General features: G+C 71.3%; 44 protein-coding genes, 1 tRNA gene and 1 rRNA gene (1 of these 46 running past the window's edge). 17 read left to right on the top strand and 29 right to left on the bottom strand.

Going from position 1 to position 57,671, the window contains the following annotated elements:
* A protein-coding gene (locus ACFYPJ_RS34220; protein ID WP_389025492.1) for a trypsin-like serine peptidase crosses the window boundary here: on the top strand, positions 1 to 231 show its 3' portion. 993 nt of this gene lie to the left of the window's left edge; only the last 231 of its 1,224 coding nucleotides appear in the window; its start codon lies beyond the left edge, outside the window; its stop codon occupies positions 229 to 231.
* 335 nt (positions 232 to 566) lie between these two features.
* On the opposite strand, the gene hflX is transcribed toward ACFYPJ_RS34220, so the two are convergent.
* The 6 genes from hflX to miaA form a co-directional block, all read right to left on the bottom strand.
* Entirely contained in the window at positions 567 to 2,066 is a 1,500-nt protein-coding gene (gene hflX, locus ACFYPJ_RS34215; protein WP_389025491.1) for a GTPase HflX, read from the bottom strand.
* A 146-nt stretch (positions 2,067 to 2,212) separates the two neighbouring features.
* Positions 2,213 to 3,874 (bottom strand): M1 family aminopeptidase, encoded by a 1,662-nt coding sequence (locus tag ACFYPJ_RS34210; protein ID WP_389025490.1) that lies wholly within the window; start codon positions 3,872 to 3,874, stop codon positions 2,213 to 2,215.
* A 305-nt stretch (positions 3,875 to 4,179) separates the two neighbouring features.
* Positions 4,180 to 6,525, bottom strand: coding sequence for a RelA/SpoT family protein (locus ACFYPJ_RS34205; RefSeq protein ID WP_389025489.1), 2,346 nt, complete (start codon positions 6,523 to 6,525; stop codon positions 4,180 to 4,182).
* Between the two features lie 421 nt (positions 6,526 to 6,946).
* Positions 6,947 to 7,816: a diaminopimelate epimerase gene (gene dapF, locus ACFYPJ_RS34200; protein WP_389025488.1), complete on the bottom strand. Its 870-nt coding sequence runs from the start codon at positions 7,814 to 7,816 to the stop codon at positions 6,947 to 6,949.
* Between the two features lie 265 nt (positions 7,817 to 8,081).
* Positions 8,082 to 8,588, bottom strand: coding sequence for a hypothetical protein (locus ACFYPJ_RS34195; RefSeq protein ID WP_389025524.1), 507 nt, complete (start codon positions 8,586 to 8,588; stop codon positions 8,082 to 8,084).
* A 108-nt stretch (positions 8,589 to 8,696) separates the two neighbouring features.
* A complete protein-coding gene (miaA, locus tag ACFYPJ_RS34190; protein ID WP_389025487.1) occupies positions 8,697 to 9,635 on the bottom strand; it encodes a tRNA (adenosine(37)-N6)-dimethylallyltransferase MiaA in 939 nt (312 codons plus the stop codon).
* A 533-nt stretch (positions 9,636 to 10,168) separates the two neighbouring features.
* On the opposite strand from miaA, the gene ACFYPJ_RS34185 reads away from it, so the two are divergent.
* A complete protein-coding gene (locus ACFYPJ_RS34185) occupies positions 10,169 to 10,471 on the top strand; it encodes an antitoxin (RefSeq protein ID WP_389025486.1) in 303 nt (100 codons plus the stop codon).
* A gap of 37 nt (positions 10,472 to 10,508) precedes the next feature.
* On the opposite strand, the gene ACFYPJ_RS34180 is transcribed toward ACFYPJ_RS34185, so the two are convergent.
* The 3 genes from ACFYPJ_RS34180 to ACFYPJ_RS34170 form a co-directional block, all read right to left on the bottom strand.
* The gene (locus tag ACFYPJ_RS34180; protein WP_389025485.1) at positions 10,509 to 11,225 is read right to left on the bottom strand and encodes a class III extradiol dioxygenase subunit B-like domain-containing protein; all 717 of its coding nucleotides are present in this window, start codon (positions 11,223 to 11,225) and stop codon (positions 10,509 to 10,511) included.
* Positions 11,226 to 11,240: 15 nt separating this feature from the next.
* Positions 11,241 to 12,767 carry a tRNA (N6-isopentenyl adenosine(37)-C2)-methylthiotransferase MiaB gene (gene miaB / locus ACFYPJ_RS34175; protein WP_389025484.1) on the bottom strand — a complete coding sequence of 509 codons (1,527 nt, stop codon included), beginning with the start codon at positions 12,765 to 12,767 and terminating at the stop codon, positions 11,241 to 11,243.
* Positions 12,768 to 12,880: 113 nt separating this feature from the next.
* Positions 12,881 to 13,300 carry a MazG nucleotide pyrophosphohydrolase domain-containing protein gene (locus tag ACFYPJ_RS34170; RefSeq protein ID WP_389025483.1) on the bottom strand — a complete coding sequence of 140 codons (420 nt, stop codon included), beginning with the start codon at positions 13,298 to 13,300 and terminating at the stop codon, positions 12,881 to 12,883.
* 84 nt (positions 13,301 to 13,384) lie between these two features.
* Here ACFYPJ_RS34170 and ACFYPJ_RS34165 point away from each other — a divergent pair, with 84 nt between their 5' ends.
* Positions 13,385 to 14,383: a TAXI family TRAP transporter solute-binding subunit gene (locus tag ACFYPJ_RS34165; protein WP_389025482.1), complete on the top strand. Its 999-nt coding sequence runs from the start codon at positions 13,385 to 13,387 to the stop codon at positions 14,381 to 14,383.
* Positions 14,384 to 14,541: 158 nt separating this feature from the next.
* Here ACFYPJ_RS34165 and ACFYPJ_RS34160 read toward each other — a convergent pair whose 3' ends face one another.
* The gene (locus tag ACFYPJ_RS34160; protein WP_389025481.1) at positions 14,542 to 15,966 is read right to left on the bottom strand and encodes an ATP-binding protein; all 1,425 of its coding nucleotides are present in this window, start codon (positions 15,964 to 15,966) and stop codon (positions 14,542 to 14,544) included.
* Positions 15,967 to 15,975: 9 nt separating this feature from the next.
* On the bottom strand, positions 15,976 to 16,662 hold the full coding sequence (locus ACFYPJ_RS34155; RefSeq protein ID WP_389025480.1) for a response regulator transcription factor: 687 nt from the start codon (positions 16,660 to 16,662) through the stop codon (positions 15,976 to 15,978).
* 331 nt (positions 16,663 to 16,993) lie between these two features.
* Between ACFYPJ_RS34155 and ACFYPJ_RS34150 the strand changes: the two genes are divergently transcribed.
* The 8 genes from ACFYPJ_RS34150 (at position 16,994) to ACFYPJ_RS34115 (ending at position 23,719) form a co-directional block, all read left to right on the top strand.
* Entirely contained in the window at positions 16,994 to 17,770 is a 777-nt protein-coding gene (locus ACFYPJ_RS34150; protein ID WP_389025479.1) for an amino acid ABC transporter ATP-binding protein, read from the top strand.
* Positions 17,771 to 18,080: 310 nt separating this feature from the next.
* Positions 18,081 to 18,917: a glutamate ABC transporter substrate-binding protein gene (locus tag ACFYPJ_RS34145; protein ID WP_389025478.1), complete on the top strand. Its 837-nt coding sequence runs from the start codon at positions 18,081 to 18,083 to the stop codon at positions 18,915 to 18,917.
* Positions 18,918 to 18,991: 74 nt separating this feature from the next.
* Positions 18,992 to 19,657: an amino acid ABC transporter permease gene (locus ACFYPJ_RS34140; protein WP_389025477.1), complete on the top strand. Its 666-nt coding sequence runs from the start codon at positions 18,992 to 18,994 to the stop codon at positions 19,655 to 19,657.
* Complete coding sequence (locus ACFYPJ_RS34135; protein ID WP_389025476.1) at positions 19,654 to 20,556, top strand: amino acid ABC transporter permease; 903 nt, start codon at positions 19,654 to 19,656, stop codon at positions 20,554 to 20,556. The genes ACFYPJ_RS34140 and ACFYPJ_RS34135 overlap by 4 nt, the downstream gene beginning before the upstream one ends.
* A 304-nt stretch (positions 20,557 to 20,860) precedes the next feature.
* Entirely contained in the window at positions 20,861 to 22,474 is a 1,614-nt protein-coding gene (locus ACFYPJ_RS34130; protein ID WP_389025475.1) for an FAD-dependent monooxygenase, read from the top strand.
* Between the two features lie 93 nt (positions 22,475 to 22,567).
* Positions 22,568 to 22,654 (top strand): putative leader peptide, encoded by an 87-nt coding sequence (locus ACFYPJ_RS34125; protein ID WP_389025523.1) that lies wholly within the window; start codon positions 22,568 to 22,570, stop codon positions 22,652 to 22,654.
* 82 nt (positions 22,655 to 22,736) lie between these two features.
* A complete protein-coding gene (locus tag ACFYPJ_RS34120; RefSeq protein ID WP_389025474.1) occupies positions 22,737 to 23,291 on the top strand; it encodes a cysteine dioxygenase in 555 nt (184 codons plus the stop codon).
* On the top strand, positions 23,288 to 23,719 hold the full coding sequence (locus ACFYPJ_RS34115) for a rhodanese-like domain-containing protein (protein WP_389025473.1): 432 nt from the start codon (positions 23,288 to 23,290) through the stop codon (positions 23,717 to 23,719). The genes ACFYPJ_RS34120 and ACFYPJ_RS34115 overlap by 4 nt, the downstream gene beginning before the upstream one ends.
* 155 nt (positions 23,720 to 23,874) lie before the next feature.
* Here ACFYPJ_RS34115 and recX read toward each other — a convergent pair whose 3' ends face one another.
* Together recX and recA are read right to left on the bottom strand one after the other, a co-directional pair.
* Complete coding sequence (recX, locus tag ACFYPJ_RS34110) at positions 23,875 to 24,765, bottom strand: recombination regulator RecX (protein ID WP_389025472.1); 891 nt, start codon at positions 24,763 to 24,765, stop codon at positions 23,875 to 23,877.
* 3 nt (positions 24,766 to 24,768) lie between these two features.
* Positions 24,769 to 25,896 (bottom strand): recombinase RecA, encoded by a 1,128-nt coding sequence (gene recA / locus ACFYPJ_RS34105; RefSeq protein WP_389025471.1) that lies wholly within the window; start codon positions 25,894 to 25,896, stop codon positions 24,769 to 24,771.
* Between the two features lie 356 nt (positions 25,897 to 26,252).
* On the opposite strand from recA, the gene ACFYPJ_RS34100 reads away from it, so the two are divergent.
* A complete protein-coding gene (locus ACFYPJ_RS34100; RefSeq protein ID WP_389025470.1) occupies positions 26,253 to 26,996 on the top strand; it encodes a hypothetical protein in 744 nt (247 codons plus the stop codon).
* A 139-nt stretch (positions 26,997 to 27,135) separates the two neighbouring features.
* Here the strand turns inward: ACFYPJ_RS34100 and ACFYPJ_RS34095 are convergent, their stop codons facing one another.
* Together ACFYPJ_RS34095 and ACFYPJ_RS34090 are read right to left on the bottom strand one after the other, a co-directional pair.
* Complete coding sequence (locus tag ACFYPJ_RS34095; protein WP_389025469.1) at positions 27,136 to 28,395, bottom strand: AI-2E family transporter; 1,260 nt, start codon at positions 28,393 to 28,395, stop codon at positions 27,136 to 27,138.
* A gap of 59 nt (positions 28,396 to 28,454) precedes the next feature.
* Entirely contained in the window at positions 28,455 to 28,649 is a 195-nt protein-coding gene (locus tag ACFYPJ_RS34090) for a DUF3046 domain-containing protein (RefSeq protein ID WP_389025468.1), read from the bottom strand.
* Positions 28,650 to 28,729: 80 nt separating this feature from the next.
* Here ACFYPJ_RS34090 and ACFYPJ_RS34085 point away from each other — a divergent pair, with 80 nt between their 5' ends.
* Positions 28,730 to 29,683: a hypothetical protein gene (locus ACFYPJ_RS34085; RefSeq protein ID WP_389025467.1), complete on the top strand. Its 954-nt coding sequence runs from the start codon at positions 28,730 to 28,732 to the stop codon at positions 29,681 to 29,683.
* Positions 29,684 to 29,757: 74 nt separating this feature from the next.
* Here the strand turns inward: ACFYPJ_RS34085 and ACFYPJ_RS34080 are convergent, their stop codons facing one another.
* From ACFYPJ_RS34080 to ACFYPJ_RS34070, 3 genes are all read right to left on the bottom strand, one after another.
* On the bottom strand, positions 29,758 to 30,066 hold the full coding sequence (locus ACFYPJ_RS34080) for an AzlD domain-containing protein (protein WP_389025466.1): 309 nt from the start codon (positions 30,064 to 30,066) through the stop codon (positions 29,758 to 29,760).
* A 75-nt stretch (positions 30,067 to 30,141) separates the two neighbouring features.
* On the bottom strand, positions 30,142 to 30,903 hold the full coding sequence (locus ACFYPJ_RS34075; RefSeq protein ID WP_389025465.1) for an AzlC family ABC transporter permease: 762 nt from the start codon (positions 30,901 to 30,903) through the stop codon (positions 30,142 to 30,144).
* Entirely contained in the window at positions 30,804 to 31,766 is a 963-nt protein-coding gene (locus ACFYPJ_RS34070) for an AraC family transcriptional regulator (RefSeq protein ID WP_389025464.1), read from the bottom strand. The genes ACFYPJ_RS34075 and ACFYPJ_RS34070 overlap by 100 nt, the downstream gene beginning before the upstream one ends.
* 158 nt (positions 31,767 to 31,924) lie before the next feature.
* Between ACFYPJ_RS34070 and ACFYPJ_RS34065 the strand changes: the two genes are divergently transcribed.
* From ACFYPJ_RS34065 to ACFYPJ_RS34055, 3 genes are all read left to right on the top strand, one after another.
* Positions 31,925 to 37,159, top strand: coding sequence for an ATP-dependent helicase (locus ACFYPJ_RS34065; protein ID WP_389025463.1), 5,235 nt, complete (start codon positions 31,925 to 31,927; stop codon positions 37,157 to 37,159).
* Between the two features lie 212 nt (positions 37,160 to 37,371).
* Positions 37,372 to 38,214 (top strand): DNA-formamidopyrimidine glycosylase family protein, encoded by an 843-nt coding sequence (locus tag ACFYPJ_RS34060; protein WP_389025462.1) that lies wholly within the window; start codon positions 37,372 to 37,374, stop codon positions 38,212 to 38,214.
* Positions 38,215 to 38,246: 32 nt separating this feature from the next.
* On the top strand, positions 38,247 to 39,011 hold the full coding sequence (locus tag ACFYPJ_RS34055; RefSeq protein WP_389025461.1) for an SDR family NAD(P)-dependent oxidoreductase: 765 nt from the start codon (positions 38,247 to 38,249) through the stop codon (positions 39,009 to 39,011).
* Positions 39,012 to 39,749: 738 nt separating this feature from the next.
* On the opposite strand, the gene ACFYPJ_RS34050 is transcribed toward ACFYPJ_RS34055, so the two are convergent.
* From ACFYPJ_RS34050 to ACFYPJ_RS34015, 8 genes are all read right to left on the bottom strand, one after another.
* Positions 39,750 to 40,124, bottom strand: coding sequence for a helix-turn-helix domain-containing protein (locus ACFYPJ_RS34050; protein WP_016432287.1), 375 nt, complete (start codon positions 40,122 to 40,124; stop codon positions 39,750 to 39,752).
* A 109-nt stretch (positions 40,125 to 40,233) separates the two neighbouring features.
* Positions 40,234 to 40,779: a CinA family protein gene (locus ACFYPJ_RS34045; RefSeq protein WP_389025460.1), complete on the bottom strand. Its 546-nt coding sequence runs from the start codon at positions 40,777 to 40,779 to the stop codon at positions 40,234 to 40,236.
* Positions 40,776 to 41,522, bottom strand: a complete 747-nt coding sequence (gene pgsA, locus ACFYPJ_RS34040) for a CDP-diacylglycerol--glycerol-3-phosphate 3-phosphatidyltransferase (protein WP_389025459.1) — start codon at positions 41,520 to 41,522, stop codon at positions 40,776 to 40,778. Before pgsA ends, ACFYPJ_RS34045 begins: the two co-directional genes overlap by 4 nt.
* Entirely contained in the window at positions 41,519 to 42,997 is a 1,479-nt protein-coding gene (gene rimO / locus ACFYPJ_RS34035) for a 30S ribosomal protein S12 methylthiotransferase RimO (protein ID WP_389025458.1), read from the bottom strand. Before rimO ends, pgsA begins: the two co-directional genes overlap by 4 nt.
* Positions 42,998 to 43,089: 92 nt before the next feature.
* Entirely contained in the window at positions 43,090 to 43,932 is an 843-nt protein-coding gene (locus ACFYPJ_RS34030; RefSeq protein WP_389025457.1) for a helix-turn-helix domain-containing protein, read from the bottom strand.
* A gap of 274 nt (positions 43,933 to 44,206) precedes the next feature.
* Complete coding sequence (locus ACFYPJ_RS34025) at positions 44,207 to 46,942, bottom strand: DNA translocase FtsK (RefSeq protein WP_389025456.1); 2,736 nt, start codon at positions 46,940 to 46,942, stop codon at positions 44,207 to 44,209.
* Positions 46,943 to 47,064: 122 nt separating this feature from the next.
* Positions 47,065 to 47,751, bottom strand: coding sequence for a two-component system response regulator (locus ACFYPJ_RS34020; protein WP_389025455.1), 687 nt, complete (start codon positions 47,749 to 47,751; stop codon positions 47,065 to 47,067).
* Between the two features lie 187 nt (positions 47,752 to 47,938).
* Entirely contained in the window at positions 47,939 to 53,389 is a 5,451-nt protein-coding gene (locus tag ACFYPJ_RS34015; protein WP_389025454.1) for a HAMP domain-containing protein, read from the bottom strand.
* A gap of 429 nt (positions 53,390 to 53,818) precedes the next feature.
* Here ACFYPJ_RS34015 and ACFYPJ_RS34010 point away from each other — a divergent pair, with 429 nt between their 5' ends.
* Positions 53,819 to 56,569 carry a SpoIIE family protein phosphatase gene (locus tag ACFYPJ_RS34010; RefSeq protein ID WP_389025453.1) on the top strand — a complete coding sequence of 917 codons (2,751 nt, stop codon included), beginning with the start codon at positions 53,819 to 53,821 and terminating at the stop codon, positions 56,567 to 56,569.
* Positions 56,570 to 56,649: 80 nt separating this feature from the next.
* Here the strand turns inward: ACFYPJ_RS34010 and ACFYPJ_RS34005 are convergent.
* From ACFYPJ_RS34005 to rrf, 3 genes are all read right to left on the bottom strand, one after another.
* A tRNA-Thr gene (locus tag ACFYPJ_RS34005) sits at positions 56,650 to 56,722 on the bottom strand.
* A gap of 85 nt (positions 56,723 to 56,807) precedes the next feature.
* Positions 56,808 to 57,470, bottom strand: a complete 663-nt coding sequence (locus tag ACFYPJ_RS34000) for a DegT/DnrJ/EryC1/StrS family aminotransferase (RefSeq protein WP_389025522.1) — start codon at positions 57,468 to 57,470, stop codon at positions 56,808 to 56,810.
* Positions 57,471 to 57,584: 114 nt separating this feature from the next.
* Positions 57,585 to 57,671 (bottom strand): 5S ribosomal RNA (gene rrf / locus ACFYPJ_RS33995); the annotation flags it as partial.

Raw genomic sequence — 57,671 nt, 5'->3', positions numbered from 1 at the left:
GGCCGGCTGTCGATCAGCAAGTCGGACCCGACGATGTACCGCATCGGCTGCACGATGACCGGCGGATCGTCCGGTGGTGGCTGGGTGGAGACCGGTTCCGACGGCAAGCCCGTGCTGGTGTCCAACACGTCCATCGGACCGGCGAGTTCGGGGTGGCTGGCCGGGCCTCGGCTGGGTGGCGTGGCCAAGGGCGTGTACAGCGCGGTCAGCGGGAAGTTCGCCGAACGGTAGCGGCCGGCCGGCATGGCCGGGCTGTGGGGCGGTGGAGTGTCCGCTGGGAAACCTTCACCGCCCCGCCTCCCCATCGTCCGGCCATCTCATCGTCCCGCCGCCCCATCGCCTCGCTGCCTCGCCGTCCCGCTACCCCATCACCCCGCTGTCTCACCGTCCCGGCGCCTCACCACACTGCCGTCACCTTCCCGTCTCGCCCCGCCGCGGGTCATCGTGGCAAAGGAGCCGCTGCGGCAGGCTGAGCAGCAAGTGGCCACGGCAGGCCGAAGGCGAAGGTGCGCTCCCGTGGTAGGGCTGCGGGGCGGGCCTTCGCCTTCGGGGTGCGTCGCGGTGGTTCAGGCGAGCGGTGCGGGGACGTACGGCGCAAGGTCGGCTGCCAGTTCCTCGTGCACCCGGGCCTTGAGCAGAGTGCCCTCCGCGGTGTGCTCCTCGGAGATCACCTCGCCCTCGGTGTGGGTGCGCGCGACCAGTTTGCCGTGCGTGTAGGGCACCAGGGCCTCGATCTCGACCGAGGGCCTCGGCAGTTCGTCGTCGATGAGAGCAAGCAGTTCGTCGATGCCGCGGCCGGTGCGGGCCGAGACCGCGATGGACCGCTTCTCGACGCGCAGCAGCCGCTGCAGCACCAGTGGGTCGGCTGCGTCCGCCTTGTTGATCACGACGATCTCGGGCACATCGGTGGCGCCGACATCCCTGATCACCTCGCGCACGGCGGCGAGCTGCTCCTCCGGGGTCGGGTGCGAGCCGTCCACCACGTGCACGATCAGGTCGGAGTCACCGACCTCCTCCATGGTGGAGCGGAACGCCTCGACCAGGTGATGCGGCAGGTGCCGGACGAAGCCGACGGTGTCGGCGAGCGTGTACACCCGGCCGCTCGGGGTCTCCGCCCGGCGGACGGTCGGGTCCAGGGTCGCGAACAGGGCGTTCTCGACCAGGACACCCGCGCCGGTCAGGCGGTTGAGCAGGGAGGACTTGCCGGCGTTGGTGTAGCCCGCGATGGCGACGGACGGCACCTTGTGACGCCTGCGCTCCTGGCGCTTGATCTCGCGCCCCGTCTTCATCTCCGCGATCTCCCGGCGCATCTTCGCCATCTTCTCGCGGATCCGTCGCCGGTCCGTCTCGATCTTGGTCTCACCGGGTCCACGGGTGGCGAGGCCGCCGCCCTTGCCGCCGCCCATCTGGCGGGACAGCGACTGACCCCAGCCGCGGAGCCTGGGCAGCATGTACTGCATCTGCGCGAGCGCCACCTGCGCCTTGCCCTCCCGGGACTTGGCGTGCTGGGCGAAGATGTCCAGGATCAGGGCCGTGCGGTCGATGACCTTGACCTTGACGACGTCTTCCAGGTGGATCAGCTGGCCCGGGCTGAGTTCACCGTCGCAGATGACGGTGTCCGCGCCCGTTTCGAGAACGATGTCGCGCAGTTCTTCGGCCTTGCCGGAGCCGATGTAGGTGGCCGGGTCGGCCTTGTCACGGCGCTGGACGACGCCGTCGAGCACGAGCGCACCGGCGGTCTCCGCGAGGGCAGCCAGCTCCGCGAGGGAGTTCTCGGCGTCCTGCGCGGTGCCGGAGGTCCAGACCCCGACGAGCACGACCCGCTCCAGGCGGAGCTGCCGGTACTCGACCTCGGTGACGTCCTCCAGTTCGGTGGAGAGGCCGACCACGCGCCGCAGGGCCGCGCGCTCGGAGCGGTCGAGCTGGTCGCCGTCCCGCTCTCCGTCGATTTCGTGGCTCCAGGCGACGTCCTCTTCCATCAGGGCATCGGCCCGAAGACCTTCGGGGTGATCATGCGCGAGGCGGTTGCGCCTGGTGTCCTGGGAAGTGGAAGAAGAGGAGGTCATTTGGTCCTTACGTCGCAGTGGATTGCGTACGGCGGTCTTCTTGGACAACGCACGAGAGCCGCGGGAGATTCCCGGGTCCGGTGCCGCGCCGACCTCACGATGGTCGCACGGCACGGCCCGTCTCGTCACCGGCTTATCGCCCGCTCTCAGCCCACGCCCTCCAGCGCCGGGGTCTTCCTCGGCGGTTCCGCGGCGATTTCCGTGATCGGCTCGGCGGCAATCTCCGTGGCCGGTACGCGGGCATGCTCGGGGACTGGCCCGTGAGCGTTCTTGGGGGCCGGCCCGTGGGCCGTGGACGGCGCCTGGGCATTCTTGGTGGCCGGCTCCGGGGCTTTCTTCGCGGGCGGTGTGGACTTCCAGTCCGGGTGTCCGGGCATCGGCGGGGTCTTCGCGCCGTACAGCCAGTCCTTGAAGAACCCGGTCAGGTCGCGTCCGGCGATGGCCGAGGCGAGGCGTACGTAGTCGGCGGTGGTCGCGGTGTTGTCCCGGTGGGTCTGCACCCAGACGCGTTCCAGTCGTTCGAAGGCGGGGCGCCCGATCTCCTGGCGCAGTGCGTAGAGGATCAGTGCGGCGCCGTCGTAGACGTTCGGCCGGAAGATCCCGATCTTCTGTCCCTGCTTGGGCGGCTTGGGCGCGGCGGGCGGGCCGCCGGAGTCCCGCCAGCGGTCGGAGGCGCCGTAGGCGGCCTTCATCCGGTCCGCCATGGGCCGGTCGGCCTTCTCCTCCGCGTACAGGGCCTCGTACCAGGTGGCGTGGCCTTCGTTGAGCCACAGATCGGACCACGTGCGCGGGCTGACGCTGTCGCCGAACCACTGGTGGGACAGCTCGTGCACCATGATCGACTCGACGTACCACTTGGGGTAGGCCGGTCCGGTGAACAGTTCCTTCTCGAACAGGGACAGCGTCTGTGTCTCCAGTTCGAAGCCGGTGGCCGCCTGGGCCATGAGCAGGCCGTAGGTCTCGAAGGGGTAGTTTCCGACCTTGCTCTCCATCCAGGCGATCTGGTCGGGAGTCCTGGCCAGCCAGGGTTCGAGGGCCTTGCGGTCGGCGGTCGGCACGACGTCGCGGACGAGCATTCCGTGCGGGCCCTTGCGGTGCAGCACGCTGGAGCGGCCGATGGACACCTGGGCGAGTTCGGTGGCCATGGGGTGCCGGCTGCGATACGTCCAGGTGGTCGCGGAGCCGACCCGGTCCACACCGGTCGGCAGACCGTTGGCGACGGCCGTGTAGTCGTTGGGGGCGGTGATCCGGAAGGTGAACAGCGCCTTGTCCGACGGGTGGTCGTTGCACGGGAAGACGAGGTGCGCGGCGTCGGCCTGGTTGGCCATGGCGAGGCCGTCCGTGGTGCGCACCCAGCCGCCGTCCCGGTCCCCTGTGGGTCTCGGGTCGCTGGTGTGCCGGATGGTGATCCGCAGCCAGTCACCCTGGGGCAGCGGCCTGTCCGGAGTGATGACCAGGTCGTCCCCGGCCCGGGCGAAACCTGCCGCCTTGCCGTCGATCTCCACGGACTCGACCGTGCCGTGCGCGAAGTCGAGGTTGAGCCGGTCCAGGACGGTGGTCGTCCAGGCGTCGATGGTGGTGACGGCCTTGAGGGGTTTGTCGTTGCTGCCGGGATAGGTGAGGTCGAGGTCGTACGACGCCACGTTGTATCCGGGGTTGCCGAGGTACGGGAAGAGTCGGTCGCCGACGCCCAGCGGTGCGGCGGGGGCACTCGCGGACAGCAGGCACAGGGACACGGCGGCGGCCAGGAGGGCGGCCTTCCGGCCCCGGGCCGCCCGGGGCGACCGGGTTCGGGAGGTGAGCAGCATGCACCACCGCTACCAGCGCGCGCGTGCGCGACCGTGGCGACTCGCGCCCGGCCCACTCGAACGGGTTGGTCCGGTGGGCGTCGCAGGGCCTCCCGAGCCCGCCGCCGGACCTCCTGGGCCTGTCGTGGGGCCGCACCGGGCCTGCCACCGGACGCCCGCCGACGGCCGGCCTCGGCTGTGACACTGCCTTCGACGTCGGCTCCGCTGGCAAGCCGGAACCCGGCACCGCCCGGGCGCCGAGCCGAGGTCCGGCGCGACCGGACCCGCACAGGATGCCGAAGCCCGGGCTCGGGCCGGAAAGCGGCTCAGGCGTGCGGGTCCTGGTGATGGGCGCGGCCCACGTCATAGACGCCGGGTACGTTGCGCATGGCCCGCATCAGGGCCGGGAGACGGGTCGCGTCGGGCAGTTGCAGGGTGTAGGTGTGGCGGACGCGCTGCTGGCTGGGCGGTTCGACGGTCGCTGAGACGATTTCGGCGCCCTCCAGGGCCATCGCCTCGGTGAGGTCGGCGAGCAGATGGGGTCGGCCGAACGATTCGGCGACCAGCGTGACCCGGCATGCGGCGCTGTCGCCCCAGCGCACGCCGATCTCCGCGCGCCCCCCGCTTTTCATGCTGGTGACCGCGGCGCAGTGCACGCGGTGCACGGTCACCACGCCGCCACGCACGCAGAAGCCGGTGATCTCGTCGGGCGGTACGGGCGTACAGCACCCGGCGAGTCGTACGACGGCCCCGGGGCGGTCGACGACGAGGTCTGCGCCTCCGAGGCGGGAGCCCCCCTTTTCGGCACGCGTGCCGTGGCCCTTGGAGCGCCTGCCGTGGTCTGCCCGTACGCCGTCGTCCGCGGGGCGCGCGCCCGGCGCCCCGCCGACAGGGGCGTCCACGCCCTCGCGCCCGGCTCCGGCAGCGGGACGGCGGAGGGCGTCCTCGGCTGCGGGTGCGGCCGGGTCGGCGGCGGCCGTCCCGGACCGCGGGCCGGCCGCGCCGCCGGGAGTGCGGGCCGTGTCGGCACGGCGCTGTCCGAGCCGCACGGGCTCCCCCGCCGGATCCTGTGCCGGCGCCTCCGGATGTGCCGCGAGCCACCGCTGGATGGCGATCCGCGCGGCCGGGGTGTGGGCGTGCTCCAGCCAGTCCCGGGAGGGTTCCGAGGCCGGGTCCTGGCCCATGAGGAGCTGGACGGAGTCGCCGTCCCTGAGGACGGTGCTGAGGGTGGCGAGGCGGCCGTTGACGCGGGCGCCGATGCAGGCGTGCGCGTCCTCGCCGTACTGGGCGTAGGCGGCGTCCACGCAGGTGGCGCCCTCGGGCAGGCCCAGCGTGCCGCCATCGGGCCGGAAAACGGTGATCTCGCGGTCCTGGGCCAGGTCTTCGCGCAGGGTGGACCAGAAGGTGTCGGGGTCGGGGGCGCCCCGCTGCCATTCCAGGAGCCGGGAGAGCCAGCCGGGGCGGGTCGGGTCGGCGCGTTCGCCGTCGGCCGCCGAGGTGTGTTCGTCGGCGGGCGGCGCGTAGGGGTTGCCGAGGGCGACCACGCCCGCCTCGGCGACGCGGTGCATCTGGTGGGTGCGGATGAGGACTTCGGCGACCTGGCCGTCGGCGCGGGCGACGGCGGTGTGCAACGACTGGTACAGGTTGAACTTGGGTACGGCGATGAAGTCCTTGAACTCCGAGACGACGGGCGTCATGCAGGTGTGCAGCTCGCCCAGCACGCCGTAGCAGTCCGCGTCCTCGCTGACCAGGACGAGCAGGCGTCCGAAGTCGGCGCCGCGCAGCCGTCCGCGCTTGCGGGAGACGCGGTGCACGGAGACGAAGTGCCGTGGGCGGATGAGGACTTCGGCCTGGATTCCGGCGTCGCGCAGGACCATGCGGGTCTCGTCGGCGATCACGGCCAGGGGGTCTTCGGGGCGGGCCGCGTTGTCGGCGATCAGCTGCCGGGTGCGCGCGTACTCCTCGGGGTGGAGGATCGCGAAGACGAGGTCTTCCAGCTCGGTCTTGAGCGCCTGGACGCCCAGCCGTTCGGCGAGCGGGATCAGGACGTCGCGGGTCACCTTGGCGATCCGGGCCTGTTTCTCGGGGCGCATCACGCCGAGGGTGCGCATGTTGTGCAGCCGGTCGGCGAGTTTGATCGACATCACGCGGACGTCGTTGCCGGTGGCGACGAGCATCTTGCGGAAGGTCTCGGGCTCGGCGGCCGCCCCGTAGCCGACCTTCTCCAGCTTGGTGACCCCGTCGACCAGGTACCGGACCTCCTCGCCGAACTGTTCACGCACCTGGTCCAGCGTCACCTCGGTGTCCTCGACCGTGTCGTGGAGCAGGGAGGCCGTCAAGGTGGTGGTCTCGGCGCCGAGTTCGGCGAGGATCAGGGTCACGGCGAGGGGGTGCGTGATGTAGGGCTCGCCGCTCTTGCGCAGCTGGCCGCGGTGCGAGGACTCGGCCAGGACGTAGGCACGGCGCAGCGGTTCGAGGTCGGCGTCGGGGTGGTGCGCACGGTGGGCATCGACGACATGGCCGATCGCGGCGGGCAGCCGGTCGCGGGCGGCGGGGCCGAGCAGCGCGGCCCGCCCGAGCCGGCGCAGGTCGATCCGGGGGCGGGCCTTCCTGCGGGCCACTGCAGGAACTGCAGGACCGGGCGTCGCAGGGTTTGTGGCCTCCGCACTCATGGGCACCTCCGGCTCGTGGACCGGCGGACGGAGACCCGGGGCATACGAGGCTCAGGGATGGCGACGTCCCCCCGTCCGTGCCGGTGCTTGATGCTATCGAGCCCATCACGCCCGACTGACCGCCTCTCGCCGAGCGTGAAACGGATCACCCATTCGAGCGACGATCCGGAGGTTTACGATCGCGCCGAGCGCGCTGGGGTCGGTCGTGGTTTCGAACCGGTTCACTCGACGGAGGACACCTGCGACCGTGGCTTCGAACTGGTGCACTGATCCGTGGACGCCATCGGCCGCGGAAACGGCGACCGCGGTCTCGAACTGGTTCGCCGAGCCGCGGACACCGTCGGCCGCGAACGCGCCTGTCCCGGTGGTCGCGCCGCGCTTCGCGGGGTCGGTTCCTGGGCGGCCGAGCCCCGCTCGCGCGTCAGCGGACCGCGTTCTCCAGCCATTCGGCGTCGATCTCGCCCTCGGCCACGATCACCGCGGGACCGGTCATGTCGATCTCGCCGTCCGGCCGCAGGGTGATCACCAGGCGTCCGCCGGGCAGGTCGACGGTATAGGTCGCGGGCGCTCCGGTGACGGCGGGGTCGGCGCCGTCCCGGCGGGCGGCGGCCACGGCGACGGCGCACGCGCCCGTGCCGCAGGAGCGGGTCTCGCCGGAGCCGCGCTCATGCACCCGCATGGCGACGTGCCGGGGCCCACGGTCGACGACGAACTCGATGTTGGCTCCGTCGGGGTAGGCGGCGGCCGGGCTGTACGGCGGCGCGGCGAGAAGGTCGCCCGCCTGCGCGAGGTCGTCGACGAAGGCGACAGCGTGCGGGTTGCCCATGTTCACGTTCCGCGCGGGCCAGCTGCGCTCGCCGACGCCGACCGTCACCTCTCCCTCGGGCAGCTGCGCACGACCCATGCCGACCGTGATGTCGCCGTTCTTGGCGATGTGCACGGTCTTCACACCCGCGCGCGTGGCGATGGCGAGGTCGCCTTCGTCCGTGTGCCCGGCGTGCTGGAGGTAGCGGGCGAACACCCTCGCCCCGTTGCCGCACATCTCCGCGATCGACCCGTCGCCGTTGCGGTAGTCCATGAACCATTCGGCGTCGGACGCCATCCCCACGGCTTCCGGGTGGGCCGCGGAGCGCACCACGTGCAGCACGCCGTCGCCGCCGAGGCCGGCGCGGCGGTCGCACAGGGCTGCGACGACGGCCGACGTCAGGTCGAGGGCGTTGTCCGGGTCGGGGACGATCACGAAGTCGTTCTCGGTGCCGTGACCCTTGAGGAAGGCGATCCGCGTGCTCATTCCTCGATCGTAAGGGGTTGCCCTGACATCGCCGATCCTGCGGCGGTGCCGGGGCCTGCGGCGGTTTCGAGACCCACTACGGTTTCGGGAGTCCTACGGCGGTTCCAGGATCCATGGCGGCTCCGAGATCTACGGCAGTTGCGGGGCCCACGGCGGTTTCAGGACAGATGACTCACCGATCGTGCGGGGGTGCTGGGCGCCGCGGCGTCACCGCGTCCGGCCGACCTGCCCCTGCCCCTGCCCCTGAGCGTCCGCAGCAGTGGCATCAGTGGCGCAGCCGGGCCACCCGCCACACGGCGAGCACCGCCACCACGGCCACGACCAGGACGTAGGCCAGGAGGACGCGCCAGTCGGGGCGGCGTCCGGAGCCACGTGGGGGCAGTCCCGGCAGGGTGTGTCCGACCCGGCGGGCGGCCATCATGCCCCAGCCCGCCGAGCAGGCACAGATCAGCAGTCCGAGCATCGCGATCACCGCGCCGCTGTCGCCGAAGTCGAAGGCGAGCGGGAAGGCGAACATGAGCGAGCCGACCGCGGCCAGGGCCACGATGGGGGCGAGCTGCCAGATACGCAGCCGACGCTGCGGCCGCAACTCGACCTCGACCTCGGGCCCGCTGGTGAACATCTCCTCGGGCTCCGGCCCGTCGTCGGTCACACCACCCGGCGTCTCGTCGGGTCCGTCGGGGCTCAGGCCGTCCTGGTCCTGCTCCGCTTCGCCCCTTGCGGTGGCGGCGTGCTCGGTGTCTTGTGCGGTGTCGCGAGGGCCGGCCTCCATCGCCACGCGCCCTCCCAACTCGGACTCCACTTGGTCGATCGAAGCTCGATGATGGCATGGCGCCACAGGCCCCGATGGCCGGCGGCGCATCCCGATGCCATCACGTGATCAGGCTGTGACCGGTCGTTCGACCAACGCCAGTGCGAGGTGCGGAAGTTCCGAACGGTCCGCCACGGCCCCGCTCAACCAGTGCACACGGGGGTCGCGTCTGAACCACGAATCCTGGCGGCGCGCGAAGCGTTTGGTGGCGCGTACGGTCTCCGCACGGGCCTCCTGTTCGGTGCATTCCCCGGACAGTGCCGCGAGCACCTGCTGGTAGCCGAGTGCGCGCGACGCCGTACGCCCCTCGCGCAGGCCGCGCGCCTCCAGTGCGCGCACCTCGGCGACGAGTCCCGCCTCCCACATGCGGTCGACCCGGCGGGCGATGCGTTCGTCGAGTTCGGGGCGGGCCACGTCGACACCGATCTGGATCGTGTCGTAGACCGAGTCATGGCCCGGGAGGTTGGCGGTGAAGGGGCGGCCCGTGATCTCGATCACTTCGAGGGCCCGGACGATACGGCGGCCGTTGCTGGGCAGGATCGCCTGGGCGGCCTGGGGGTCGGCGGCGGCGAGACGCGCGTGCAGGGCGCCCGAGCCGCGCAGTGCGAGTTCGTCCTCCAGCCTGGTCCTGACCTCGGGGTCGGTGCCGGGGAACTCCAGGTTGTCGACCGCGCCGCGGACGTACAGGCCCGAGCCGCCGACCAGGATCGGCCAGCGTCCCTGGGCGAGCAGGGCGTCGATCCGGGCGCGGGCCAGCCGCTGGTACTCGGCGACGGACGCGGTGACCGTGACGTCCCAGATGTCCAGCAGATGGTGCGGGACGCCACCGCGCTCCTCGGGCGTCAGTTTGGCGGTGCCGATGTCCATGCCGCGGTAGAGCTGCATGGAGTCGGCGTTGATCACCTCGCCGCCGAGCCGCTGGGCGAGGAAGACGCCCAGATCGGACTTGCCCGCCGCGGTGGGTCCGACGACGGCGATGACTCGGGGGGTGGGGGGTGCACTGCTCACCGCCCCAGTTTCGCAAACCCCCGGGCCGTATTTCGATCGGGTTGTGCGACGGTCGCGCTCAGGCCCGGAAGACCGGGATCCGCTGTCCGCCCGGCGGTTGCCGGCGGGGCTCCGCGGGCGGCCCGGCAGAGGTCCTTCAGGCTCCGCCGGATCCCGCCGGGTGGGCTACGGCACCCGCCCGATCGCGTCGGCCCTGTCGCCCGCCTCCTTGGCCCGCACGCCCCTGGCCCGCCCCGCCGAGCGAGGCCGCGGGCCGACCGGCAGGGCCGCACGCCCCGCCCGGCACCGTGCCACGCTCCCCTGGGCCGGTTCGAAGGCCGCCGAGAATGGTTCGGAGTCACGCGCATTTCCGCCCGCGCGGGTACCGTATGGAGCGTATGTGGGCACTTCACGTACGGGCACCCGAAGGAAGCGGATACGGGCGCGTCGCCCCGAGTTCCGGTCGCCCCGGCCCAACCATGGCGCGGGCGCCGCGGGGACGACGGGGACGGTGCGGGTGCTCGCACGCAACCGTCCGGCAAGGAGAGTGGACCATGGGTCTTTTCGACAATGTGAAGGCCAAGCTGGGCCCGGCCAAGGAAAAGGTGTCGGACCTCGCCCAGCAGCACGGGGGCAAGATCCAGGACGGTCTCGACAAGGCCGCCAAGGTGGTCGACGAGAAGACCAAGGGCAAGTACAGCGACAAGATCCACGCGGGTACCCACAAGGCCAAGGACGCCATGGACCGGATCGCGCACAAGGGCGAGTCCGAGGCGGACGGCGGCGCCACCGGCGCGAGTGGGACCACGCCGACCGGTACGGCGGGCACGTCGGAGACACCCCCGCCGTCCTCCTGATCATGTGGTCCGCGTCCCGGGACGCGGACCACATGCCTTACGACCAGGCCGCCACCAGGTACCCCACGCCGTAGGGTGCGTCCTCGTAGAGGAGCGTGCCGGTCAGGTCCGCGCCCTCGGCGGCGCCCGCCAGGATCTGCCACGGGGCGCGGCCCGAGACCTTCAGTTCGTACGCCAGCTCGGTGTCCAGGGCCATGACTGCCGCCCAGTCCGACACTCCCAGCGCCCGCGCGACCTCCGCGTCGAACGGCGTCGCCCGCTCGTCCAGGTACCCCGGTGCCTTGAGCGTGCGGCACGCGCTGGCGTCGCCCATCACCAGCAGTGCCGTCCGCGCGGCCCGCGCGCCGATTTCCTTTCCCACTTCGATACACCGCTCGGGCGCGAGCGGTTCCCCCACACCGAGTCCCTCGATCGGGGCGTCGGCCCAGCCGGTCCGTTGCAGCAGCCAGGCGGCGACGGCGAGCGACGGCGGCAGCTCGCGTTCGGCGGCCGCAACGTCCCCGGCGGGACCCAGCCGCACGTCGAGATCCACACCGAACCCGCGGAACGATCCCCGGGCGCCCTGCGGGTGGGCACCGCGCCCTTCCGGCTCGGCGGGCCCGACGACCACCAACCGGTCGGGGCGGGCCGCCGCCAGCACACCGAGCGCGTCCGTGCACGCGGCCCGCGCGGCGTCCAGTTCCGCCGCGGCGCCCGCGGCGACCTCGGGCACGAGAAGGGGCGGACAGGGGCAGACGGCGGCGGCGACGAGCATGACCGGCAGCGTACGTCAGTCGCAGCCGCAGGCGCCCGCGGCGACCGGCGAAGGCTCCGGTGCGCCGATCTTCGGCAGGCCCAGCATGACGCCGGCCGGCTCGGCGGATACCTCGGCGGTGCGCTTCTCCCACGCGTCACCCGCGCGCGTACGGCGCACGTCGAGGACGGGTCCCTCGGCGAGCAGGTGGTGCGGGGCGGCGTACGTCACCGCCACGGTGACCATGTCGCCGGGGCGCACCGGCCGCTCGGGCCGGGTGAAGTGGACCAGGCGGTTGTCGGGGGCACGGCCCGAGAGGCGGTGGGTGGCGCCGTCCTTGCGGCCCTCGCCCTCCGCGACCATCAGCTCCAGGGTGCGGCCGACCTGCTTCTTGTTCTCCTCCCAGGAGATCTCCTCCTGAAGGGCGACGAGCCGCTCGTAGCGTGCCTGGACGACCTCCTTGGGGATCTGGCCGTCCATGGTGGCGGCCGGGGTTCCGGGCCGCTTGGAGTACTGGAAGGTGAACGCCTGCGTGAAGCGCGCCTCGCGGACGACGGCCAGGGTCTGCTCGAAGTCCTCCTCCGTCTCCCCGGGGAAGCCCACGATGATGTCGGTGGTGATCGCCGCGTACGGGATCGCGGCGCGCACCTTCTCGATGATCCCCAGGTAACGGTCCTGCCGGTAGGAGCGGCGCATGGCCTTCAGGACGGTGTCGGACCCGGACTGGAGCGGCATGTGCAGCTGCGGCATGACGTTCGGTGTCTCGGCCATGGCGGCGATCACGTCGTCGGTGAAGTCGCGGGGGTGCGGCGAGGTGAAGCGCACCCGCTCCAGGCCCTCGACGGAGCCGCAGGCGCGCAGCAGTTTGCTGAACGCCTCGCGGTCGCCGATGTCGGAGCCGTACGCGTTGACGTTCTGGCCGAGCAGGGTGATCTCGGAGACGCCCTCGGCGACCAGGGCCTCGACCTCGGCGAGGATGTCGCCGGGACGGCGGTCCTTCTCCTTGCCGCGCAGCGCGGGGACGATGCAGAAGGTGCAGGTGTTGTTGCAGCCGACGGAGATCGACACCCAGGCCGCGTACGCGCTCTCGCGCCGGGTCGGCAGGGTCGAGGGGAACGCCTCCAGCGACTCGGCGATCTCGACCTGGGCCTCCTGCTGCACGCGGGCGCGCTCCAGCAGGACCGGGAGCTTGCCGATGTTGTGCGTGCCGAAGACGACGTCCACCCAGGGCGCCTTGTCCACGATCGTGTCCCGGTCCTTCTGCGCCAGGCAGCCGCCGACCGCGATCTGCATCCCGGGGCGCTGTGCCTTCCGCGGCGCGAGCCGTCCCAGGTTGCCGTACAGGCGGTTGTCGGCGTTCTCGCGCACGGCGCACGTGTTGAAGACGACGACGTCCGCGTCGCCGTCTGATCCCTCGGGCGCGCGCACATAACCGGCTTCTTCGAGCAGACCGGACAATCGCTCGGAATCGTGGACGTTCATCTGGCACCCGTAGGTGCGGATTTCGTAGCTCTTAGGTACTCGAACGTCCACTGCGGGGCTCCGGTCGCTGCTGCTGGTCATTCCTCAAGGGTAGGCGCTTCCCGGCGGGCCCCCGCCGGTGCGCCCCGTGGGCCCGCCGCCGGGTCCGGGCGGCGCACCCGGCGGCGGGGACCGCACCCGCCCGGGAGGCGAGGTCAGGCGCCTTCGGGGACCCGGTCGCCGGGGGCCCAGCCCTGGCGGCGCAGGACCGCGGAGACGTCCGGTGCCTCGTAGTGATCGCCCTTGAGCACCTTGCCGTCGGCCCGGCGGGAGATCTGTCCGTCGGGCCCGACCTTGCTCATGTTGGAGCGGTGCACCTCGGCCAGCACCGCGTCGAGGTCGATCCCGTGCACCAGCGCCGTGCCGTACGCCACGTAGACCACGTCGGCCAGTTCGTGCGCGAGCCGGTCCAGCGGGCCCGTGACCGAGACCTCGGCGACCTCCGCGGCCTCCTCGGCCAGCAGTTCCCCGCGGTGCGCGGCCAGTTCGGGCGACACCTCGGCCGGTCTGCTGCGGGCGTCCAGGCCGAAGGCGAGGTGGAACTCACGGACGAGGCCGGCGGGCGAAGAGGTCATACGGCGACTGTAGCGGCCGCCTGTGACATCACCGTGTCTGCCCGGCCTGGTCAGGAACGCACGCGGGCTGGCAGGATCGCGCGCATGTCCAAGCTGCTCCCCCGGCTCGGCAGGCGCCGGGCGTTCCAAGTCGCGGCGGTCGGTGCCGTCGCCCTCGCGCTGCTGGCGTGGTGGCTGCTGCCCCTGGGCGAGTCCCCGCCGACCGGGACGATCGTGTTCAGCACCGGGACGAAGCGCGGTGTGTACCAGGAGTACGGCCAGCGGCTGCGCAGCGAACTCGACAAGGACATGCCGGGGCTGACGGTGAAGCTGCTGAGCAGCGCGGGTTCGCAGGAGAACGTGCAACGGGTGGCGACCGGCGAGGCCGACTTCACCATCGCGGCGGCCGACGCGGTGGAGACGTACCGGCTCAGGAACGGACCCGGCGCGCGGGACCTGCGCGGTGTGGCCCGGTTGTACGACGACTACATGCAGCTCATCGTGGCACGCGACTCCGATGTGCACTCGGTCGCGGACCTGCGGCACAAGCGGGTGGCCATAGGGCCGGTCGACTCCGGGGTGCGGCTGATCGCCGACCGGATCCTCAGAGCGGCCGGCATCGACCCGGTCAAAGACATCACGCCCCTGGCCGACGGGATCGACAACGGGCCCGACCAGCTGAGCGAGGGCCACATCGACGCGTTCTTCTGGTCGGGCGGCCTGCCGACCAAGGGACTGTCCGAGGTGGCCCGCACGTTCGCCATCCGGTTCATCCCGATGGGGACCGATCTCGTGGCGAAGCTGCGCGGCCAGGGCGACGTCACCCGCTACTACCGCACCACCAGCATGCCCGAGTCGGCCTATCCGTCCGCCGAGCAGAGCGCGCCCGTGCCGACGATCGCCGTCTCCAATCTGCTGATCACCCGCAAGGACCTGGACCCGAAGCTGACCGAGTGGCTGACCCGTACGGTGATCAAGAGCCGTGACGACATCGGCAGCCATGTCCACTCCGCCCAGCTGGTCGATCTGCGCACCGCGATCTACACCGATCCGCTGGCCCTGCACGAGGGCGCACGGCGGTACTACCGGTCCGTCAAACCGTAGCCATCACCGCGGGAGCGACCGGACGGCGGTCGCGAGCGGTGGGTGGCTGCTCCCGGTGCCGGGCGGCCGGACGGCGGGCCCTGCGGTCGTGCCCGGGCCCGCGGAAGCGGTCCGGTCCGCGGACCCCACGGTCATTCACCTCCCGGCGGTCCGGCCCCTCACCGCACGGGCGCGGTGCGGGCCGACGGGCTGTGCCTGGGCACCGTCACCGTCACCGTCAGGCCCCGCGGCGCGTGATGGCCGTACTCGATCGAGCCGCCGCCCGCCGCGAGCAGAGCCCGGGTGATGGACAGGCCGAGGCCGGAGCCCTTGATGTTCTGATGGCGTCCGCTGCGCCAGAAGCGGTCGCCGACGCGGGCCAGTTCCTCGTCGGTCAGGCCGGGTCCGGTGTCCCTGACGACGACCGTCGCGCACTCGCCGTTGGAGGCGACGGCCACTTCGACCACGCCGTCCTCCGGCGTGAACTTCACCGCGTTGTCGATCACCGCGTCCAGGGCGCTGGACAGCGTGATCGGGTCGGCCCAGCCGGTGGTCGGCGGGCAGTCGCCGGCCAGCCGGACGCTCTTGGCCCCGGCGGCCGGCGCCCAGGCGGCCACCCGCTCGGCGGCGAGCTGCCCGATGTCCGTGAGCCGCAGGTCCGCCTCGGCGTGCTCGGCCAGCGCGAGGTCGAGCAGGTCGTCCAGGACCTGGGCGAGCCGTCTGCCCTCGGTCTGTACGGAGGCGATCTCCTCGTTGCCCGGGGGCAGTTCGAGGGCGAGCAGTTCGATGCGCAGCAGCAGCGCCGAGAGCGGGTTGCGCAACTGGTGCGAGGCGTCGGCGACGAAGGCGCGCTGCTGTTCCAGCACGCTCTCGACGTTGTCCACCATCTCGTTGAACGAACGGGCCAGCCTGCGCAGTTCCGGCGGCCCCCCGGCCACCGCCACCCGTGACTTCAGGCGCCCGGTGGCGATGTCGTGGGTGGTGGCGTCCAGGACGCGTACGGGCCGCAGCACCCAGCCGGTCAGCCGCAGGGCGGCGCCGACGGCCAGCAGCATCGCGGCGAACTCACCGGTGGCGATGAGCAGCCAGCCGCGCAGTGTCCTGGACCGCATGGCTCCGGTCGGCGAGTCGGTCACCACCACGGCCATGACGTCGCCGTCGCGGATCACCGGGGAGGCGACGACGAGCCGGCTGCGCTGCCAGGGCCACACCTGCTGCGGGTCGTGGCTGCGCCGGCTGAGCAGCGCCTCCTCGAAGGCGTCGCGCACCTCGCCCGCCCCGGGCAGCAGCCAGTCGCCGGGCGCGTTCGCCATCGGTGAGGCGTTGCGGTAGAAGACGCCCGCGCGGATGCCGTAGACCTCGTAGTAGCTGGTGAGTTCGCGGCGCAGGGTCTCCTTGCGCTCGTCCTCGGTCGAACGGCGCGACCCGGTGGGCGCGTCGGTGACGAACTGGGCCAGCGCGGCGAACCGGGCGGTGTCGTCGATCCGGTCGACGACCACCGTCTGCTGCTGGGCGGCGGCGCCGCCGGTGGCGAGCGGGAAGCCGAGCGCGAGCAGCACCGCGGCCATCAGGACGATGAGCAGCGGGAGAAGACGTGTGCGCACCCGTCCCCGCTATGCGGCCGGGGCGACGAGCCGGTAGCCCACGCCGCGTACGGTCTCGATCAGCGCGGGCAGGCGCAGTTTGGCGCGCAGCGAGGCGACGTGCACCTCCAGGGTGCGCCCGGTGCCCTCCCAACTGGTGCGCCAGACCTCGCTGATGATCTGTTCCCGCCGGAACACCACGCCCGGCCGCTGGGCGAGCAGCGCGAGCAGGTCGAACTCCTTGCGGGTCAGCTGGACGACGGTGCCGTCCACCGTGACCTGACGGTTGGGCAGCTCGATCTGCACCGGGCCGAGGAGCAGCGCGCTCTCGCCGCTGCTCACGGCGTCCTCGTGGACGGTGCGCCGGCCGACGGCGTGGATCCGGGCGAGCAGTTCCCCGGTGTCGTACGGCTTCACCACGTAGTCGTCCGCGCCGAGGTTGAGGCCGTGGATGCGGGAGCGGACGTCGGAGCGCGCGGTGACCATGATCACCGGGGTGTTGGTGCGTTTGCGGATCTTGCCGCACACCTCGTAGCCGTCCTGGTCGGGCAGGCCGAGGTCGAGGAGCACCACGCCGAAGCCGGGGCCTTCGGGAACGAGCGCCTGAAGCGCTTCCTCGCCGCTGCGGGCGTGCGTGACGTCGAACCCGTGCCGGGCCAGGACCGCGGACAGTGCGGCTGCGACGTGGTTGTCGTCCTCGACGAGCAGCAGTCTCATTCCGGCCCCCTCCGGTTCAGCGGTCGTGCGGTCCCGGTTCGCGACCGGCCCGCAAGAATAAGCTTCCAGGAACAAGAAGTCGTCCACGCGCGCGTGGACGAGATCGCGTCTTCCAACTGCAGTCACGCTGATGGAGGATGACGGCGTCAAGAGTCTGCCGGTTACCCAGCGCATCCGTTACGGGGCCGATACGTGACCAGCGCACAACTGCTACGACACGTGTCCGATTGCTATCGGATTGTGATGCTCAGATTCCCCTCAGATGTGCTGACGGTCGTCGCACAGGGTCATTACTGTCCTCCGAAACCGAGGAGGACGGAGCCTGAGAGCGATGACCGAAGTATCGGTGGCCAAGGAAGACGTGGCCGCGACCGGCGATCTGGTCGTCCTGAATAGCGTCAACAAGCACTTCGGCGCGTTGCACGTGCTCCAGGACATCGATCTGACGATCGCTCGCGGTGAGGTCGTGGTGGTGATCGGACCCTCCGGGTCCGGCAAGTCGACCCTGTGCCGCACCATCAACCGCCTGGAGAGCATCGATTCGGGCACCATCACGATCGACGGCAAGCCGCTGCCCCAGGAGGGCAAGGAACTGGCCCGGCTGCGGGCGGACGTCGGAATGGTGTTCCAGTCGTTCAATCTCTTCGCGCACAAGACCGTGCTCGAAAACGTGATGCTGGGTCAGGTCAAGGTACGCAGGACGGACAAGAAGCAGGCCGAGGAGACGGCCCGGACCCTGCTCGACCGGGTCGGCGTGGGCACCCAGGCGGACAAGTACCCGGCGCAGCTCTCCGGCGGTCAGCAGCAGCGCGTCGCCATCGCACGCGCCCTGGCGATGGACCCGAAGGTGATGCTGTTCGACGAGCCGACCTCCGCGCTGGACCCCGAGATGATCAACGAGGTCCTGGAGGTCATGCAGCAACTCGCCCGAGACGGCATGACCATGATCGTCGTCACCCATGAGATGGGCTTCGCGCGCTCGGCCGCGAACCGCGTGGTCTTCATGGCGGACGGCCGCATCGTGGAACAGTCCGCGCCGGACCAGTTCTTCAGCAACCCGCGCAGCGACCGGGCCAAGGACTTCCTGTCGAAGATCCTGCACCACTGACGGCGCCCGCCCGCCTTCCGGACGACGCCCCGGCACCGCCGGCGGGTGGTCCGGGCGGCGGGCGACACCGGCACACGGACCGGACGACGCCCCGACGGCACCGGCCCACGGCCCCGGCGCCCCGATACGCAGTCCGGGAAACCGGCGAGTCCCCCGCACCCCGCACGTCCCGACGAGTCCGCTGCACCCCGCACGGCCGACGGGTCCCCCACGCACTCAGCACGGCCCGACGACGCCCGTACGCATCCCGCACGACCGGGGTTCAACCGCACCGACGGCCCGCTTCCTCACCACACGAAGGATGTTCACCATGAAGCTCCGCAAGGTCACCGCAGCCTCGGCCGCCGTGCTCGCCCTCTCCGTGGCCGCCACCGCGTGCAGTTCCGGCAAGAAGGACGACGGTGGTTCCTCGGGCAACGGGGACAAGATCGCCATCGGCATCAAGTTCGACCAGCCCGGCGTCGGCCAGAAGACCCCCCAGGGCTACTCGGGCTTCGACGTGGACGTGGCCACCTACGTCGCCAAGAAGCTCGGCTACGACGCGAACCAGATCGAGTGGAAGGAGTCCAAGAGCGCCGACCGCGAGACGATGCTCAAACGCGGTGACGTGGACTTCATCGTCGCCTCCTACTCGATCACCCCGGAGCGCCAGCAGCTGGTGGACTTCGCCGGTCCGTACCTCCTGGCCCACCAGGACGTGCTGCTCCGCGCGGACGACAACAGCATCAAGGCGCCCGCGGACCTCAACAACAAGAAGCTGTGTTCGGTGACCGGTTCGACCTCGGCGCAGAACGTGCACGACAAGCTGGCCCCCAAGGCCAACCTGCAGCAGTACCCGACGTACTCGGCGTGCCTGAACGGTCTGCAGAACGGCGCCATCGACGCGCTCACCACGGACGACGACATCCTCGCCGGCTATGCCGCGCAGTCGCAGTTCAAGGGCAAGTTCAAGCTCGGCGGCTTCAAGATGACCAACGAGAACTACGGCATCGGCGTCAAGAAGGGCAGCGACCTCAAGGACAAGATCAACAAGGCCCTCGGGGAGATGTCCTCCGACGGTTCCTGGCAGAAGGCCGTGGACGCCAACTTCGGTCCGGCCAACTACAAGAACGAGCCCGCGCCGAAGATCGGCGACATCAAGAGCTGAGGCAGCGCCCGGCCGGTGCGCCGCTCCCGGAGCGGCGCACCAGGGCATCCCTACACGCGGAAGCGCGGGAGATCGTGTTCGACTTTCTTGAAGGTTACGACCTGCTGGGGGCCTTCTGGACGACGGTGCAGCTGACGCTGCTGGCCGCCGTCGGCTCCCTGATCTGGGGCACCCTGCTGGCCGCCATGCGGGTGGGCCCGGTGCCGCTGATGCGCGGTTTCGGCACCGCGTACGTGAACATCGTGCGGAACATCCCGCTCACGGTGATCATCCTGTTCAGCTCGCTCGGCCTCAACCAGACGCTGAGCATCAACCTCGGCTCGGACGACTTCAAGGTCATCAACTTCCGCCTCGCCGTGCTCGGGTTGATCGTCTACACGTCCGCCTTCGTGTGCGAGGCGCTCAGGTCCGGCATCAACACCGTGCCGGTCGGGCAGGCCGAGGCGGCCCGGGCGATCGGCCTCAACTTCACCCAGGTACTGGGCCTCGTGGTGCTGCCGCAGGCGTTCCGGGCGGCCGTCGGTCCGCTGGCCAACGTCCTGATCGCGCTGACCAAGAACACCACCGTGGCCGCCGCGATCGGCGTGGTGGAGGCCGCGTACCTGATGAAGGAAATGGTCGAGAACGAGGCGCAGTTGGTGCTGATCTCAGCCATCATCGCCGTCGGCTTCTGCTGCCTCACGCTGCCGACCGGGCTGATCCTCGGCTGGGTGGGCAAGAAGGTGGCGGTGAAGCGATGAGTTCGGTCCTGTACGACTCCCAGGGCCCGCGCGCCAAGCGGCGCAACGTCCTCTACACGGCGGTCTTCATCGTCGCCCTGGCCGCCGTCCTGTGGTGGGTGTTCAGCACCCTCGCCGACAAGGACCAGTTGGCCTGGGAGAAGTGGAAGCCGTTCCTGAGCGGCACCGAGGCGTACTCGACGTACATCTGGCCCGGCCTGGAGAACACGCTGAAGGCCGCGGCGCTGGCCATGGTCATCGCGCTGCCGCTGGGCGCGGTCTTCGGCATAGCCCGGCTCTCGGACCACGTCTGGGTGCGGGTACCGGCCGCGATCGTGGTCGAGTTCTTCCGGGCGATCCCCGTGCTGGTGCTGATGGTCTTCGGGCTCGCCCTGTACTCCGAGTACACCGACGTCAGCTCGGACAACCGTCCGCTCTACGCGGTCGTCACCGGTCTCGTGCTGTACAACGCCTCGGTTTTGGCCGAGATCGTGCGGGCCGGCATCCTGTCGCTGCCCCGGGGCCAGTCCGAGGCCGCGATGGCGATCGGTCTGCGCAAGGGCCAGACGATGCAGGTGGTCCTGCTGCCGCAGGCGGTCACCGCGATGCTCCCGGCGATCGTCAGCCAGCTCGTGGTGATCGTGAAGGACACGGCGATCGGTGGCGCGGTCCTGACCTTCCCCGAACTGCTCTCCTCGGCCAACACGATGAGCAGCTACTACGGGGCCAACACGATCGCGTCCTTCACCGTCGTGGCCCTGATCTTCATTGTGATCAACTTCTCGCTCACCTCGTTCGCGGGCTGGCTGGAGCGGCGGCTGCGGCGGGGCAGGAAGTCCACGGGCGTCGTGGTCGGCGCCGGCACGGTCGACGAACTGGCCGCTCCCGGCGAACACGGCGACGTGACGAGGACCGGCTGAGCCTGACGGGGAGCTGAGCGCCGGACCGGGCCGGTGAGCAGCCGACGTGACCCGAGTGACCGGCCTCGTGGACCGACTGGCCTGGGCGGGGCGCGATCAGCCCGGCGATCCCCATCAGCCCGATGAGCCGATGAACTGACGAAGCGACAACAGTACGGGGCAGTGGCATGATCGCCACTGCCCCTGGTCACTTGACGCAAACACCGGCAATGGGTTGCATACGTTCTGTGATCGCGCACCCTGCTCCACCTTCCTGTTCACCCACGTCCGTCCAGGCACACCTGCGGGCAGGGGGCGCCGCGCCGTGGACCCGGTGATCATCGTCGGAGCGGGGCCCGTCGGGCTCACGCTCGCCCTGGCGCTGGCCCGTCAGGAGGTGCCGTCCGTCGTCCTGGACGAGGGTCCCGGTACGGACGAACCGCGCACCGCGCGCACCGTCGTGCTGCGCGAGGACACCGCCGCGCTGGCGACCCGGCTCACCGGCGTCCCGCTCGCCGAGCGCGGGCTGCACTGGGCCGGATGGCGGTCGCTGCGGCGCAAGCAGGTGATGGGCGAGATCGAGTTCGGCGACACCGAGCCCCGCCCGCTGCATCTCGCCCAGCATGTGCTGACCGGCGCCCTGCGCGCAGCGCTCGCCGACGAACCACTGGTCAGGCTGGTGCTCAACAGCCGCCTCGACACGATCGAACAGGAACCGTCGGGCGTCACCGCGCACACCCGGGACCCGGGCGGCACCTGGTGGCGCGGCAGCTACCTCGTCGGATGCGACGGCCCCCGCTCCACCGTGCGCAAACTCCAGGACATCCGCTTCCCCGGCCGTACGGCGGTGGAACGGCACGCCGTCGCCGCGCTGCGCGCCGAACTGCCCCAGCCGGACTGGGCGTTGCTGCACCGGCTGCCGCCGTGGCGGGTGTCCGGGCCGTCCGCCGGGGAGGTGACCGCCCGTCCGCTGCCGGACGGCGTGTGGCGCCTGGACTGGCTGCTGCCGCCCGGCAAGGACCTCGTCACACCCGAACTCCTGGTGGGACGCGTCCGCGAGACCCTGGCCGGCTGGACGGGCGGCAGCACACCGCCGTACGACCTCCTCGACACCGGAGTCCACACGGTCCACCACCGGCTCGCCCGGCGGTGGCGCGCGGGCCGGGTCTTCCTCGCCGGGGACGCCGCCCACCTGCTCGGCGCGCTCGGCACCCAGGGCCTGGACGAAGGGCTCCGGGACGCCGACAACCTCGCCTGGAAGCTGGCCCCGGCCTGGCACCACGGCCCGCACGAGGCGCTGCTCGACAGCTATCAGGCGGAGCGGCGTGCCGCGGTCGCCGCGCGGCTGCGCGCCGCCGACCAGGCGCTGCCGATACTGCGCGGCGGTGGCGGGCTGCGCTCGTACGTCCCCGGCGTCGCCCGCGGGCACGACGCGCTGCTCACCGACGGCCACCTGGGCCGGGGGCCGCTCGGCGCTCCCGGGCTGTACGCCGACTCGCCGCTCGCGCCCGGGCACCTCGACGCGCAGATCCCGGTCGACACGCCGCCCGGCGCGCAGATCACGGACGTGCGGGTCACCGCGGAGGACGGCGCCTTCGTCCGGCTGCGGGACCGCCTCGGTCGCAACGCACTGCTGGTCGTACTGATCGCACCGGGCACGGGCGTGTGGGACCGCAAGCACTGGGTGACCGCCGGGGTCATGCCCCGGCTGGCCGCCGCGGTGACCGCGCTGCCGCACCCGGCCGAACTGCTGGTGGCCGAGGCCTACCCCGGCGCACCCGCGCACACCGTGCTGCTCGTGCGCCCGGACGGGCACCTGGTCACCGCGCTGGGCGGAGTCCGTCCGGCCGACCTGTACTCGGCCGCGCAGGCGGCGCTGGGCAGCGCGGCCGAGGAGGAGACGGAGGCCACGGCCGGGGCGGGCGCCGGCACGCACTGATCACCCTCACGCGCCCCCACGCGCTCCCGAGCGCCCGTCCACATACCGAGGCCGGGTTGACCACCGAGCCTTTGCAGTGGTGTACTCCGCTTCGTGATCGACACTTGTGTGCACCTGTGGCGGAGGGTCCATATGGACCTGGTCCGCTATGCAGGCTGTGTGTGTCGCCGTAGCTGCTGAATTCGCATCCCTCTCTCTCCTGAGCGCGCCGCGCCGCCCCAGCCGCCGCGCGCTTTCGCGAACTCTCCACCGGACGGTGCACGTGTCTGTCTCTCCCTCCGCTTCCGCTCCATCCGCCACCCCGGCCGCCGGCTCCGCCCCGGCCGCGCCCACCCAGGCGGACCTGCTCGACTTCGTACGGCGGACCGCCGCCGACGCCGGACTGATCGCCTCGCTTCCGCTCGACCCGGAGGGTCGCACCTGGGTGCACCTGGAAGGTCCGGGCGGCAGCGAGGCGTGGCTGATCGGCTGGCCGCCCGGCACCGGTACCGGCTGGCACGACCACGCCGAATCGATCGGCGCGTTCCTCACCGCGGCCGGCGAGCTGAAGGAGAACTCCCTCGCCGCCCGGCTGCCCACCGACGGCTGGAAGACGCTGGAACTGTCCGAGGACGTGGACCGCGAGCGGCAACTGCCCGCCGGACGGGGCCGTTCCTTCGGTCGGCACCATGTCCACGAGGTGCTCAACGAGTCCACCGCCCGCCATGCCATCTCCGTCCACGCCTACTACCCGCCGCTGCCGCGGATCCGCCGGTACAGCCGCAGCGGCCCGGTACTCCGTCTGGAGCAGGTCGAACGCCCCGAGGACTGGCAGTGAGCGAGTCGGCCGGCCACGAGTCAGCGGGACGCAACCGGGACGAACGGCCGCTCGGCATCGACGAGTTGCTGACCCGGGTCCGTGCTGACTACCGGCGGATCGAGTCCCGTGAGGCGTACGAAGCCGCACAGAACGGGCAGGCCCTGCTGGTCGACATCCGGTACTCGGCGCTGCGCGAGCGCGACGGGCTGATCCCCGGCGCACTCGTCGTGGAACGCAACGAACTGGAGTGGCGTCTCGACCCCCAGGGCAGCCACCGCACTCCCGAGGCCACCAGCCACGACCTGCGCATCGTGGTGATCTGCAACGAGGGTTACGCATCCAGTCTGGCGGCCGCCTCCCTGCACCGGCTCGGCCTGCACCGGGCCACGGACCTGATCGGCGGCTTCCAGGCGTGGCGGGCAGCGGGACTGCCGGTGACGCCCTGACCCACCGGGGGACAGGTCCATCGGGCCTGCATCGGCGCTCCGACCGCTGACGCCCTGCGCCCTGGCCCCCGGGACGGCCGGACGGAGCAAGCGTCAGCACTCCTTCCGGTGATGTCCTGACCCGCTGAGGACGACAACCACCCGGCTCCGGTGGGTCAGTACCCCTCCCCGTCGAAAAACTCCGTGTCCTCGCCCTCTTCCTCCAGCGCCTGTCTGACCACCCGGAGGGCCATGCCCTCGGGGTACCCCTTGCGGGCCAGCATCCCGGCCAGGCGCCGTATCCGCTTGTCCCGGTCGAGACCTCGGGTGGCCGGCAGCTTCCGGGCGACCAGGTCGCGAGCGGTCGCCTCCTCCCGTTCGGCGTCGACTTGGGCCACGGCCTCGTCGATCAGCGCCGGATCGACTCCCTTGGTCCGCAGTTCCCGGGCGAGCGCACGGCGGGCCAGCCCTCTGCCATGGTGCCGGGACTCCACCCAGGCGTCGGCGAATGCGCTGTCGTCGATCAGGCCGACCTCCTCGAACCGTGACAGCACCTCCTCCGCGACCTCCTCCGGAATCTCCCGCTTGCGCAGGGCGTCCGCGAGTTGCCTGCGGGTGCGCGGAGTTCCGGTGAGCAGGCGCAGACAGATCGCCCGCGCCTGCTCGGCCGGGTCCCGCGGAGCTTCCCCCCTCTCGGCCCTCGACGAGGAGGAGGATTCTGCGTCTTCGCCGGACGGCTCCCCGAAGCCGCGCCGACGACGCCCGCGTGCACCACCGCCACGGCGTCCCCCACCGCGTGGCCCGTGACCATGCCCCCCGTCGTCCTGGTCACCGCCCCCGTGCGGCCCCCAGCCGTGGGACTCGGCGCTGTACGGGGCCGGTGGTCCGTGGGGACCGTAGGCGTCGGCCCCGCCGCGGGATCCGCTCCCGAACAGCCGGCCGTCGTCGAACGCACCCTCGCCGTCCCTGCCGTCGCCCTCCCGGGCGGGCCCGACGCCGCCTCTGCCCGTCCGCTCCCGGGGAGCGTCGAGGTGCGCGTACTCGGCCCAGTCGGTTCGTCGTGTCACGGGTCAGCTCTTGGCTGCGGCGGCCTTGGGCTTGGTGGCCTTGGCGGCTGCCGGAGCGGGCGTCGTCTTCGCCTGGTCGCCCGAAGCGGTGGCGGCCGCCGCGTCCGTGCCCGGCTCGGCGGCGGGCTCCTCCGGCCGTACGCCGACGCCCAGCTTCTCCTTGATCTTCTTCTCGATCTCGTTGGCCAGGTCCGGGTTGTCCTTGAGGAAGTTGCGCGCGTTCTCCTTGCCCTGGCCGAGCTGGTCGCCCTCGTACGTGTACCAGGCACCCGCCTTGCGGACGAAGCCGTGCTCCACGCCCATGTCGATCAGGCCGCCCTCACGGCTGATGCCCTGGCCGTAGAGGATGTCGAACTCGGCCTGCTTGAAGGGCGGGGCGACCTTGTTCTTGACGACCTTGCACCGGGTGCGGTTGCCGACCGCATCCGTGCCGTCCTTCAGCGTCTCGATGCGGCGGATGTCGATACGCACCGACGCGTAGAACTTCAGCGCCCGGCCACCGGTCGTGGTCTCCGGCGAGCCGAACATGACGCCGATCTTCTCGCGGAGCTGGTTGATGAAGATGGCGGTGGTCTTGGACTGGTTGAGCGCGCTGGTGATCTTCCGCAGCGCCTGGCTCATCAGGCGGGCCTGCAGACCCACGTGGCTGTCGCCCATCTCGCCCTCGATCTCCGCGCGCGGGACGAGCGCGGCGACGGAGTCGATGACGATCAGGTCGAGCGCACCGGAGCGGACCAGCATGTCCACGATCTCCAGCGCCTGCTCGCCGTTGTCCGGCTGGGAGAGGATCAGGTTGTCGATGTCGACGCCCAGTTTGCGCGCGTACTCGGGGTCGAGGGCGTGCTCCGCGTCCACAAACGCGACCTGGCCGCCGGCCTTCTGCGCGTTCGCCACGGCGTGCAGGGTCAGGGTCGTCTTACCGGAGGACTCCGGTCCGTAGACCTCGACGACACGGCCGCGCGGCAGGCCACCGACACCGAGCGCCACGTCGAGCGCGGTCGACCCGGTCGGGATGACCTCGATGGGCTCCATCGACCGCTCGCCCATGCGCATGACCGCGCCCTTGCCGAATTGCCGTTCAATCTGCGCGAGCGCGGCATCGAGTGCCTTCTCGCGGTCGGTTGCTGCCATGGGCTCCACCCGGTTTGCTTGAGTCGATCGCTTCACGTCAAAGACGCTAACGCCTGCCACTGACAATGCGTCCCGACGCCGACCCGGCCTGTGGATAACTCCCGTACTTCTCCACCCGAACCGGGCCGAACCCCCCGTCGAGAACCTCGCCCGGACCTCCATGAGAATGGATGTTCGATTTTCATGTCAAGCGCGTCCCCCGGCACTTCCGTCACTCTGCGGCCGCACACCGACACCGCCGGACGCACCTGCCTCCCCCGGCTGCTGCGCGAATCTCCACGCTGCTTCCCACGGCGTACGGCAGGTGCCTCCGACCGGACGACGACCTCGGGCGACGCGCTCGGGAACCTTGGCGCATGGATCATCCGCGCCCGGTCGAACGTCTCTGCCACGCGATCGGCCTGCTCCTCGTCGTCTCCGGCCTCGTGCACCTGGCGGTGTTCGCCGTCGACGGAGGCTCCTGGTACGGGCCCGTCTCCTGGCGCAAGCCCGTCACGTTCGGGCTCTCGTTCGGTGTGACGCTGATCGCGGTCACCTGGGTCACCTCGTATCTGCGGATCGGGCGGCGGCCGCGCACCGCGCTGCTCGCCGTGTTCGCCGCCGACTGCGTGGTGGAGGTCGGCGGCATCACCCTGCAGGCATGGCGCCGGGTGCCCTCCCACCTCGACATGGAGACGCCCTTCGACACGGCGGTGTCCATGACGCTCGCGGTCGGCGGCGGTGTGCTCGTGGTGCTGCTCACCGGGTTCGCGGTCGCGGCCTTCCGCTACCGGCCGGCGGGTCCCGTGGGCATGCCGGCGGCGGTGCGCGCCGGATTCGCCGTCCTGCTCGTGGCGCTGGCCTCGGGCGCAGCGATGATCGCGCGCGGGGTGGTGCTCACCCGGACCGGCCACCAGGAGGCCGCCTACCGTTCGACGGCCCCGCTGAAGCCACTGCACGCGGTCAGTCTGCACGCCGTGCTGGTCCTGCCTGCGCTGGCCTGGCTGCTGTCCCGTACGTCCTGGAGTGAACGGGCGCGGCGGCGGATCATGACCGCGGCGATCGGCTGCTACGCGACCGCGGTCGCCGCGGCCGGGGTATGGGCGGTCCTCACCTATTGATACCTGTTGAACTTGATACCTATGGATGCCTATTGAGCGCGGCGGGTTCCGGGTGCCGGACGCGGCGGTCGCCGGGTGCGGTGCCGCGCGGTGTGCGGCCCACCGGGCGGCACCGCACCCGGACCCTCGGACGCGGTCTTCAGACGGAGCCTTCCTCCTGCGCCTCCGGCTCCCCCCGCTCCGGGCGCCGCGTCCACTGCGCCCACACCCGCGAGAGAAGACCGGGACCTCTCGACCCGCGCACCGGATGACCCTGTACCCGGGGGTCGTCGGTGACGTCGTACCGCTTCACGTACGCGCCCAGGAACGCCTGCAGCGTGGCGACCGCGGGGATGGCGATCAGCGCGCCGACGGCACCCAGCAGCGCGGTGCCCGCGATGACGGATCCGAACGCGACCGCGGGGTGGATGTCGACGGTCTTCGCGGTGAGCTTGGGCTGCAGCCCGTAGTTCTCGAACTGCTGGTAGATCACGACGAAGATCAGCACCCACAGCGCGTACCAGGGGTCGACCGTGAACGCGATCAGCATGGGCAGCGCACCCGCGAGATACGTGCCGATGGTCGGGATGAACTGGGAGACCAGGCCCACCCAGACGCCCAGGACGGGGGCGTACGGCACGCCCAGGGACTGCAGCAGGATGTAGTGCGCGACCCCGGAGATGAGCGCCATGAGGCCGCGGGAGTACAGGTAGCCGCCCGTCTTGTCCACGGCGATCTCCCAGGCGCGCAGCACCTCCGCCTGGCGGGCGGGCGGCAGCACGGAGCACAGGGCGCGGCGCAGCCGTGGCCCGTCCGCGGCGAAGTAGAACGAGAACAGTGCGACCGTCAGCAGTCGGAACAGGCCGCCGAGCACCTGGGCGGACACGTCGAGCACCCCGGCGGCGCTGGTCTGCGCGTACTTGCGCAGCCAGTCGGAGTGCAGCAGCCCCTCCTGGACGTCGACCCGTCGGATGTCGGTGTGGAACGTGTTGTTGACCCAGTTGATGACCGAGTCGAGGTAGTCGGGGAAATCCTCGACGATCTTGACGATCTGGCCCGCGAGCGCCGAGCCGAGCAGGGTGACGAAACCCGCCGTGAAGACCGCCAGGCCGAGGAAGACCAGGAACGTGGCGAGCCCGCGGCGCAGGCCGCGCGAGGCCATCCAGCTCACCGCGGGCTCGATGGCGAGCGCCAGGAAGAACGCGATGAGGATGTTGATCAGCAGGCCGGTCAGCTGGTGGAAGGCCCAGCTGCCCAGCTGGAACGAGGCGATCAGGGCGAGCGCGAGCACCATGGCACGTGGCAGCCAGCGCGGCATGCGGGCGCGCGCCGGGCTGCCCGCCAAAGGTTGGGCGGGCGGCGTCGCGTCGGGCGGTGATGCGTTCCGGGTGATCTGGGCCGTGTCGTCAGTGGATGCCACGGGGCAAGTCTCGCCCACGGCACCGACAGCCCGCTGCCCCCTCCGGTCTTCGTGACCGATCAGCGCTGTTCCCCGGGTACGTCCATGACGGTGCAGACCACGTGCCACACGTCCTTGGCGGCCCAGCCGGCGTCCAGCGCCTGGTGCACCGTGCGTCCGCCCAGCTCCGCCATCACATGATCGCGCGCGAAGGTGTCGGAGTACCCCGGACCGAAATGGTCCGCCATCCGCTGCCAGAAGACCGTCAACCGCATGATTCCAGTATCCCGCCCCTAGGAGTGGGCCCAGCCGGGTACGGCATGCCGGGAACGCTTTCCGCCCTACGGTCTGACGCATGGCCGAAACCGGAGCTTCCGCACTCTCTCCTGCGCCCTCGGTGCGTTCCCCGCTTTTCCACGCCGAGCACTTCGTCTGGCTTCACGCGCGCGTGCTGGAGCAGCGCCTGTTCGCCCACCATTTCCTGAACGGCGGCGCCGACCCGGTGGAGCGGGCGTTGGACGCCTACCGCAACGAGGACGGCGGGTACGGCCACGCCCTGGAGCCCGATCTGCGCGGCCCGGTCAGCCAGCCGCTGCACACCGGTCACGCGCTGGGCGTGCTGGACGTCATCGGGCGGTGCGGCGGACAGCGGGTGGAGCGTGTGTGCCGCTATCTGACATCGGTGTCCACCCCGGACGGCGCCCTGCCCGCGGTCGATCCCCGCCAGCGTGGCTACCCGACCGCCCCGTACGTCCCGGTCGTGGACCGCCCGCCGAGCGATCTTCTCGCCACCGGTCCGGTGGTCGGCCTGCTGCACCGCAACGAGGTGTGGCACGCCTGGTTGTTCCGGGCCACGGACTTCTGCTGGCGGGCCGTGGAGTCGCTGGAGCCGGCCCGTCCGGGTGAGATCGAGGCGGCGGTGGCCTTCCTGGACGCGGTGCCCGACCGCCCGCGCGCGGAGGCGGCCGCCGATCGGCTGGGCCGCCTGGTGCGGACGCAGCGGCTCGCGACGCCGGCTGCCGACCGCTCGACGGACCGTCCCGTCACGGCGGCCCACCCCTACGGTGAGCAGAGCTTGCGGCGTTTCCCGCACGACTTCGCCCGAACCCCGCGCTCCCTCGCGCGCGCCTGGTTCACCGACGACGAGATGGCACGCTCGCTGGACCTCCTGGCCGCACAGCAGCAGGAGGACGGCGGCTGGCCGAGCCGCGTCCCTCAGTGGGTCCCCGGTAACGCCCTGGAGACCCGTGGCACGGCCACGATCGAGGCCCTGCGGACCCTGCAGGCGCACGGCCGCCCCGTGGGCTGAGCGGTCCGGGGACGGCCGGGCGCGCAGCCCGCGCGACGCGCACGTCCCTGTCGCCTACGCGCGTCCCTTTGCCGTCAGCCGGCCAGGGCGCGCACGCCCGCCGTCACCAGCACGGCCGCCGCGACGACGAGCAGGAACGGTGCGCGCAACAGCAGCACCACGGCCGCCGCCGCAAGCCCCGCGGCCCGGGCGTCCAGCACCAGCGCGTGCCCGTCGGCGAACGTCTGCTGGGCCGTGAGGGCGGCGAGCAGGGCGACGGGCAGCAGGACGGCGAGACGTTTGACGAGCGGCCGCTCCAGTGCGCCCGCGGGCACCAGCAGCCCGGAGAGCTTGACGGCGTAGCAGCCGAGGGCGGTCGCGCCGATGGCTATCCAGATGTTCAACGTACTCGTGCTCCCTCTGTCAACTGATCGGGCAAGTCATCGCGGACTGCACGTCGTCACAGTCCAGAGGTGCTGTCACGGCCCAGAGGCGTCGCCGCGGGCGGCCCGTCCCCTGCGGAGGCCCGCCACGACCAGGACGAGCGGCGCCGCGAGCGCGGCCAGCAGGACCGGTACGCCGGCGGGCAGGACGGGCAGCAGGCCGAGCCCCAGGAGCACCGCGAGGCCCGCCACGGCGCGCTCGGTCACCGACGTGAGCATGGGCGCGAGCAGCGCCAGGAAGACGGCGGGACCGGCCGCGTCGAGGCCCCACGCGTCGGTGTCCCCGATGGCCTCCGCACCCAGTGCGCCGAGCAGCGTGGTGAGGTTCCACAGCACGTACAGGCTGAGCCCGGTGACGAGAAACCCGAGACGGGCGGTGCGCCGGGTCGGCTGCGCCAGTGACACCGCGGTGGTCTCGTCGATCACCCACTGGGCCGCGAACGGCCGCACCACGCGCGCGAGGGCGAGCAGTTGTGACAGCCGCAGCCCGTAGAACGCGTTGCGCGCGCCCAGGAAGAAGGCGCCCGCGGCGGCGGTGAGCGGTCCGCCTCCGGCCGCCAGGGCTCCCACGAGCGCGAACTGGGAGGCGCCGGTGAACACCAGGAGGCTGAGCGCACAGGTCTGCAGCACGCTCAGCCCGGCGCCAGCCGAGGTCACCCCGAAGGCGAACCCGGACAGCCCCACGGCGATTCCGACTCCTAGGGCGTCCCGGACGACGGCGGAATCGGTCTTGTCACCGTTTCCGTCTCCGTCTCCGTCTCCGGGGCGTATGTCTGCGAGAGCTGTCTGTTCTGCCACGCCCCGGACGGTACGGCCGGTCGTCGCCGCGGGTCTTGTACGTTCTTGCGCTCGCGCTGGTACGCCCCGGGCGGAACGCCGACGATCCGGGTGAAATGACGGTTGAGGTGCGGCTGGTCGGTGAATCCGACGGTGACGGCGGCCTCGGCCGGTGTCGTGCCCGCGTCCAGCAGGCGCCGCGCCCGGCGCACCCGGGCGTCGGTCAGCCAGGCGTGCGGCGGCATGCCGTAGACGTCGCGGAACGCCCGCAGCAGGGCGAAGGGACTGGTTCCGAGGCCGGCGGCGAGCTGTTCCAGTGTGGGCGGCTCGGTCATCCGGTCGTCCAGCACGGCACGCGCGCGTGCGGCGGTCCGGGCCCCCGCCGACCGCACCTCGCGCCGGGGCGCCGGCCCACCGTTCAGCCGCAGCAGCCGGGTCACGGCCACCCGCAGCAGGGTGTCCGCGGCCAGCGCGTTGCCCTCGTCCGCGGCGCGGAGCACCTGGTGGACCAGGCCGGCCGCATGGGGGTCGTCGAGGACGGCGCTGATGAAGCCGGGGGTGCCGCGGATCCCGGTGGTCTCGGCCGCTATCCCGGCCACCAGGCCTGGCAACGGGTAGACCGCGCCGTACCGCCAGCCCTCGGGGACGCCCGCCCGGCCGGTGTGCGAGGTCTCCGGGTTGACCAGCGCCAGCGCTCCCGGTCCGACGTACACGTCGGACCCGCGGTGGCGGAACACCTCGACACCGTCCGCGATGGCCGCGATCACGAAGTGCTCGTGGGTGTGCCGGACGAAGGTCTTGTGGATGTAGCGGGCGCGCAGCAGGTCGACACCGGGCAGTTCCTCGTACTGCCAGTGCCGTGCCAGTTCCCCCGGTCCCGCCATGGCAGCATTCTCCGTCACTTCGGCACTTCGGCGCTCCATCGCCCCGGCAGCCCGGCACTCCGGCGTCGGCACCCGCCGCCGACCGCTGGTCACCCCGGCCAACGACTACGTTTACGCAGGTCAGAGCGTTTGTCAGTGCTCGGGTGCAGGATGGACGCATGGTCAGCTCCGCACATCGAGCCCTCGACGGCTTCTCCCCCGCGACCCGCGGCTGGTTCACGGGGGCCTTCTCCGCGCCCACCGCGGCCCAGGCGGGCGCGTGGCAGGCCATCCGGCAGGGCTCGGACGTGCTGGTGGTGGCCCCGACCGGTTCCGGCAAGACGCTGGCCGCGTTCCTCGCCGCTCTGGACCAGTTGGCCTCCACCCCTCCCCCGGCCGACCCGAAGAACCGCTGCCGGGTGCTCTACGTCTCGCCGCTCAAGGCCCTCGCCGTCGACGTCGAGCGCAACCTGCGCAGCCCTCTGACCGGTATCCGGCACGAGTCCGTGCGCCTGGGCCTGCCCGAACCGGAGGTGAAGGTCGGCATCCGCTCCGGTGACACCCCGGCGGCCGAGCGGCGTGCCCTGTCGACACGCCCGCCGGACATCCTGATCACCACTCCCGAGTCCCTGTTCCTGATGCTGACCTCGGCCACCCGGGACGCGCTGACCGGCGTCGAGACGGTGATCCTGGACGAGGTGCACGCGGTCGCAGGTACCAAGCGCGGCGCGCATCTCTCGCTCTCCCTGGAGCGGCTGGACGAACTGCTCCCCAGGCCCGCCCGCCGCATCGGCCTGTCGGCGACCGTCCGGCCGGTGGACGAGGTGGCCCGGTATCTCTCGCCGCGCCGCAAGGCGGAGATCGTGCAGCCGGAGTCCGGCAAGGAGTTCGACCTCTCCGTCGTCGTCCCGGTTGAGGACCTCGGCGAGCTGGCCGGCTCCCCGGTCGCCGACGGCTCCGAGGGCGCGGAGCGGCCGTCGATCTGGCCGCATGTGGAGGAGCGGATCACCGACCTGGTGCAGGCCCACCGGTCGACGATCGTGTTCGCGAACTCCCGGCGCCTCGCCGAGCGCCTGTGCAACCGGCTCAACGAGATCGCCTACGAACGGGCGACCGGGGAGCCCATGGCGGAGCATCACTCCCCCGCCCAGCTGATGGGCGGCTCGGGTGCGGCCCAGGGCGCACCTCCGGTCATCGCGCGCGCCCACCACGGGTCGGTCTCCAAGGAACAGCGTGCCCTCGTCGAGGAGGACCTGAAGGCCGGCCGGCTGCCCGCCGTGGTGGCCACCTCCAGCCTGGAACTGGGCATCGACATGGGCGCGGTCGACCTCGTCGTCCAGGTGGAGTCGCCGCCCTCCGTCGCTTCCGGTCTGCAGCGGGTCGGCCGCGCGGGCCACCAGGTGGGGGCCGTCTCCACCGGGGTGGTCTTCCCGAAGTACCGCGGCGACCTGGTGCAGGCCGCCGTGGTCACCGAGCGGATGCGCACCGGCGCCATCGAGTCGCTGAAGATCCCGGCGAACCCGCTGGACGTCCTCGCCCAGCAGCTGGTCGCCATGACGGCGCTGGACACCTGGCAGTTCGACGATCTGCTGGCCGCCGTGCGCCGCGCCGCGCCGTTCGCGTCACTCCCGGAGTCCGCGTTCACGGCCGTCCTGGACATGCTCGCGGGCCGCTATCCGTCCGACGCCTTCGCCGAACTGCGCCCGCGCGTGGTCTGGGACCGGATCGCGGGGACGATCACCGGCCGCCCCGGCGCGCAACGGCTCGCCGTCACGTCCGGCGGCACCATCCCCGACCGGGGCCTCTTCGGAGTCTTCCTGGCCGGCGCGGACCCCAAGAAGGGTGGCGGCCGGGTCGGCGAACTCGACGAGGAGATGGTCTACGAGTCACGCGTGGGAGACGTCTTCACCCTGGGCACGAGTTCCTGGCGCATCGAGGACATCACACGCGACCGCGTCCTGGTCTCGCCGGCGCCCGGCGTGCCGGGCAGGCTCCCCTTCTGGAAGGGCGACCAGCTCGGCCGCCCGCTCGAACTGGGCCGGGCCGTGGGCGCGTTCCTGCGCGAAGTCGGCTCGCTCCCCAAGGACGACGCCCGGCTGCGGCTGCTCGCCGCGGGACTCGACGCCTGGGCCGCGGACAACGTCCTGTCCTACCTGGACGAGCAGCGCGAGGCATGCGGTCATGTCCCCGACGACCGCACGATCGTCGTGGAGCGCTTCCGCGACGAACTGGGCGACTGGCGTGTCGTCGTCCATTCCCCCTTCGGGGCCCAGGTGCACGCCCCGTGGGCACTCGCGCTGGGTGCCCGCCTGTCCGAGCGCTACGGCATGGACGCGCAGGTCATGCATGCCGACGACGGCATCGTGCTGCGCCTGCCCGACGCCGATCTGATGGGCCTGGACCTGCTCGACCACGAACCTGCGAAGGCGTCCACGGCGTACGACGCCGACCAGGCGCCCGTCGGCGCGGCGGACGTCGCCTTCGACAAGGGCGAGGTGGACCAGGTCGTCACCGACCAGGTGGGCGGCTCTGCGCTGTTCGCTTCCCGGTTCCGCGAGTGCGCCGCCCGCGCCCTGCTGCTGCCGCGCCGCAACCCCGGCCGTCGTACCCCGCTGTGGCAGCAGCGCCAGCGTGCCGCTCAACTGCTCCAGGTCGCGAGCGAGTTCGGCTCGTTCCCGATCGTCCTGGAGGCGGTCCGCGAGTGCCTCCAGGACGTCTTCGACGTCCCCGGGCTGGTCGAGCTGATGGGCGACATCGAGTCCCGCCGGGTCCGCCTGGTCGAGGTCACCACCCCCGAACCGTCGCCGTTCGCACGTTCCCTCCTGTTCGGCTACGTCGCCCAGTTCCTGTACGAGGGGGACTCCCCGCTGGCCGAACGCCGGGCCGCCGCCCTGTCCCTGGACTCGCGGCTGCTGGCCGAGTTGCTGGGCCAGGCGGAGCTGCGCGAACTGCTCGACGCGGAGGTGCTGACCGAGCTGGAGCGGGAGCTCCAGTGGCTCACCGAGGACCGCCGGGTCAAGGACGCCGAGGGCGTGGCCGACCTGCTGCGGCTGCTCGGACCGCTCACCGAGGCCGAGCTTGCCGAGCGCGGCGCCGACCCGCGGTGGGCCGGGGAACTGGCCGCCGCCCGCCGGGCCATCCGGGTCCGGATCGCCGGGGCCGGCCACTGGGCCGCGGTGGAGGACGCGGGCCGCCTGCGCGACGCCCTCGGCACGGCGCTGCCGGTGGGAGTGCCCGAGGCGTTCACCGAACCGGTCAAGGACCCGCTCGGCGACCTCCTCGCCCGGTACGCCCGCACCCATGGCCCGTTCACGTCGGCCGCCGCCGCGGCCCGCTTCGGCCTGGGGGTGGCGGTCACGGAAGGTGCCCTCCAGCGGCTCGCCGCGGGCGGCCGGGTCGTTCAGGGCGAGTTCCATCCCGCGGGGATCGGCCAGGAGTGGTGCGACGCGGCCGTGCTGCGCAGGCTGCGCCGGCGCTCCCTGGCCGCGCTGCGGCACGAGCTGGAGCCGGTCCCGCCGCCCGCGCTCGCGCAGTTCCTGCCGCAGTGGCAGCACATCGGGAGGGGCCACGGTCTGCGCGGCGCCGACGGGCTGGTGCGCGCCGTCGAGCAACTGCAGGGCGCCCCCGTCCCGGCGTCCGCCCTGGAGAAACTGGTCCTGCCGTCGCGCGTGGCGAACTACACCGCGTCGATGCTCGACGAACTCACCTCGGCCGGGGAGATCGTCTGGGCGGGAGCGGGGGCGCTGCCCGGCAAGGACGGCTGGTTGTCGCTGTATCTGGCGGACGCGGCCCCGCTGCTCCTGCCGCCGCCCCACCCCCTGGAGCTGACCGCGCTGCACCAGTCCGTACTGGACACCCTCTCCGGCGGGTACGGCTTGTTCTTCCGGCAGATCGCCGACCAGATCCGCGCCACCACGCACCCCGACGCCACCGATCCCCAACTCGCCGACGCCCTGTGGGACCTGGCCTGGTCCGGGCGGCTCACGAACGACACGCTGGCCCCGATGCGGTCCCTGCTGGGCTCGGGCCGCACGGCGGGTTCCACGGCCCACCGTGCCAAGCGCACGGTGCCACGTGGCCGCTACGGCTCCCTGACGGCCGCCGCCCGGCCCGTCTCCCGGGCGGGCCCGCCGACCGTCGCGGGCCGCTGGTCCGTGCTGCCGCAGCGCGAGCCCGACACCACCGTGCGCGCCCACGCACTGGCCCGTACGCTGCTCGACCGGCACGGTGTGGTCACCCGCGGGGCGGTCGCCGCCGAGGGCGTGGAGGGCGGCTTCTCGGCCGTCTACCGGATCCTGTCCGCGTTCGAGGAGAGCGGCCAGGCCCGGCGCGGCTATGTCGTCGAAGGACTGGGCGCGGCGCAGTTCGCGATGGACGGTGCCGTCGACCGGCTGCGAGCGGTGGCCAACGCCCGGGAGCGTGGCGACGGTCTGCCCGCCGTGCCCGGCTCCGGTAATGGCGGCCGAGAGCCCGAATGGGACGACGCCCATGGCTTCGGCCACGGCGCCTTCCCGGGCGCCGACGCAACCTGGAACGACAACTTCCCGGGCACACTCGCGAACGATGCCTTGCCCGAGGCCTCCCTGGCCCCCGGCCCAACCGGGAACAACGGCCTCCCGCGCTCCGGCGCATCCGAGGCCGACCCCTCACCCGCCGCCTGCGACCAGCCCTCCGCCGCCCTCGGCGCGGACCCCAACTCCTTCGACCCCACCTCCTTCGGCCCGGCCTCCTCCGACCCGACTCCCACCGGATTCGATGCCGCGCACGGACTCGGCACGGCGGGCGCGCCGGACCCGGACGACGGGTTGCCCTGGCCGGCGGACCACCGCCCGGCACCGGGGGACTACGTCTCTCCCAAAGACCTCAGAGATCACCGAGACCCCCGGGACCTCGCCTCACCGGGGCTCGGCGGCCCCCGAGGCGGCCAGGCACTGCCGTACGGTGCCGGATACGGCAACCGCCGTCCCCGTACCCCCGCCTCAGCCTCCGCCCCCGACCGCCGTCCCCGTGCATCCGCCGCCGACGGCCGGGCGGTCGTCCTCGCCGCCGCCGACCCGGCGAACGCCTTCGGATCGGCCCTCCCCTGGCCCGAGCCACCGAGCGGGGCCGGGCACAAACCGGGCCGCAAGGCGGGCTCGCTGGTGGTCCTGGTGGACGGCGAGCTGACGCTCTACATGGAGCGCGGCGGCAAGACCTTGCTGGCCTGGCCCGCCGCTCCGGACACCGAACCCGCCGACGACCCCCGCCTGCACACCGCCGCGGACGCGCTGGCGGCCGCGGCCCGTGCCGACGCCCTCGGCACGATCACGGTGGAACGGATCAACGGCGCCTCGGCCCTGACCTCCCCCATCGGCGCCCTGCTGGAAGGAGCCGGCTTCGTGGCCACCCCACGCGGCCTGCGCCTCAGAGCGTGATCCACGGCGCACCGGCCGGACGGACGACGGATCGACGGCCACACCCCCATGCCCTCCGCCGAGCCGTCCTGGATCGTCCGCCCAGCCACCCCCAGCGTCCGTGCCGCCCCCTCCGCCTCTCACCACGCCCCGCGCCCGGCCCTCGGACACACCGCCCTGCCGTCCGCCCTCCGCCCCGTCACTCCCACCGCCCACCGTGCCACCCTTGACCCATGCCCGAAGGTGACACGGTCTGGCAAGCCGCGAGGCGGCTGCACGACGCGCTCGCGGGACGGGTGCTGACCCGCAGCGACCTGCGGGTGCCCCGGTACGCCACGGTCGATCTCACCGGGCGCACCGTCCTGGACGTCATCCCGCGCGGCAAGCATCTGCTCACCCGTATCGAGGGCGGCCTCACGCTGCACACGCATCTGCGGATGGACGGCGCCTGGCACGTGTACGGCGAGGGCCGGCGCTGGAGCGGCGGCCCGGCCCATCAGATCCGCGTCGTCCTGGGCACCGGGGAGCACACCGCGGTGGGCTACCGCCTGCCGGTCCTGGAACTGCTGCGCACCACCGAGGAATCCCGCGCCGTCGGGCATCTGGGCCCCGACCTGCTGGGCCCCGACTGGGATCCGGGAGCAGCCCTCGCCAACCTCCTCACCGACCCGGCCCGGCCCCTCGGCGAGGCACTGCTCGACCAGCGCAACCTGGCCGGCATCGGCAATGTCTACAAGAGCGAGCTCTGCTTCCTGCTCGGCGTCACCCCGTGGCTCGCCGTGGGCGCCCTGCCCGAGGACCGTGCCGCGCAGCTGCCCGCCCTCGCCAAGCGGCTCCTGGAGGCCAACCGCGACCGGCCGGTCCGCACCACCACGGGCCGGCGCGGCCAGGACCTGTTCGTCTACGGCCGCGCGCCCCGCCCGTGCCTGCGCTGCCACACCCCGGTCCGGGTGGCCGGCCAGGGGGACGGCTCCCGGGAGCGCCCCACCTACTGGTGCCCGGACTGCCAGCGGGGCCCGGCCCCGCAGCCGGGTTCCGCCCCGCTCCGCGGGATCCGCCCCCGCACCAGTAATTGACGAACCGTCAGAAACACTCGTACGGTCGCTCCATGCCCGTCAAGGCGTACGACCTCACCGGACGCACCGCATTCGTCACCGGCGCCGCGAGCGGCATCGGCCGGGCCTCCGCCGTGCTGCTCGCCGAGGCGGGCGCCACCGTGCACTGCGCCGACCGGGACCAGGCCGGCCTGGACGAGACGGCGGACCTGGTCAGGGCCCGGGGCGGCACCGCCCGCATCCACCGGCTGGACGTCACGGACCGGGCGCGGCTGCGGGAGGCCGTGCGATCCTGCGAGCAACTGGACGTGCTGGCGGCGATCGCCGGGATCATGCACAGCAGCCCGGTGCTGGAGACCCGTGACGAGGACCTCGACCGGGTGCTGGCCGTCAACTTCAAGGGCGTCCTCCACGCCTGCCAGGAGGCGGCACGCCTGATGCTCGACCGCGGCTCACGGGGCAGCATCATCACCATGGCCTCCGGCGCCGTCGACACCGGCGGCCCGGGGCTGCTCTGCTACGGCGCGGCGAAAGCAGCCGTGGTGCAGCTCACAAAAACACTGGCGACCGAGGTCGGACGGCACGGCATCCGGGTCAACGCGGTCGCACCGGGCTGGATCCGCACGCCCATGACCGAGCGCCACGACCACGCGGCGCAGGAGCACACCGAGGCGCTGATGTCCCGCATGGCGCCGCTGGGCCGGACCGGCACCGCGGAGGAGATCGCGCACGCCGTGCTGTACCTGGCGTCCGACGCGTCGTCGTTCACGACCGGCCAGATCCTGCGTCCGAACGGTGGCGTCGCGATGCCCTGGTGACGTCGCCGGCCCGCCAGGCGGCCACCCACCGCTCGGGTCCGACGGCTCCCGCGGCGGACGCCTTCGGCATGCAGTGCACCGGCAACAGGCTCAGCCCCCATCCTCCGGCCGCGACGGCGCCTTCCAGGGCGCCCACGTCCGCTCCGAGCACGATGCGCACGACGGCCCACGCCCACACCCCGCCGAGCCCCGCAACCATCCCCCAGCACACTGTCCGCCGCACCATGGGCCCACCTCCAGCCGGACGCTAGAACGCCACCTCACCCGCCGTGCAGGCGCATGGACGGCTCACCGATGCAGCATCGGACCGCACGCGAGTGGCCACCGGGCCGATGGCCACCGCCGACGGGCCTGCCGTCCGCCTGCGGCGGTCCGACCGCGGCGGGCCGACGAGGACGCTCCGCGGCGCCTCGGCCACGGTCCCGGGGGCCGCATCCGGCAGCGGGCTCCTGTCCGACACCAGGCTCCTGGTCCGACGGCACGCTCCTGACGACGTACATCCACAGTCTCCGTAGCCTCCGTCGGCTCGCCCGATTTGAACCTGATCCGAACCCGATCCGCCCCTCCACCATGACCGCCCCACCCAGTACCGGCAAATGGACGTAAAGGGAACACTGACGGCGTAGGGCGCACGGCAGGCGCGCAAGACGGAGGCCCTGACCATGCCCTCCGGGTCTTCCCGGAAGGGCCCGGCCAGGGCCTCCCACGTATCGCGTTACAGGGCCATGCGTGTGAACGTCACGCGGCGACCACGTCCACCGCCTCGGCGGGCGCCTTGATGGTCACCCGTTCCGGTGGCACACCGGTCACCGAGACGGAACCCAGCATCGGGCGAACCGGCGCAGGCACGGACTCGGTGGCCGCGGCAGACTGGGCCAGCTCGGCGAGGGCGAGTTCATCGCTCACTTCTCGCATGAGCTCGGACATCCGTACGTCCAGCGCGTCGCAGATGGCGGAGAGCAGTTCGGAGGAAGCCTCCTTCTGCCCCCGCTCCACCTCGGAGAGATAGCCGAGTGAGACTCGGGCGGACGAGGAGACTTCGCGCAGAGTACGGCCCTGGCGTTGGCGCTGCCGACGCAGCACGTCACCAAGCAGGCGACGGAGCAGAATCATCGGTGGCTCCCTCCTCGGACCGCGTAGCCGCATCCTTCTCGCCCCACCGTACCGCCTTGCGCCGCGGCCGTGCGGGGAGCGATGTCGTGTTCACTCAGGGCTGCAAACATCAAAACCCCCCGTTCTGTTCCGTATCCTGTGCCCGCTCATTCCCGGTCTGTTCGCCCGCAAGCTCCTTCAGAAGCAGCGCGAGTACGCTCCGTACACTCTCCCTACGGATTTCCGCACGTAGGCCGTTCAACCGCAGGGCCTCGACTTTTCCGCCACCGGCAGAACCGGACCCCGGTCCGACGGGCCCGTCGACCGCCACGAACACTGTGCCCACGGGCTGCCCGTCCTGCGGTTCGGGCCCGGCCACGCCGGTCGTTGCGATGCCCCAGTCGGCACCCAGCGCTTTGCGCACCCCGGCCGCCATCTGGGCCGCGACCTGCGGATCCACCGCCCCTCGACGGGCCAGCAGGCCGTCGTCGACGGCCAGCAGCCGGTGCTTCAGATCTGTGGCGTAGGCGGTGACCGATCCCCGGAACGCCTGCGAGGCCCCGGCGACCGCGGTGATCTCGGCCGCCACCAGCCCGCCGGTGAGCGACTCCGCGACGGCGAGCGTCTCGCCCCTCACCGTGAGTAGTCGCAGCACTTCGGCTGCCTCGGAGTTCACGCTTCCGAATCCTCCAGCACCGCCGTGCGCTCGGCCACTCCACGCCTGCGCAGCACCATGGCCTGCCGCACGTAGTCGAGGCCGGTGACGACGGTCAGCACGACCGCCGCCGCCATCACCCAGAACCTCAGGCTGGCCAGCCAGCCCGTCAGCGCCAGCACGTACATCCCCACGGCCACGCCCTGGGTGAGCGTCTTGAGCTTGCCGCCCCGGCTCGCCGGGATGACGCCGTAGCGGATGACCAGGAAGCGCAGCAGGGTGATGCCCAGTTCCCGGCCGAGGATGACGATCGTGACCCACCAGGGCAGATCCCCGAGCGAGGAGAGACAGATCAGCGCGGCCCCCATTATCGCCTTGTCTGCGATGGGGTCGGCGATCTTCCCGAAGTCGGTCACCAGGTCGTAGGTGCGCGCCAGGTGGCCGTCGAACAGGTCCGTGATCATGGCGATGGCGAAGGCGGCCCAGGCCAGCGAGCGCCACGCCGGGTCATAACCGCCGCCGGCCAGCATCAGCGCCACGAAGGCCGGGACGAGGAGCAGCCGGAGCATGGTCAGCAGGTTGGCGACGTTCCAGACGCTGGCCTGGTTGACGGCCGCGGCCGCCAGCTTCCCGGCGCGCGCGGGCAGTGTGCCGCCCTGTGCTCCGGAGGCCGCCGTGCCCGGGAGTCCCCCGTCCGCGGCGGCCGAGGCCCCCTGGGGGCCGCTGGGCCCGCCACCCGCGGCGGATGCCGGGGCTCCCGTCATCTGCCCGTCTCCTCACTCCGCGCGAGCGAGCCCTGCAGCGGCTCGGCCACCAGGTCGACCCCTTCCGTTCCGACCACCTTCGCCTCGACCATACGACCGACGCCCAGGCCCGCGCCGCTCGTGAGCAGCACTTGGCCGTCCGTCTCCGGCGCCTGGTGGGCACCGCGGCCGTACAGCCCGTCCTCGGCGCTCTCGTCGACGGACTCGACGAGCACCTGCACCGTCTCGCCGACGCGTTCCTCGGCCCGCTGCGAGACCAGTTCCTCGGCCAGCCGGGAGATGTGTGCGAGGCGTTCGGCGACGACGTCCTGGTCGAGCTTGTCGTCGAACGTCGCCGCCTCCGTGCCCTCCTCGTCGGAGTAGCCGAACACGCCGATGGCGTCCAGCCGGGCATGGTTCAGGAAGCGCTCCAGCTCGGCGAGGTCGGCCTCGCTCTCGCCGGGGAAGCCGACGATGAAGTTGGAGCGCACGCCGGCCTGCGGGGCCTTGGAGCGGATGGTGTCGAGCAGTTCCAGGAAGCGGTCGGTGTCGCCGAAACGGCGCATGGCGCGCAGCACACCGGGCGCGGAGTGCTGGAAGGACAGGTCGAAGTAGGGGGCGACCTTCGGGGTGGAGGTCAGCACGTCGATCAGCCCGGGGCGCATCTCGGCCGGCTGGAGGTAGCTGACCCGCACCCGCTCGATGCCGTCGACCTCGGCCAGCTCGGGCAGCAGCGACTCCAGCAGGCGGATGTCGCCCAGGTCCTTGCCGTACGAGGTGTTGTTCTCGGAGACCAGCATGATCTCCTTGACGCCCTGCTCGGCCAGCCATCGCGTCTCGTTCAGAACATCGCTCGGGCGGCGTGAGACGAAGGAGCCGCGGAAGGACGGGATCGCGCAGAAGGAGCAGCGCCGGTCGCAGCCGGAGGCGAGCTTGACCGAGGCGACCGGTGAGCCGTCCAGGCGGCGGCGCAGGGGCGCACGCGGGCCCGAGGCCGGGGCGACGCCCTCCGGGAGGTCCGCGGGTCCGTGTCCGGGCAGGGCGACCGAGGCGGCCGACTCCTGGCGCTCGGCGGGGCTGATCGGCAGCAGCTTGCGCCGGTCGCGCGGGGTGTGCGCGGCGTGGATGCCGCCGCTCAGGATGGTCTGCAACCGGTCGGAGATGTCCGCGTAGTCGTCGAAGCCGAGCACGCCGTCCGCCTCGGGAAGGGCCTCGGCCAGGTCCTTGCCGTACCGCTCGGCCATGCAGCCCACCGCCACCACGGCCTGCGTTCTGCCGTGCCCCTTGAGGTCGTTGGCCTCAAGGAGGGCATCGACGGAGTCCTTCTTGGCGGCCTCGACGAAGCCACAGGTGTTGACCACGGCCACGTCGGCGTCCGTGGCGTCCTCGACAAGCTGCCAGCCGTCCGCCTCCAAACGGCCTGCGAGCTCCTCAGAGTCCACCTCGTTACGGGCGCAGCCGAGTGTGACCAGTGCGACGGTACGGCGTTCAGGCATGCGCTCAAGACTACTTTGTCTCACTGACAGCCCACGTCGACGGGGTTGGCCGATCATGGCCAACCCCGTACCCGCGCGCCCCCGGATTGCCGCTAGCCGACCGCCGGATCGCCCTTGGTGTACGTGAGGCGCTCGACGGCGCCCGGCTTGAAGTCGTCCTGGATCTTCTTGCCGTTGACGTAGAGCTGGACGGCCCCGGCGTCGCCGAGGACGAGGTTGATCTTCGAGCCGTCCTGGAAGGTCTTGGATTCGCCCTTCTCCAGCAGGCCGTCGAACAGGATCCGGCCGTTGTGGTCCTTGGCCGAGATCCAGCTCCGGCCGTCGGCGGCGCTCACCTGGACGGTCACCTTGTCCTGCGGGGCGGCCGCGATGGCGCTGTCGGACGGCGCGGGCGTCTGTTCCTGGGAACTGGTCTTCGTCGGCGTCGGGGAGGCGGGGTTGCTGGTCGTGGCCGTGGCGCCCTCGGCGACCTGTGCCTTGTCGCCGTTTCCGCCGTCGCTGCCCTTGAAGGCGGTGAAGCCGACGAAGCCGACCACGGCGACGATCGCGGCGACCATGGCCGCGGTCCAGTTGGGTCCGCGCCGCTCCGGGCGGATACGTTCCGCCTCGAAGAGGGGGGCGGTCGGGGTGGGTGCGGGCCGGCCGCCGTGCTCGGCGTCGTACCGGGCGATCAGCGTGGCCGGATCGAGGTGTACGGCCTTGGCCAGGGTCCGGATGTGCCCGCGGGCGTACACGTCGCCGCCGCACGGGGCGAAGTCGTCGGCCTCGATGGCGTGCACGATGGCGTTACGGACCCGGGTGGCGCTGCTGACGTCATCGACGGTCAGCCCGGCCGCGATGCGCGCCTGGCGGAGGGTACGGCCGACGGAGACTCGGGGTTCCTCGGACACGTCCGGGAACGGACGTTCGTCTTCAGGGAAGTTACCGATGGACACGGGGGCGCCTTTCGAGCGTGTAGCCACCTGTGCTGGAAATTCAGTCTAGGGGGGGTACGAAAGGGTGGGGCAACCGGGCGGTAGGACTTTGTACGCCATCGGTATGGCCGGTCATCCCGATGACGGACCGGGCCCGGACCCCGGACGGGACCCACGCCTGGCCACTCGCTCAACTTGACGTACCACAAAGGCAAACGGTTGCCCGCCGATCTCTAACGGGTGGATCACGGTCATGCCCCACCCGGCTGAATCCAGACCGCCGAACGGACCTTCCCTATCCTTCAGACTCCCCGCGGATCACGGCGAGCACGCCGTCGAGCTCGTCGGGTTTCACCAGAACGTCCCGGGCCTTGGATCCCTCACTGGGCCCGACGACACCGCGGGACTCCATGAGGTCCATGAGCCGGCCCGCCTTGGCGAACCCGACGCGCAGTTTGCGCTGCAGCATCGACGTCGATCCGAACTGCGTGGAGACGACCAGTTCGGCCGCCTGGCAGAGCAGGTCGAGGTCGTCGCCGATGTCCTCGTCGATCTCCTTCTTCTGTTTGGTGCCGACGGTGACGTCGTCCCGGAAGACGGGCGCCATCTGGTCCTTGCAGTGCTGGACCACGGCCGCGACCTCTTCCTCGGTCACGAACGCGCCCTGCAAACGGGTGGGCTTGTTCGCGCCCATCGGCAGGAACAGCCCGTCGCCCTTGCCGATGAGCTTCTCGGCGCCGGGCTGGTCGAGGATGACCCGCGAGTCGGCGAGCGAGGAGGTGGCGAACGCGAGCCGCGAGGGCACGTTCGCCTTGATGAGTCCGGTGACCACGTCGACCGAGGGGCGCTGGGTGGCGAGCACGAGGTGGATGCCGGCGGCGCGCGCGAGCTGGGTGATACGCACGATCGCGTCCTCCACGTCGCGCGGCGCGACCATCATCAGGTCGGCCAGCTCGTCGACGATGACCAGCAGGTACGGGTACGGCTGGAGTTCCCGCTCGCTGCCCTCCGGCACCTTCACCTTGCCGCTGCGCACGGCCGCGTTGAAGTCGTCGATGTGCCGGTAGCCGAAGGCCGCCAGGTCGTCGTAGCGCAGGTCCATCTCGCGCACCACCCACTGGAGCGCCTCGGCCGCCCGCTTCGGGTTGGTGATGATCGGCGTGATCAGGTGCGGGACGCCCTCGTAGGCGGTCAGCTCGACGCGCTTGGGGTCGACCAGGACCATCCGTACGTCCTCCGGGGTCGCCCGCATCAAGATCGAGGTGATCAGGCAGTTGATGCAGGACGACTTGCCGGAACCGGTGGCGCCGGCGACGAGGACGTGCGGCATCTTCGCGGTGTTCGCCATCACGTAGCCGCCCTCGACGTCCTTGCCGAGCGCGACCAGCATCGGATGGTCGTCCTCGGCGGCCTCCGCGAGGCGCAGCACGTCGCCGAGGTTGACCATCTCCCGGTCGGTGTTCGGGATCTCGATGCCGACCGCGGACTTGCCGGGGATGGGGCTGATGATCCGCACGTCCGGGCTGGCGACCGCGTACGCGATGTTCTTGGTGAGCGCGGTGATCCGCTCGACCTTGACGGCGGGGCCCAGTTCGACCTCGTAGCGGGTGACCGTCGGCCCACGGGTGAAGCCGGTGACGGCCGCGTCGACCTTGAACTCCGTGAAGACGTTGGTGAGCGCGGCGACTATGGCGTCGTTGGCCGCGCTGCGCGACTTGCCGGGGCCGCCGCGGGTGAGGAGGTCGAGCGAGGGCAGCGCGTAGGTGATGTCGCCGGCAAGCTGAAGCTGCTCGGCACGCGGCGGCAGGTCGCGGATCTCCTCGGGGGCCGACTTGGTCAGGTCGGGCACGACCGCGTCGGTCTCCAGCCGCTCCTGCTTGGGCCGCGCGGCCGGGACGGGGGTCGGGACCGGCGTCGGGGTGGCCTCCTCCCGGTCGCCCACGCTCACGCCCTGGGTGAGGCCGGCGACCAGCGGCGAGGGCGGCATGCCGTGCATGACGGCGCCGTCGAGGTCGGCCGCGGCCGCCGCGGCGATGTCGACGGCGTCCAGCCGCCGGTCCATCGCGGGCTGCGGTACCGCGGAGCGCCTGGGCCGGCCCTTCCGCTTGGAGAGGGCTTCCTGCTCGGCCCCGTCGGGGTCGTACGCAGGCAGGGCGCCCTGGCGGCCACGGGGGCGCGCGGGCAGGGCGTCGCGCCACTGCTGCTCGTAGCGCTCGTCGTCGGTGGCGTCGTGGCCCTGTTCGCCCTGTTCGTCCTGCGGTTTGTGCAGCACGCCGAGCCGGACGCCGAGCGTCCGCAGCCGCTGCGGGATGGCGTTGACCGGGGTGGCCGTGACGACGAGCAGCCCGAAGACGGTGAGCAGTACGAGCAGTGGCACGGCGAGGACATCGGTCATGGTGTACGACAGCGGGGTCGCCGCCGCCCAGCCGATCAGCCCGCCGGCATCCCTTATCGCCTGCATCCCGGCGCTGCGGGCGGGCGAGCCGCAGGCGATGTGGACCTGTCCGAGCACGCCGATGACCAGCGCGGAGAGGCCGATGACGATACGGCCGTTGGCCTCCGGCTGCTCGGGATGGCGGATGAAGCGCACGGCGATCACCGCGAGCAGTATCGGCACGAGCAGGTCGAGCCGGCCGAACGCACCGGTCACCAGGATCTCGACGAGGTCACCGACCGGGCCGCGCAGATCCGCCCAGGTGCCGGCGGCGACGATCAGCGCGATGCCGAACAGCAGCAGTGCGATACCGTCCTTGCGGTGCGCCGGGTCGAGGTTCTTCGCGCCCTGCCCTATCCCGCGGAAGACGGCGCCGACCGCATGCGCGAGGCCCAGCCAGAGCGCCCGCACGAGCCGGTAGAGGCCCCCGGTGGGACTCGGCGCCGGCTTGGGCGCGGGCTTCTTCGCCACGGCCTTCTTGGCGGGCGCCTTCTTGGCCGGTGCCTTCTTCGCGGCGGCCTTCTTCGCCGGAGCCTTCGCGGGAGCAGCCACCTTCCTGGCGGGCTGCTTCTTCGCTGCGGAGGGACGTGAGGCCATGGATGTGAGATTACCGGGGGAGACGACGGTGGACACGCGTGGCCGGTGCTTCACCCGTTCGTGTCGCCCCTAGTGGGGCACAGAACTGACGCACGCTCATGCGACCGCGGACCGGGCCGGCGTCAGTTCTGCGTCGGCAGCGTCGGGGCACCGCCGCCCGTTCCGGGCTCCAGGGCGTCCAGCGCCCGGCGCAGCCCCGTCAGCTTGCGTTCCAGATGGGCGGCCGTGGCCACCGCAGCCGCGTCAGCGGATTCGTCGTCCAACTGCTTGGACAGCGCCTCGGCCTGCTCCTCCACGGCGGCGAGCCGCGCCGACAGCTCGGCGAGCAGCCCCGCGGACTCCTTGCCCGGCCCGCCGACCGCGCCCTTGCCGCCGCCCTCCAACTGGAGCCGCAGCAGCGCCGCCTGCTCGCGCAGCTGGCAGTTCTTCATGTACAGCTCGACGAACACCGAGACCTTCGCACGCAGCACCCACGGGTCGAAGGGCTTGGAGATGTAGTCGACCGCGCCCGCGGCATAGCCCCGGAAGGTGTGGTGCGGGCCGTGGTTGATCGCGGTCAGGAAGATGATCGGGATGTCCCGGGTCCGCTCCCGCCGCTTGATGTGCGCCGCGGTCTCGAAACCGTCCATGCCCGGCATCTGGACATCCAGCAGAATGACCGCGAAATCGTCCGTGAGCAGTGCCTTGAGCGCTTCCTCCCCGGACGATGCCCGCACCAGTGTCTGATCGAGCGCGGAGAGGATGGCCTCCAGCGCGAGCAGATTCTCCGGCCGGTCATCGACCAGGAGGATCTTGGCCTTCTGCACCATGGCCCGCCCTCCTCGCCCCGGCGGTACACCGGGCGCCGCCCCAGGGGACGACTCCCTTGCGCCGCCCGTCCTTGTGCCGGTCATGGTAGCCGCACCCCGCCCGTCGCCACACCCTGTCACCGCGATGTCACTGTGCACATAGCAGAAACGCAGCGGAAGACCGGAAGGTTCCCCGAAACCCACACCATCACACGGTCTCCTCCCGCATCCACTGATGCATCACCGCCAACAGGTGGTCCGGATCGACCGGCTTGGTGACGTAATCGGACGCCCCGGACTCGATCGCCTTCTCCCGGTCGCCCTTCATCGCCTTCGCGGTCAGCGCAATGATCGGCAACCCGGCGAACTGTGGCATCCGACGGATCGCGGTGGTCGTCGCATAACCGTCCATCTCGGGCATCATGATGTCCATCAGGACGACCGCCACGTCGTCGTGCTGCTCCAGCACCTCGATGCCCTCACGGCCGTTCTCGGCGTACAGCACGGACAGGCCGTGCTGCTCCAGGACACTGGTGAGGGCGAAGACGTTGCGGATGTCGTCGTCGACGATCAGCACCTTCTCGCCGCCGAACCGCACGCCACGGCGCGGCGGCGCCGCCGCCCCCCGCTCCGGTGCCAGCCGCGGCTCGGACCGCTGTTCGGTCTCGGGTGCGCCCCTGCGGCGGCGCCGGAAGAGGGCGGCGGCGCCGTTCTGCGTCTCCTGGTACGACTTCACCTCGGCCGGCGTCTCGATCTCCGCCGCGGACAGCTCGGACAGCTGGTGATCGGCGGAGATCAGATCGCTCACCTGCAGCACCGGCACCGACTGCTGGTAGCCCTGCGGCGGCAGTTCGCTCGGGTGCAGCGGCAGGTACAGCGTGAACGTCGAGCCGCGCCCCGGCTCGCTCTGCGCGTGGATCTCGCCGCCGAGCAACTGCGCGATCTCCCGCGAGATGGACAGCCCGAGACCCGTACCGCCGTACTTGCGACTGGTCGTGCCGTCCGCCTGCTTGAACGCCTCGAAGATGACCCGCATCTTGCTGGCCGCGATGCCGATCCCGGTGTCGGTCACCGAGAAGGCGATCAGCTCCGCGTCCGCGTCGGTGAGCGAACCGGCCTCCAGCAGCTGTTCCCGGACGCCCACCGGAACGTCCGCACCCGCCGTCCGGATCACCAGCTCGACCGACCCGGAGTCGGTGAACTTCACCGCATTCGACAACAGGTTCCGCAGCACCTGCAGGAGGCGCTGCTCGTCGGTGTGCAGCGTGGCCGGCAGCTCCGGAGAGACCCGTACGGACAGGTCCAGCCCCTTCTCCGCGGTCAGCGGCCGGAACGTGGCCTCCACGTAGTCCACCAGCTGGACGAGCGCGATACGCGTCGGAGAGACGTCCATCTTCCCCGCCTCGACCTTCGACAGGTCCAGGATGTCGTTGATCAGCTGGAGCAGGTCGGAGCCGGCCCCGTGGATCGTCTCGGCGAACTCGACCTGCTTGGGCGTGAGGTTGGTGTCGGCGTTGTCGGCGAGCAGCTTGGCGAGGATCAGCAGCGAGTTCAGCGGGGTGCGCAGCTCGTGGGACATGTTGGCCAGGAACTCGCTCTTGTAGCGCATGGAGACCGCGAGCTGCTCGGCACGCTCCTCCAGGACCTGCCGCGCCTCCTCGATCTCGGTGTTCTTGACCTCGATGTCGCGGTTCTGCTGGGCCAGCAGCTCGGCCTTCTCCTCCAGCTCGGCGTTGGACGCCTGGAGCGCCTTCTGCCGGTTCTCCAACTCGGCCGAGCGCTCCCGCAGTTGCTCGGTCAGCTCCTGCGACTGCTTCAGCAGCACCTCGGTCTTGGTGTTCACCGAGATGGTGTTGACGCTGGTCGCGATCATCTCGGCGATCTGGTTGAGGAAGTCCTTCTGGATGTGTGTGAACGGCGTGAAGGACGCCAGCTCGATCACGCCGAGCACCTTGCCCTCGAACAGCACCGGCAGCACGATCACCTGCGCGGGCGGCGCCTCGCCGAGCCCCGAGGAGATCTTCAGATAACCGCTGGGCGCGTTCTCCACCAGGATCGTGCGTTTCTCCTTGGCGGCCGTCCCGATCAGCGCCTCACCGGGGCGGAACGACGTCGGCATGGAGCCCATCGAATAGCCGTACGAACCGAGCATGCGCAGCTCGTACGCGTCCTCGTCCTCGACGTTCCGGTCCTTGCCGTCGACCATCGGCATCGCCAGGAAGAACGCGCCGTGCTGCGCGGAGACCACCGGCGTCAGCTCGCTCATGATCAGCGAGGCGACGTCCTCCAGATCGCGGCGCCCCTGCATCAGCGCCGAGATGCGCGCGAGGTTGCCCTTGAGCCAGTCCTGCTCCTTGTTGGCGATCGTGGTGTCGCGCAGGTTGGCGATCATCTTGTTGATGTAGTCCTGCAGCTCCTGGATCTCGCCGGACGCGTCGACGTCGATCTTCAGGTTCAGGTCGCCACGGGTCACCGCGGTCGCCACCCGCGCGATCGCCCGCACCTGCCGGGTGAGGTTCCCGGCCATCTCGTTCACGGACTCGGTCAGGTCCCGCCAGGTCCCGTCCACGTCGCGCACCCGCGCCTGCCCGCCCAGCTGGCCCTCCGTGCCCACCTCGCGGGCGACCCGGGTGACCTCCTCGGCGAAGCTCGACAACTGGTCGACCATGGTGTTGATCGTCGTCTTGAGTTCGAGGATCTCGCCCCGGGCGTCGATGTCGATCTTCTTCGTCAGGTCGCCCTTGGCGATGGCCGTGGTGACCATGGCGATGTTGCGGACCTGGCCGGTCAGGTTGGACGCCATCCCGTTCACCGACTCGGTGAGGTCCTTCCAGGTGCCCGCCACGCCGGGGACGTGCGCCTGGCCGCCGAGGATGCCGTCCGTGCCCACCTCGCGGGCCACCTTGGTGACCTGGTCGGCGAACGAACTCAGCGTCTTGACCATCGTGTTGATGGTGTCGGCGAGCTGCGCCACCTCGCCGCGCGCCTCGATCGTCACCTGGCGGGTAAGGTCGCCGTTGGCGACGGCCGCCGAGACCTGGGAGATGTTGCGCACCTGCATGGTCAGGTTGTTGGCCATCAGGTTCACGTTGTTGCTGAGGTCCTTCCAGATGCCGGTGACCCCCGGCACGTGCGCCTGGCCGCCGAGGATCCCCTCGGTGCCCACCTCGCGGGCCACCCGGGTCACCTGCTCGGCGAAGGACGACAGCTGGTCGACCATGGTGTTGACCGTGGTGACGAGTTCGAGGATCTCGCCCTTCGCGTCCACCGTGATCTTCTTCGACAGGTCGCCCTTGGCGACCGCGGTGGTGACCTCGGCGATGTTGCGCACCTGGATCGTCAGGTTGTTCGCCATGAAGTTCACGGACTGCGTGAGGTCCTTCCAGGTGCCCGCGACCCCCTGCACCTCGGCCTGGCCGCCGAGCATGCCCTCGGTGCCCACCTCGCGCGCGACGCGCGTGACCTCCTCGGCGAACGACGACAGCTGGTCGACCATCGTGTTCAGGGTGTTCTTCAGCTCCTGGATCTCCCCGCGGGCGTCCACGGTGATCTTCTGGGACAGGTCGCCCCGCGCCACCGCCGTGGCCACCTGGGCGATGTTGCGGACCTGGGCGGTGAGGTTGCCGGCCATGCCGTTCACGGAGTCGGTCAGATCACGCCACACGCCCGCCACGCCGGGTACCTGGGCCTGCCCGCCGAGCCGCCCCTCGGTGCCCACCTCGCGGGCCACCTTGGTGACCTGGTCGGCGAAGGCGGAGAGCTGGTCGACCATCGTGTTGATGGTGTTCTTGAGCTCCAGGATCTCCCCGCGCGCGTCGACGTCGATCTTCTGCGACAGGTCGCCCCGCGCCACCGCCGTCGTCACCTGGGCGATCTGCCGCACCTGGGACGTCAGGTTGCCCGCCATGAAGTTGACGGAGTCCGTCAGCTCCTTCCAGGTGCCCGAGACGCCGTCCACCCGGGCCTGACCGCCGAGGCGGCCCTCGGTGCCCACGTCCCGGGCCATCCTGGTCACCTGGTCGGCGAAGCTCGACAGCTGGTCCACCATGGTGTTCACGGTGTTCTTCAGCTGGAGCATCTCGCCGGAGACATCGACCGTGACCTTCTGCGACAGATCGCCGTTCGCCACCGCCGTCGTCACCTGGGCGATGTTGCGGACCTGCCCGGTGAGGTTGCGGAAGGCGGTGTTGACCGAGTCGGTGAGGTCCTTCCAGGTGCCCGCCGCGCCCGGCACCTGGGCCTGGCCGCCCAGCTCGCCCTCGACGCCGATCTCCCGCGCCACCCGGGTGACCTCGGAGCCGAAGGCCGAGAGCTGGTCCACCATCCCGTTGACGGTGTTCTTCAGCTCCAGCATCTCGCCGGCCACGTCCACGGTGACCTTCTGCGACAGGTCACCGCTCGCCACCGCCGTCGTCACGGCGGCGATGTCCCGCACCTGGATGGTCAGGTTCCGGAACACCGTGTTCACGGAGTCCGTGAGGTCCTTCCAGATCCCCGCGGCACCCGGCACGTTCGCCTGGCCACCGAGCCTGCCCTCCGCGCCGACCTCGCTGGCCACCCGGGTGACCTCGTCGGCGAAGATCCGCAGCGTCTCGGTCATCTGGTTGATCGTCTCGGCGAGCTGCGCGACCTCGCCGCGCGCCGGGACGGTCACCTTCCGTGACAGGTCACCGTTGGCCACCGCCGTCGTGACCTGCGAGATCCCCCGCACCTGGGCGGTCAGGTTGCCCGCCATGGTGTTGACCGAGTCGGTCAGTTCCTTCCACACGCCGGCCACTCCGGGGACCTGGGCCTGGCCGCCGAGGATGCCCTCGGTGCCCACCTCACGCGCGACCCGCGTCACCTCGGACGAGAACGCGGACAACTGCTCCACCATCGTGTTGACGGTGTTCTTCAGCTCCAGCATCTCGCCGGCCACATGGACGGTGACCTTGCGCGACAGATCACCGCGCGCGACCGCCGTGGTCACCAGTGCGATGTCCCTGACCTGCGCGGTCAGCTGACGGGCCATGGTGTTGACCGAGTCCGTGAGGTCCTTCCACGAACCGGACATACCGCGCACCCGGGCCTGACCGCCCAGCTTGCCCTGGGTACCGACCTCGCTGGCCACGCGCGTGACCTCGTCGGTGAACGTGGAGAGCTGGTCGACCAGGTTGTTGACGGTCCGCCCCACCCGCAGGAACTCGCCCCGCAGCGGATGCCCGGTACCGTTCGGCCCGTGCGTGCGCAGTTCCATGCGCGGCGACAGGTCGCCCTCGGCCACCGCGGTCAGGACCCGGCCGACCTCCGAGACGGGCCGTACGAGATCGTCGACGAGCGCGTTCGACGCGTCGATGGCGGCTGCCCAGGAGCCCTCGCAGGCGCCCGTCTCCAGCCGCTCCGTGAGCTTCCCCTCACGTCCGACCATGCGCCGCACCCGGGACAGCTCGCCTGTCAGGTGCATGTTGCGCTCGGCAACCTCGTTGAACACGGCGGCGATCTCCGACATCACCCCGTCGCCGGAAACCGTGAGCCGCTTGCGGAAGTTCCCCTCGCGCATGGCGACGAGGGCCACGTGCAGCCGGTTCAGGGCAGCGGTGTCCACCGTGGTGGTGCCGCCCTGCTTTCCCTGGGAGCGTCCGCGCGTCTCCGTGCTCCGCGTCGCTGCGCCAGACTCCACTGTGTCCCTCCCGCGGGGGTCGACCGTTACTGCCGTGCTCGGGTACCACCGCTCGGCGTACCCATTACTGCGGCGTACCCATTACTGCGGCGCACCGGTTACTCCGGCGTACCGTCTTGCGCAGGGCCTTTCTGCCAGATGTGACCCGGCCGCACCAAGGGCTGCTGCCCCCCGTGCACAGAACACACTCAGCCTGTCCGGACCTTCACAAGAAGCTTGCCCAGTGTTTCACCCTCGCCGAACCAGGCCATAACAGTTCGGCAGTTTGCACATCGTCCGCACACCCGGGGGGCGTAAACACCGGCGACCGGCATTCGTCCGGACCGCGAAGGTAAGTAACCTTGCATGCGGCTGTCCAGCCGCACCGGTCCGGCCGGCCTGGGCGGTGGCACGAGCACGAGCGGGCATCGGAGGGGCGGCCGCACAACCATGACCACCGGACTGATCCCCGGGGGACAGCCCCCGGACCGGCCGAAGGGCACGCGGATGCCGCAGCAGCGCGAGCAGACCGGCCACGCAGTCGTTTCCGTCGACAACCGGCCGAGGAGTTCAGTGATCACCGCGCGCGCGGCCGCCACGTTCGAGCCCGTGGGGCGATCCGTCGCGACCGCCCGGTCCTTCGTCCGCGACACGCTCCAGGGCTGGGGCTTCGCCGACATCGTCGACGACGCCGTGGTCCTCACCAGCGAACTGGTGACCAACGCGGTGGTGCACGCGGGTACGCACGCGGACGTGCTGTGTCTGCGCACCGAGAACGGCGTACGGATCGAGGTCGCCGACCGCTACCCGGAGCGCGAGGTGCCGCTGCAGAGCGCGGCGGTCAACATGGGCAGCCCGGACCGCGAGGGCGGCCGCGGACTCCAGCTGTGCGCGGCCCTGGCCGACCGCTGGGGCGTCGACTACACACCGACGCACAAGAACGTCTGGTTCCAGCTCGACCAGCCGGAGCGCCCGGTCGGCACCCGCACGGCCGGCCCGTCCCTGCCCACCGACCTGCTGCCGCTCGCCGACGGCCGGGTCCGCGTGGCGGTCGTCCAGATCGACCGTGACGGCGCCGTCACGTCCTGGAACGACGACGCCGGGGAACTCTTCGGCTACCACCCCGACCAGGTCACCGGCAAGCCCCTGACCGACTTCGCGGCCTGGCCGCACACCCCCGGCACCAGCACCGGCATCGCGGAGGCGCTGCGTCTCTCCCGCTGGGAGGGCAGTTACGGCATCCGCGGCGCCGACGGCCGGGTCACCCCGGTGTACGCCTCCCACCTGCGGGTGCGCGACACGGGCGGCGATCCGTCCACGGTCTGCCTGCTGGTACGGGACCACGAACGCGCCGTCCTGCAGACCCCGTTGCGCGGCCCGGCCTCCGACACTCCCCCGGCTGCCGACGGCCAGGGCGCCGACCCCTTCGAGGTCTTCATCGGCTCGCCCGCCCCGGACGACCTCGACGGCCTCCTCCAGCGCACGGTGGAGCGCGCCCGCGACATGCTCGACGGCGACTCCGCCTTCCTGCTCCTGGCGACCGACGACGAAACGGAGTTGGAGGTCCGCGCCTCCACCGGCCTGCCCTCGGCCCGGCAGCGCTTCGCACGCGTCCCCGTGGAAGCGGGCCCCGGCCGGTACGGATCGGCCCGGATGCCCGCCGTCCACGACGACCTCGCGGCCGTCCCCGGCGCCGCTCCGCTGCTGGACGGCACCGGCATGCGCTCGGTGGTCACCGTCCCGCTCAAGGTGGAGGGCCGCCTCACGGGCTCCCTCGGCGTCGCCGCGGAGGCGCCCCGCAGATACTCGAACGAGGAGGCCCTGCGCCTCCAGTTCGCCGCCGACCGCATCGCCCTGGCCGTCGAATCGGCCCGTTTGGGCGAGTTGGAGCGGCTGCGACGTGGCTCGCTGAGCTTCCTGGTGGAGGCTTCCGACCTGCTCGCCGGCACCCTCGACCGGGACCAGACGCTCGCCCTGATGGCACAGATGACGGTGCCGACCCTGGCCACGTGGTGCGCCGTCTACACCATCGCCGACCAGGCGTCGGAACCGTACCTGTCGTATGTCCTGCACGAGGACGAGGAACTCATCGACGGCATCAAGTCGTTGCTGTCGAAGGTCCCGCCGCCGGACTCGGTGCCGACCCCCGGCGCGCGAGTCTGGACGGCGCCCGGCGAAGTGGCCCACCAGGCGGCGCTGCGCACGTCCATGCGCAGCCTCGGCCTGAGCGGCGGCCGGCCGCAGCAGATCTCGGCCGGTATCGGCCCCACGCTCGCCACCGCCTCAGCGGTGGGCGGCGAGACGGTCGTCCTGCCGCTCGTGGCCCGCAACCGCGTCATCGGCATGCTGACCCTGGGCAAGCCGACCGACGAGCACTTCCGGCAGGAGATCCTGGAGCTGGCCGAGGACTTGTCCCGCCGGGCCGCCCTGGCCCTGGACAACGCCCGCCTGTACTCGGAGCGCACGGCCATCAGCCAGGCCCTCCAGCGCAGCCTCCTGCCCCCGGGCACCCCCCACATCGACGGCGTCGAGGTGGAGGTCATCTACCGCGCGGCAGGCGAGGGCAACGAGGTCGGCGGCGACTTCTACGACGTCTTCCCGATCAGCGACGGCGCCTACGGCTTCGCCATCGGCGACGTCTGTGGCACGGGCCCCAACGCCGCGGCGGTGACCGGCCTGGCCCGGCACGCACTGCGCCTGCTGGCCCGCGAGGGCCTCAGCGGCCCCGCGGTCCTGGAACGCCTGAACTCGGCCATCCTCGACGAGGGCGCCCGCAGCCGGTTCCTGACACTCCTGTACGGCGAGATGCGCCCGCAGCCGGACGGCAGCGCGGAGTTGAAGGTGGTCTGCGCGGGCCATCCGCTCCCCCTCCGGCTCCGCCAGGACGGCACGGTGGAGGCCGCCGCCGAACCACAGCCGCTGCTCGGCGTCATCGAGGACCTGGAGCTGTACGAGGAGACGGTCACCCTCGACCCGGGCGACGTCCTGCTCTGTGTCACGGACGGTGTCACCGAACGCCGCGAGGGCACCCGCATGCTGGGCGACGACGGACTCGCGGACGTCCTCACGACGTGCACGGGTCTCACGGCCGGTGCGGTCGCGGCACGCATCATGCGCGCGGTGGAACGCTTCGCGTCCGACGCTCCGTCCGACGACATGGCCATCCTGGCGATGCGCGTCCCGGGCCTGCAAACGGACTGAAACGGCCGGACAACACCGCACCGGAAACCCGGGAAACAAGAAAGGGTCCCACCCGACCGGGTGGGACCCTTTCTCATCGGAGCCCCCAAACGGAATCGAACCGTTGACCTTCTCCTTACCATGGAGACGCTCTACCGACTGAGCTATAGGGGCCTGTTGCCTTTTCGAGGTTTCCCCCGGCAACGAAAGAGAGCATACCCCGAACGGAGTCGCGCTCCCAAATTCGTTCCGTGGTCGTTCAGAAAGCGGGCTGAAGCAGACCCCCGAGCACATTGCACGCGGACACGATGCGCTGCATGTCCCGCTTCGTCAGCGTGGCGTCCACGGGCAGCGCCAGCGTCTCGTCCGCGGCACGCTCGGTCTCGGGCAGCGCCACGCACCGGCGGAACTCGGGCAGCCGGTGCACGGGCGTCTTCACCGGCACGCGGCACTCGACTCCCCTGACCCGCACGGCCCGTGCGAAGGCGTCCCGGTCCGGCCGGCCGTTGCCCGGCACGCGAACGACGTACTGCTGGAAGGTGTGCCCGTCCCCGTCGTCGGGGGTCCGTACGCCACGCAGCCTGGCATCGAGATAGGCGGCTCGCTGCCGCCGCTGAGCGATCTCGTCGTACGGCACTTCGGTCTCGGCCCGCTCCAGCACCAGCAGGCCGTGGCGCTGCCCGAGGCCGTGCAACCGGGCCAGGTCCGCCCGCCGTCCGAAGCGGTGGACCACGACCACCGCCGCGGTTCGGGACGTCACCGCAGCCTCCACCGCACAGGCGTCGAGGCAGTACGACACTGGATCTATGTCGGCGAACACCGGAAGAGCACCGGTGCGGGCCACGGCTTCGGTGACTTCGACGTTCCCGAAGGCCGGCACGATGACCTCGTCACCGGCTCCGACACCGGCGGCGCTGAGCAAGGCAGCAGTACCCATGCGTTGGATGCTGGGCGCGCAACGTGAACGTCACGTTACGGCAAACAAAAAAGGGTTGGTCCCTGAATCGAATTCAGGGACCAACCCTCTGCAAAATTAGTTCGGCGGCGTCCTACTCTCCCACAGGGTCCCCCCTGCAGTACCATCGGCGCTGTAAGGCTTAGCTTCCGGGTTCGGAATGTAACC

The organism is Streptomyces sp. NPDC006012 (assembly GCF_042871185.1).
Taxonomy (GTDB): Bacteria; Actinomycetota; Actinomycetes; order Streptomycetales; family Streptomycetaceae; genus Streptomyces.
Note: the sequence above shows the minus strand (reverse complement) of the source record. Positions and strands in the feature narration are given on the sequence as shown.

Coding starts and splice junctions, on each gene's coding strand:
- hflX (WP_389025491.1), bottom strand. CDS start 2,066: ATGACCTCCTCTTCTTCCACTTCCCAGGACACCAGGCGCAACCGCCTC.
- ACFYPJ_RS34210 (WP_389025490.1), bottom strand. CDS start 3,874: ATGCTGCTCACCTCCCGAACCCGGTCGCCCCGGGCGGCCCGGGGCCGG.
- ACFYPJ_RS34205 (WP_389025489.1), bottom strand. CDS start 6,525: ATGAGTGCGGAGGCCACAAACCCTGCGACGCCCGGTCCTGCAGTTCCT.
- dapF (WP_389025488.1), bottom strand. CDS start 7,816: ATGAGCACGCGGATCGCCTTCCTCAAGGGTCACGGCACCGAGAACGAC.
- ACFYPJ_RS34195 (WP_389025524.1), bottom strand. CDS start 8,588: ATGGAGGCCGGCCCTCGCGACACCGCACAAGACACCGAGCACGCCGCC.
- ACFYPJ_RS34185 (WP_389025486.1), top strand. CDS start 10,169: ATGGGTCTTTTCGACAATGTGAAGGCCAAGCTGGGCCCGGCCAAGGAA.
- ACFYPJ_RS34180 (WP_389025485.1), bottom strand. CDS start 11,225: ATGCTCGTCGCCGCCGCCGTCTGCCCCTGTCCGCCCCTTCTCGTGCCC.
- miaB (WP_389025484.1), bottom strand. CDS start 12,767: ATGACCAGCAGCAGCGACCGGAGCCCCGCAGTGGACGTTCGAGTACCT.
- ACFYPJ_RS34170 (WP_389025483.1), bottom strand. CDS start 13,300: ATGACCTCTTCGCCCGCCGGCCTCGTCCGTGAGTTCCACCTCGCCTTC.
- ACFYPJ_RS34165 (WP_389025482.1), top strand. CDS start 13,385: ATGTCCAAGCTGCTCCCCCGGCTCGGCAGGCGCCGGGCGTTCCAAGTC.
- ACFYPJ_RS34155 (WP_389025480.1), bottom strand. CDS start 16,662: ATGAGACTGCTGCTCGTCGAGGACGACAACCACGTCGCAGCCGCACTG.
- ACFYPJ_RS34150 (WP_389025479.1), top strand. CDS start 16,994: ATGACCGAAGTATCGGTGGCCAAGGAAGACGTGGCCGCGACCGGCGAT.
- ACFYPJ_RS34145 (WP_389025478.1), top strand. CDS start 18,081: ATGAAGCTCCGCAAGGTCACCGCAGCCTCGGCCGCCGTGCTCGCCCTC.
- ACFYPJ_RS34135 (WP_389025476.1), top strand. CDS start 19,654: ATGAGTTCGGTCCTGTACGACTCCCAGGGCCCGCGCGCCAAGCGGCGC.
- recA (WP_389025471.1), bottom strand. CDS start 25,896: ATGGCAGCAACCGACCGCGAGAAGGCACTCGATGCCGCGCTCGCGCAG.
- ACFYPJ_RS34100 (WP_389025470.1), top strand. CDS start 26,253: ATGGATCATCCGCGCCCGGTCGAACGTCTCTGCCACGCGATCGGCCTG.
- ACFYPJ_RS34090 (WP_389025468.1), bottom strand. CDS start 28,649: ATGCGGTTGACGGTCTTCTGGCAGCGGATGGCGGACCATTTCGGTCCG.
- ACFYPJ_RS34085 (WP_389025467.1), top strand. CDS start 28,730: ATGGCCGAAACCGGAGCTTCCGCACTCTCTCCTGCGCCCTCGGTGCGT.
- ACFYPJ_RS34070 (WP_389025464.1), bottom strand. CDS start 31,766: ATGGCGGGACCGGGGGAACTGGCACGGCACTGGCAGTACGAGGAACTG.
- ACFYPJ_RS34065 (WP_389025463.1), top strand. CDS start 31,925: ATGGTCAGCTCCGCACATCGAGCCCTCGACGGCTTCTCCCCCGCGACC.
- ACFYPJ_RS34060 (WP_389025462.1), top strand. CDS start 37,372: ATGCCCGAAGGTGACACGGTCTGGCAAGCCGCGAGGCGGCTGCACGAC.
- ACFYPJ_RS34055 (WP_389025461.1), top strand. CDS start 38,247: ATGCCCGTCAAGGCGTACGACCTCACCGGACGCACCGCATTCGTCACC.
- ACFYPJ_RS34050 (WP_016432287.1), bottom strand. CDS start 40,124: ATGATTCTGCTCCGTCGCCTGCTTGGTGACGTGCTGCGTCGGCAGCGC.
- pgsA (WP_389025459.1), bottom strand. CDS start 41,522: ATGACGGGAGCCCCGGCATCCGCCGCGGGTGGCGGGCCCAGCGGCCCC.
- rimO (WP_389025458.1), bottom strand. CDS start 42,997: ATGCCTGAACGCCGTACCGTCGCACTGGTCACACTCGGCTGCGCCCGT.
- ACFYPJ_RS34025 (WP_389025456.1), bottom strand. CDS start 46,942: ATGGCCTCACGTCCCTCCGCAGCGAAGAAGCAGCCCGCCAGGAAGGTG.
- ACFYPJ_RS34020 (WP_389025455.1), bottom strand. CDS start 47,751: ATGGTGCAGAAGGCCAAGATCCTCCTGGTCGATGACCGGCCGGAGAAT.
- ACFYPJ_RS34010 (WP_389025453.1), top strand. CDS start 53,819: ATGACCACCGGACTGATCCCCGGGGGACAGCCCCCGGACCGGCCGAAG.